The organism is Deltaproteobacteria bacterium (genome assembly GCA_026388545.1).
Classification (GTDB): domain Bacteria; phylum Desulfobacterota; class Syntrophia; order Syntrophales; family UBA2185; genus JAPLJS01.
Map to the genome: position 1 here is coordinate 1 of JAPLJS010000057.1, position 46154 is coordinate 46154.

The following is a 46154-nucleotide window of genomic DNA, read 5'->3' on the forward strand; positions in this document are numbered from 1 at the left end:
TAACTTTTCTTCTACAGCAAATTGAGGGGTGGTTTTATAACCCCCTGTAATTATTGAATCGTTCTTTGAAAAATCGGGAATATTTCAAATATGCGGTGCCACAGATATTAGTGATTATCCTTGACAATAGATGAATCATTCACTAAATATAGGGTGTCTATATAAGGAGAGACCCCATGTTTGCAAGGCTCAAAAAATCAGGAAAATATCAGTATCTCCAAATTGTTGAGAATCGCCGGGACGGGAAGAAAACCGTCCAGCGCGTCATCGCCACCATTGGCCGAATGGATCAACTTCAGGCCGGGAGTGATATCGAGACTCTGGTGCGCTCTCTATCCAGATTTTCAGAAAAGGTTCTTCTGATCCTCTCAGGGAAAAGCGATGTTCATGCTTCGGCGAAGAAGATCGGACCTTCTCTGATTTTTGACAGGCTGTGGAAGGAGTTGGATATCGGAAGGATCATCCAAGCCCATCTTGCTGAAAGGAAATTCGGCTTTAATGTGGAGAGAGCTGTTTTTCTGACCGTTCTGCACCGGCTTTTCGTTTCCGGTTCCGACAGGTATTGCGACAAGTGGCACCGAGACTATGTGATCAACGGCGTTGACGATTTGAGCCTGCATCACTTTTATCGTGCCATGGCCTTTCTTGGGGAAGAGCTGGAAGATCAGAAAGGAAAGACGCCGTTTGCACCGAGATGCATCAAGGATATGGTTGAAGAGGACATGTTCCGGGTGCGTCGCGATCTGTTTACCGGACTTGACGTTGTTTTCTTCGATACCACCTCAATCTACTTTGAAGGTGATGGCGGCGAGACGATCGGTCAGTTTGGCCACAGTAAGGATCATCGTCCTGATTTACATCAGATGGTTGTCGGTGTCGTCCTTGATAATGAAGGCAATCCCGTATGCTGCGAGATGTGGCCAGGGAATACGGCGGATGTAAAGAGCCTGATTCCCGTTATCGAGAGGATAAGACAGCGTTTCCAGATCAAGCAGTTCTGCATCGTCTCCGACCGTGGGATGATCAGCGAAGAGACCTTGGCCTATCTGGAAAAGGAAAATATCCCCTATATCCTGGGTGCCCGAATGAGAATGGTCAAAGAGATCAAGGAAGAAGTCCTCTCCAGAGCCGGCCGGTATCGGGAGGTCTATCCGGAGGGTATATCCTCCAAAGACCCTTCTCCGCTGAAGGTCAAGGAAGTCCATGTCGATAACCGCCGTTACATTGTATGTCTGAACGAAAGGCAGGTCAGGAAGGATGCCGCTGACCGGCAGGCTATCATCGACGCCCTACAGGAGAAAATCAAGAGCAATCCGAAATCTCTTGTAGGCAACAAGGGCTACCGGAAGTATCTGTCCCTGGATCGGGACACCGTTTCTATAAATCAGCAGAAGATCAGTGATGAAGAGCGCTTCGATGGCAAGTGGGTTCTCAAGACCAATACAAACATGACTCCAGAACAGGTAGCCCTCAAGTACAAGGAACTCTGGCAGGTGGAGCACGTGTTCAGGGACATGAAGTCCATCCTCGATACCAGACCTATCTTCCACAAGAGGGACGAAACGATCAGAGGCCACGTGTTTTGCAGTTTCCTTGCCCTGGTACTAAGAAAGGAACTGGATCGCAGGCTCGAAAAGGCTGGTCACTGTTTTGAGTGGGCGGATATCAAGCAGGATCTCAAGGCGCTTCAGGAGATTACCATTGAGGATAACGGTAAAACCCTGGCCGTCAGAACGGAATGCATAGGAGCCTGCGGGAAGGTTTTCCAGGCTGTCGGCATCGCCATGCCCCCAACAATCCGGGAGATATCATGACTTGTTTGACCTCTTGTCAAAGAGCAAAATGTGGTGCCAAGAACTTTTTCAGGATATCTATCTGTCCGTAATCGCAAAACTATTTTTTGGCAACTGTAGAAGATCAGCTAAAGGCACGCCCCAGTATTTTATTGGACACATCCAAGACATCACCGAGCGCAAGCAGGCGGAGGAAGCACTGCATCAGTCTGAAGAGAACTTCCGCCGTTCCCTGGATGACTCCCCGCTGGGGGTGCGCATCGTGACCGAAGAAGGTGAGACCATTTATGTCAACCGGGCCATTCTGGATATCTATGGCTACGACAACATTGAGGAATTGAAAACAACCCCCGTAGTAAAGCGCTACACCCCGGAGAGCTTTGCCGAGTACCAGATAAGAAGGGAAAAAAGAAAACGAGGTGATTATGCCCCGTCCGAATACGAAACAAGAATCATCCGGAAAGATGGTGAAGTCCGCCATATCCATGTCTTCCGCAAAGAAATACTCTGGGATGGTGAAAGACAGTTTCAAGTCTTATACAACGACATCACCGCCCGCAAGCGGACAGAGGAAGCACTGGAGAAAAGTGTTCAGCTTTTAAGGGATACCGGAGAAATGGCTGAAGTCGGAGGTTGGGAGCTTGACCTCTCGACCGAGGAGGTCTCATGGACGGAAGAGGTCGGTAGGATCCACGGAGTTGAGCCGGGATATAAGCCGAAGCTGGAAGAAGCCATAAAATTCTATGCACCTGAATCCATCCCCGCTTTAAAGGAAACATTGAAGAAAACCATAGAGACTGGCGAACCTTACGATCTTGAATCCCTTTTCACTCCTTCAGGCAGCAAAGATAAGATTTGGGTGCGGTCGCTTGGAAGGGCCGTTTACAGCGACGGTAAAATAGTAAAACTTGCTGGGACATTTCAGAATATTGATAAATATAAACGGGCGGAGGAAGGGATGCGGGAGACCAATGCGTATCTCGACAACCTCTTCAACTATGCCAATGCCCCCATTATCGTCTGGGATCAAGAGTTTATGGTTGCCCGGTTCAACCACGCCTTTGAACGACTTACGGGGTATATGGCAGAAGAGGTTATAGGCAAAAATCTGCAAATCCTATTCCCTGTTTCAAGTCGGGAGGAATCGCTTGTACTGATTGAAAGCACTTTGAGCGGTGAATACTGGGAGTCTGTCGAGATCCCCATACTTTGCAAAGATGGCGGGATCAGGACAGCGCTCTGGAATTCGGCAAACATCTACACCACAGACAGGGCGACCCTTATCGCCACGATTGCCCAGGGGCAGGACATCACCGAACGGAAGCAGCAGACAACGGAATTGATTCGCTCCAATAGGGAAAAGGCGCTGCTTCTGAAGGAGATCCACCATCGGGTGAAGAACAATCTGCAGATCATTGCCAGCCTGCTCAGGTTGAACACCAAGTATAGCGGGGATGAAAGGGTAGAAGAAATCTTCCGGGAAAGCCAGGACCGCATCAGGGCGATGGCCGCCGTTCATTCCATGCTGTACAAATCCGAAAACTTTGCCGAGATAAACTTTGGAGAATATGTCCGGGAGACGGCCAGGCAGTTGTTCCGCTCCTACAATACAAACCTGGAAGCCATTTCTTTGTTAATCAATGCGGAAGATGTTATACTTCCCGTAGACACTGCCATACCATGCGGTCTTATTATCAATGAACTCATCTCCAACACATTAAAGCATGCCTTGCCGGACGGCAGGAGAGGTGAAATCAGGCTAGAGATGAAGAAGGATGAAAATGACGTCCGAATCATCTTTGAAGATAATGGGGTTGGTTTTCCGGAAGACATGGATTTTCGCAACACGGAAACGTTGGGGCTGCAACTGGTAAATATGCTCGTTGCCCAGCTTGACGGTGCCATTGAAATGGTCAGAAACGGCGGGACAAGGTACGTGATAACGCTGAAAACATAAAACACCTCGGGGGTAATCGTATGCCGAAAGTAAAAATACTGATTGTGGAAGATGAAAAAATAGTGGCCATGGACATCCGGAAGAGCGTCGAAACAATGGGTTATTTTGTCTGTGCAATCGCCTCTTCAGGAGAAGAGGCGATTCAAAAGGCAGATGAAACCCGACCGGACCTGGCACTGATGGATATCGTGTTAAAAGGGGATATGGACGGCATAAAGGCTGCCGAACAGATCAACGCGCTTTTCAAGATACCCATCGTCTACATTACCGCCTATGATGACGAAGATATTTTGCAGCGGGCCAAAATAACAACGCCGTATGGTTATATCACCAAACCCTTTAACGACAGGGAACTGCGCATAGCCATTGAGATAGCCCTGTATAAAAATCAGGCGGAAGTTAGAATAAGAAAGACGGAGCTCTGGCTGGCCGCTGTTCTCAGGAGTGTGGGCGATGCGGTCATTGCCTCGGACAAGGAAGGACAGATAACCTTCATGAATCAAGTGGCTGAAGAGCTGACGGGATGGAAAAAAGAAGACGCCCTTGGGAAAAGGCTGACGGAAGTTCTCCATATAAAAGATGAAGATCTGGGCAGCCTGGAAAAACGTTTAGTGGAAAAGGTCATTACCCAGGGGCTGATAATCAATCTGTTAGAAGATCGCCTGCTTGTCTCCAAAGACGGAACCGTGATACCCGTCTCCGACAGTTTGGCGCCCATTAAAGGAGACGACGGGGAAACACCCGGCACGGTGCTCGTCTTTAGGGACATCACCGAACGCAAGAAGGTGGAGGAGGCGCTCCGTGAGAGCGAGGAAAGGTATCGAAGCATCTTCAACGGGGTACTGGAAGGGATCTATCAAACATCGCCGCAAGGAAAAAACTTGGCAGCCAACCCCGCCTTGGCGAGGATATTGGGCTATGATTCAGCGGAGGAGGTTGTAGCATCTGTTACAGACTCGGCGTACCAAGTATGGGCAAACCCAAATGAGCGATCTCATTTTATAACACTACTTGAAGAGCATGAGACTGTCTATGGATACGAATGCCAGTTTTTACGCAAGGACAAGACTAATATCTGGGTGTCGCTCACCAGTAGAAGAGTTTGCGGGCCTGATGGACAATTACTCTATTATGAGGGGCTCGTCGAAGACATCACCGAGCGCAAGCGGGCGGAAAAGGTGCTGCAGGAGAGTAAAGAATTCGTAGAAAACCTCATTGATTCGATGCTAGATGGGTTTTCGGTACTGGATAGTGACGGCGTTCAAATTGGTGCCAATGCTGCTTTTTGTCAGATGACTGGGTTTTCAAGAGAGGAACTCATCGGAGTTGGGCCGCCTCACCCCTATTGGCCACAGGAGGCGCATGAAGAGATAGAGAGAGGTTTCCAGAAGACCTTGCGGGGCGAATTCAGTGACGTTGAATTGACTTTCATGCGGAAAAACGGCGAGCGCTTTCCAGTAATCGTCAGCCCCTCCTGGATTCAGGACAAACAAGGGAATGTAGTTAGTTACTTTGCGACGGTTAAAGACATCACCTCCCGCAAGTGGGCGGAGGAGGAATTGAAAACTTCTACTGAACAGTTACGAGCCCTTGCTGCCCGACTGCAACAGATACGTGAAGAAGAGAGGATAATGATCGCCCGGGAAATCCATGACGAACTGGGCGGGGGACTTACCGGATTGAAGATGGAGCTCTCATGGCTGTTACACAAGGTGTACGATACAGAAGCAGGCAAGGAGCGCGTTGCCTTGATGAGCAAGATTCACGAATCGAATGAGCTGATGGATCGGCTGATCCAGGTAGTCCGCCGTATGGCGACAGATTTGCGACCATCCGTTCTGGATGATTTGGGTCTGATAGCCGCTCTGGAATGGCAGTTACAGGAATTCACAAGTCGCACAGGAATTTCGCATGAGTTCGTCACTGCCTTCGACTATGTAAACCTGGAAGAGGCCACAGCCGTTGCCGTGTTTCGCATCTTTCAGGAAACCCTGACCAATGTGACGCGACACTCGGGAGCAACAAAGGTTACCGTACTCTTGCGGGAGGGAGAAAGAAGTCTTTTCGAGGGCGATAGTCTTTTCCTGGAGATCAGGGACAACGGCAAGGGAATCATGGAAGGTGAAATTCAGGACGCGAAATCCCTCGGAATTCTGGGCATGAGGGAAAGGGCTCTGGTTTTTGGAGGAGACCTCCAGATTTCCGGTGAGCCCGATTCAGGAACAACCGTGGTCCTGAAAATTCCACAAAAACCGGGAGAAACATCATGATCAAGGTGATCATTGTAGATCATTGTCATAAGTTATTAACTGCAGGCTTTCATTGGTAATCCTCAATTCTTTTCTGCAATGAGAGTTGCGGACTCGTAGGTGGTGTCAATAACCTGCAAATTTCATTTTTCCATTGATCACTTTTGCGCATTTCCAAAAGAAAGCTGCTACACAAACTCTTTCCTAAAAAATCTCTACTTCAATAAATAACAGATGACCCGTCTGTGAAATCAAGAGCGTTGATAAGTCGCGTTAGTGATTAGGGCAAAAACTTGTTATATTTTTAAGAAAATTACCATTTTCATAAATAGACGGTAGTTTACCCTTTTATTTTTTCACGTGTCAGTAATTTGTTTTCGACCACATATCGATCCTGAATGACTTCTCACTGTCGGATTGTTTCAATACAATAAATCTGCTCATGGACACTAATGTGTTTTTATGGTAGGAAATCTGCAAAACTAATCCTATAAAGGATTTATATGGTTATTAAAAAGATCGGTATCATTGCGAACATCGAAAAAGAGAAATCGGCCGAATGTACCGTTCAATTGAGAGACTGGGCCCTGAAGCAGGGTATTGAGGTCTTTCTTGAAGAGGGAATTGCCGGAAAGATCGGTGAAGATAAGGGGCTGGACAGGAGGGAGCTGGCATCCCGGGTCGATCTCCTGGTTGTGTTGGGCGGTGATGGAACGATTCTCAGGACAGTCCGTTTTGTCAGTGAGTATGACATTCCGATTGTCGGCATCAACCTTGGGGAGTTCGGTTATCTCACGGAGGTCAATTTGAATGAGATGTACAGCGCTCTTGAATTGATCGTCAAAGGGGAGTACCAGACTGAAAAGAGGATGATGCTGGATATTACGATATATCTGGGAACAGAAACGATCAGGCAACAGAGCATTTTGAATGATATGGTGATTACCCGGGGGAATCTTTCACGAATCCTCAACCTGGAAACGACGGTCAATGAACGGTATCTGACCACCTTCAGGGCTGACGGTATCATTATCTCCACCCCGACGGGCTCCACCGCATATTCCCTTTCCGCAGGAGGGCCTATCGTTTTCCCGGAAGCGGATTCCTTTATCATTAATCCCATATGTGCCTTTACATTGACGAATCGTCCGATCATCATCCCTGATGATGCCGAGATAAAGGTAATTATGTGGACGAAAGAGCAGGGTGCGATGCTGACCCTGGATGGACAGGTTTCATATACCATGAAATCAGGCGATAGCATTACCATTAAGAAATCCCGGTACGTGACTAACCTTGTATCGTCACCGCACAGGGATTATATGGAAATCCTGCGAACAAAGCTGGGATGGGGTGGATCGTCTACCGGAACCAATAAGTGTTGATATGCTGACGGAACTGAGTATCAAAAATTTTGCCATTATTGATGAACTGAAGGTATCCTTTACCGGCGGCCTCAATGTGATCACCGGTGAAACAGGTGCGGGAAAGTCGATTCTTATCGGGGCCATGAGCCTTCTGCTGGGGGATCGGGCGTCTGTCGATATGATCAGGTCGCTTGAGGATACGGCAATGGTGGAGGCATTGTTTGAAATCGGAGAAATGGACGATCTGAAAGGGATAATCAGAGAGATGGGTTTCCATGTGGGGAAAGAACTGATACTCAAGAGGATCGTTTCCCGGACGGGGAAGAATAGAGTGTATGTCGACGGACAATTGGCAACCCTTGCAATGCTTTCCTCCATCAGTGAGTATCTGATCAATATCTGCGGGCAGCATGAGCACCAGGTAATCTTGAATGCAGACAAGCATATCGACATTCTGGATGAATTCGGCAACCTTATGCAGTTCAGGACGGAGTATAAAGAAATATACGATAAATATATGTCTTTCAATGAGAACCTCAGGCATCTCATGGAGGTTAATAAGACCCGCGATGAAAGGGGGGGATTTCTGAGATTCCATCTTAAGGAAATTGAAGACGCCGGAATTCGCAGCGATGAGGATGAGGAGCTTCTGAATGAGAAGAGGGTTTTGAATAATGTCCAAAGGTTGATGGCGTATGCAAACGTCGCCCACGATGTGCTCTACGGGAAAGCCGGTTCGGTCTTGGAAGGGATTCGCAGCGTCATTTCGAATATCAGGGAAATAGAGAAGGTTGGCGGGGGATTAAATCTTTCTGAGCAGGATATGGATACGGTCTACTACCAGCTTGAAGAGGCCGCATCTACTCTCCGGGACTATATCAAAAATCTGTCCTATGATCCGGTAAGGCTTGAAGCCATTGATGATCGACTTGAACTGCTGGGACGTCTGAAGCGAAAGTATGGCCGTACACTTGAAGAGGTTTTAAAGAAGCGGGCCGACATCGAGGAGGAATTAAAGGCCGTAACTTCTGTTGATGATGAGATTGAACAGAGGTCTAAAGAGCTTGAATCGCTGAGCACGGAACTTCTGGATAAGGCACAAAAGCTTTCTGAGAAGCGCAGGGAAGCAGCATCGGTTCTGAAAAAAGCGATTGAAGAAGAGATTCATACCCTCAGGATGGAGAAGGCGGCGTTTGAGATCATATTCGAGGAGCCTGCCGATGATCAAGGCGGCGGTCGGTTTAATTTCCGGGGAATCGATGAAGTGGAATTTTATCTTACCGCAAATGTGGGGGAGGAGTTGAAACCGCTCAATCGGATCGCGTCCGGGGGTGAACTTTCGCGGATCATGTTAGCGATAAAAAAGGTACTGGCACGCGCGGGTTCTGTGGGGACGCTGATATTTGATGAGGTTGACAGCGGAATCGGAGGATCGACAGCGGAGGACGTGGGCAGGAAGCTAAAGGACGTATCAAAACATCACCAGGTCCTGTGTATTACACATATTCCGCAGATTGCCTGTTTCGGAGACAGTCATTATCGTGTTGTGAAGACGATTGAGGGTGAAAGGACGATTACCTCCGTGGATGTTCTTGCTGAGGAGGCACGTCTGGACGAAATTACCAGGATGCTTGGCGGTGCAGAGCTTACGAAAAAGACGAGGGAACATGCACGGGAGATGCTGGATTTGTCCCGCAAATGAGAGAGGTGAAATATGCTGAGGAAGGCCCGAATCGGTGATGTAAAGACCATTCACCGGATGATTAATCATTCTTCCGGCAAAGGGGAAATGCTCCCCCGTTCTCTTATGGATATTTATGGAAGCCTGAGGGATTTCTTTATTTATTTTGACGAGAGTCAACAGGCGATTGCGGGCATCTGTGCCATGAATATCATCTGGGAAAACCTTGCAGAGGTCCGTTCCCTTCGTGTTGAAGAAGAATACAGAAAAAAAGGGATAGGGAAGAAGCTTGTAGAGGCCTGTATATCTGAGGCCATAACCTTGCAATTATTCAGAATATTTACTTTGACCATCAAGCCTGAGTTTTTTAAACGACTCGGCTTTCGACAGGTCGACATGTCAACCCTTTCCGAGAAGATATGGTCGGATTGCTTCAGATGTTCCAAGTATCCGGATTACTGTGATGAAGTGGCGATGATTATAGAACTATGAGGGATATTAATGAAGTATCGACAGATTTTTTGTTTTATTGTGCTGTTGTTTATAATAACCGGTTGTGCAGTTAAAATTGAGAAACCAATAGAAAAGCCTGTACCTCCTCTCGTATTGATCCCCCCTGAAAAAGCCCCCTCATTGGTCGATGATCTTGACAGGGCATCACTCAAGACGGCCACCGAGAGAAGTCTCCAGTACTATGAAAAAACTACAGGGAAGGGTACATATGGACTTGGTAATGGTCGAGTTACGGGCCAAGAGTTAAAGGATTCGCTCCTGCTATTTCGAGAAATCCTGGATAGCACTGATTCGGATGAGGTTAAGCAAAAGAAAATACGCAATACCTTTGATATCTATAAAGCCACCGGCCTTGATAATCAGGGAAGGGTTTTTTTTACAGGATATTTCGAATCCATTTTGGAAGGCTCCCGGGAAAGAACGGAGAAATACCGGTATCCGATATACAAATCCCCCGATGACATAGTAGTAGTGAGTTTAGGTAAGTTCAACGAAAAATACAAGAATGAAAAAATTATCGGCAGATTGAAGAAAGGTGAGTTAGTTCCTTATTTTACCAGGGCGGATATTGAAGAAGCTGGTTTGCTGGGGGGAAGGAACCTCGAGCTTTTCTGGGTGAATGATCCCATTGATTTATTTTTTATGCATATTCAGGGTTCGGGGAAAATACGATTGCCGGATGAAAATATCATGCAGGTCAGCTATGCACAGAAGAACGGCCACCCGTATCGGAGTATAGGGAGATACCTACTGGATAAGGAAAAGCTAACCAGCAGCGAGATGACTCATCAGTCTATAAAAAAATATCTCCGGGAACACCCCGAAGAACTCTCTGATATTTTGAACTACAATAAGAGCTACGTCTTTTTTCGCATTGTTGAACATGGTCCGATAGGCGCCCTGGGGCTAACCCTTACTTCCGGCAGGTCAATCGCGACAGACCTTGATTTATTCCCTAAAGGAGCTCTTGCCTTTGTCAGGTTACGGAAACCTATTTTTGATAAAAACGGAAACATAAAAACATGGGAGATTTTTTCCCGCTTCGTACTCAATCAGGACACAGGAGGGGTGATTAAAGGTCCCGGGCGTGTCGATCTGTTTTGTGGTACCGGTAGTGACGCTGAAATGCTGGCAGGGAGTCTTAAAGAGAATGGGGAACTATATTTTCTTGTGAAAAAGAAGGTTAATCAGACGATCAATCCGTAACAGACGAAAAAAGTGGACACTCGGCCTGAGTTATTTGTCACTCCTGATGAAGCAGCGTGGGTCTTCGGCGAGATAATCTCCTGAATAGGCCCAGGCCCTTCCCCTGCATCCACCGCAGATCTTTTTATAACGGCAGTCTCCACAGAGACCTTTCAGGAGATTTTCACGATTCCTCAGATTTTTAAAAACGGGCGCTTCTTCGTAAATTTCGCTAAAAGGCTTTTCCCGGACATTTCCCGTATTCACTTCAACAAACGGACACGGCCAGACCTCTCCGTTGGCCTTGATATATACGAAACCCCGGCCGGCGGCACAGCCATGAAATACCTGTTCTGCAATTTTGATTAACAAACCATTCTGAATACCCTTTTTTTCGAGGATGTAGGGCCAGTACTGGGGGCCCGCAACGGGTTCGATAATAGCCCTGGTCTGCTTCTGCTTCTGAGCGATCAGCCTGCTCAGATTCTCGTTGGCTGATTTTTTCAGGGTTGCCCTTTCGATCTTTCCGCCTCTGCCCACGGCGACTAACTGATACATGAGCATGATGCTCGCATCATGTTGATCCACAAAGTCAATGAGGTCTGAGAGGTTTTCCATGTTGTATTCCATAGCTGTGGTATTAATCTGCAGCAGGATGCCCGCCTTTCTGGTGGCTTCGATCGCCCGGAGGGCCAGGTCAAATGCCTTCGGTGAGTTTCTAACAAAGTTGTGAATATCGGGGTCGGAGGCGTCAATACTGATGGCGTTGCAGACAACGCCGTGCTCCTTTAATTTCCAGGCCATCTCTTCATCGATCAGAATACCGTTTGTAGCGATGATATTGGCAAATCCGACGTCTTTTGAATGTTTCAGGAGGTCGAATATATCCGGTCTGACAAGGGGTTCACCGCCGCTGTAGACGAGCGTCCGAAAACCATCAACTTCGGCAAGCTGATCAATCAACCTTTTACCTTCATCTGTTGAAAGTTCATGCGGGTGCGGCTTGCCGCTTGCCGCGTGGCAATGTATGCAGTTGAGGTTGCAGGCGGCAGTGACCTCCCACACGGGATGACCGGGATAGCCAATGCAACCCATGCCGAGGGCGCCATTTGACACCGGTATCGCTTTAAGACTATGCCGGAAAAGCCACTGGGGAAATTTTTGCCAGTTATTGAGATATCCCATCAAGAGGGCGCTTCCCAATTGTCTGCAGAGCAAAGACGGGGGCAGAAAAAATGGTTTTATGTTCTTTCTATGATTGTTACCGTTCATTTTAGACAGCTTTTACATATATGCAAAAATGTATGTCATCGTTGTACCCAAATTTACGGCTATGTTCAGTCCACACATAATTTCCAGAATTTTGGGATCTTCGAACTTCTTTTTTACCATCATGACGGCAATAGTTGCCGAAAGGATAAGTACCGGCAGATAAAAATAAATGGCCTTAATGGGGATTCCTGCTGTGATTGAAAGAAACATGGTTATCCAGGCAAGCATGGATATAATAATATACAGGGTTTTGCCCTTTTTCTTTCCCAGGCGGACGAGTATGTTTCTCTTGCCAACTGCTGAATCGGCTACAAAATCCTGAAATTCATTAAGAAGAATGACATTAAATATCGTCAGTCCAACAGGTATGCCCATCAAATGAATAAGGGGAGAGATATATCCCGTCTGTATGTAAAAACCTGATGCAACAGGAAGCCATCCGTAGCAGAAACCAATAAATATCTCTCCGACCCCTCTTTCAACCAGCCTGACGGGTCTCGTTGAATAAAAGAAGCCGGGAAAGGCGCCGAGACAGCCAAGGAGCAGGGTATAGGGACCCGTTTTAATAATAATCTGGAGAATAAATCCGATGACAGCAGCAAGCGTGAAGGTAATGAGGCTTGTCCAAAGGGGTACCTGTCGGGAGAGAATTCCCGATGGAATAACTCCTGATCCGCCGGCAAACCTGCTATGAAACAATTTCTTGGAAATTTTGTCTTCCTCATGGTCAAAGTATTCTCCTGCATGATACGTTGAGAGCAGGATCAGAATAACTGCAAGAACACCGAGGATGAAGACAGCATTACTGAAGAGCCCGACAATCTTCCAGGCGAGGAAAGACCCGAGGATGAAGGGAAGAACCCCGACGGTGTGGAAAGGAGGTCTTGAAAGGCCGATCCATCCTTTCAGATTTGCTTTAAATCTGTGCATTTCCATCTGTGGTGAGACAAAATAATAACGGTATTTTTGTCGGGTTTAATCCACTAACACAAACGATAGCCCTTGTCAAATGGTCATATTGTGCGGGCTTATAACATGAAGTAATTCCGAACCCGCTGTGCGCGTGCCTTTGCAAGGAGAAAATATTTTAAAAAAAGATAGAATTGTCTTGATTGTTGTTTTTCTTTATGTTACGAATTGCGCAAAGTATCAAGATAATGAATTAATTCTTCCTTGGTTATACATAAGACATGCTCAAATTCAATGAATATGGAAATAGTTTAACAGTAAATATTCAGTATCCGTGTTTACTATCATAATATGATAGCTTATGAGTTCCTCATTGAATAAAAAATCATGTATAGAAAGGGTATTTACGAGAGGTATCAGCAGTTGGTGGCTCATAAATGGTTGAGCCACTGACAGGGGATAAATTAATCTTTTTATAATATTTATTGAAAGGGGGATTTTTAGAATGACGAAAGCGGAATTAATAGCGGTAATTGCAGAGGGAGCGGATATCACCAAAGCGACAGCGTCAAAAGCGTTAGAGGCTTATGTAGCCGCGGTGACAAAAGAACTGAAAAAGAACGGGAAATTGGGTTTGGTCGGGTTTGGCACATTTTCTGTTATGAAAAGAAAGGCAAGAGAGGGAAGGAATCCCCAGACAGGAAAAACTATAAAGATACCGGCTAAAAAAGTGGTCAAGTTTAAGGCAGGGAAGGGATTAGCAGATAAAGTTAAATAGTGTATTAAATATAGAGGTATCATGTCAATTAAGGCCTCCGGTTATTTATTATATCGGGGGCCTTATTGCGTTTAGGCGTATCATCGTTCGTTGACAGGAACTTTTCTTTTTGTTATGAACGTCTTCCATAAATAAATACTCAATAGGAACAACTGAGGGACATAAATTGACAAAAAAGCGGATATTAAGTGGTATGCGCCCCACGGGGGCGCTCCATTTGGGAAATCTTCACGGGGCTCTGAATAACTGGATAGATCTCCAGAATAGTGGAGATTATGACTGTTATTATTTTGTAGCCGACTGGCACGCATTGACCAGTGAATATAACAATACTGATCTGATTAGAGAACAGGCACTTGATATGGTCATTGACTGGCTCAGTGTTGGTCTGGACCCTGTAAAGAGCACATTATTCATCCAGTCCAGTATCAAGGAGCATGCTGAACTTTTCATTATTCTGTCAATGATAACACCACTATCATGGTTGGAAAGAAATCCCACGTATAAAGAAATGAAAGAGGAGCTGGTGGAGAAAGATCTTTCCACTTTCGGATTTTTGGGTTATCCGGTCCTCCAGGCAGCGGACATCATCATGTACAAGGCTTACGGCGTGCCTGTGGGAGTAGATCAGCTTCCCCATGTGGAACTTACGCGGGAGATTGCCAGGCGCTTCAATTTTCTTTATCGGGAAATCTTTCCCATCCCGGAGCCCTTGCTCACCGATGTACCGAAACTTTTAGGTATTGACGGGCGAAAAATGAGTAAATCATACGATAATTCCATATACATAAGTGATCGTGAAGATGCATTGAAAACAAAGATAGGCGCTATGTTTACTGATCCGCAGCGCATGAGGAAACGTGATCCGGGGAGACCGGAACTTTGTAACGTTTTTACCTTTCACCAGATTTATTCTCTCCCCGATGATGTTCAGGAAATATCAAGAGAATGTAAAGGGGCAGGGATCGGCTGTACGGACTGTAAAAGATCTCTTGCAGATCGGATAATAAAGGGTATGCAGCAAATTCATGCTCGTCAGGACTACTTTCGGGGACATATCGATGAGGTCAAGAGTATTATCGAGGACGGAAATACCAGGGCGACCAGGATAGCTCGCAAGACAATGGAAGAGGTTAGGGAAGCCGTAAAAATCTAAAATACTCATCACTGCTTTGTGCAGGCTGCCATCCTTTTCACAAGGGCAGGTTTTACGGTACCGATTCTTCATTCCTGCCGGTATTACCCAAGATTCACGTTCCATGAATGTATGATTCCTCACCCTATCCTCCATTTCTGGATTCTTCATAGTTTATAAGAGCATCATTATGGGATATGAGGTTAAACTCGATATATTTGAAGGTCCCCTGGATCTGTTACTTTATCTCATTAAAAAGAATGAGATCGATATATATGATATCCCCATCGCTCTCATTACAGAACAGTATCTTAAGCACATAGAAATAATGAAAAATCTCAATTTGGATGTTGCGGGGGAGTATCTGCTTTTGGCGTCGACACTAATCCATATAAAGTCGAAAATGCTCCTACCGGTTCAAGAAGATGAAACTCAGGAAAATGAAGACGAGCAAGATCCCCGTTCGGAACTTGTCAAGCAATTACTTGACTATCAGGCCTTTAAGGAAGCGTCGATACAACTGGAACAAAGGCCCCTTTTGGAAAGGGATGTCTTTAAAAGGGGATATTCTGTTGAGAACCAGTGTTCTGAAAGAGGAGACGATGAAACTGATGTGGAACTGAGCGTTTTTGAACTTGTAGAAGCTTTTTACAGAATCATTTCTACTATGGGAAAGACAGAATTCATGGAGATTGATGTTGAAAAAATGTCTCTCACCGATAGGATAAATGAAATTATGGGAAGGCTTGCCGAAGGGAAAAAACTGACATTTGTGGAATTACTGGGAGATTACTCAGATAAAAAAATGATCCTCTATACTTTTCTTGCGATCCTAGAACTAATGAAATTGAGAATGATCAGGGTCTATCAGGCCAGTTCTTTTGGTGTGATCAGGGTCGCTCTCGCCACGGAACGATAAATGGAAGAGACAAAGGCAATAATAGAAGCCATTATATTTGCTTCAGAATTTCCGATTTCTATTGACAAAATCAGGGAAGTTCTGCACGATGTTGAAAAAAATGTAATTATCCGCATACTTCAAGATCTGATTAAGGAATATCAAGAAAGGCGAGGTGGTTTTTTTCTTCAGGAGGTTGCAGGAGGGCTTCAGTTCAGGACAAGAGCAGACCTCAGTTACTGGATCAACAAATTAATGAGGGGAAAACCGGCAATGCTGTCACATGCGGCTATGGAAACCCTTGCTGTCGTTGCATATAAACAACCGGTGGTGAAAGCGGAAATTGACAGAATTCGGGGTGTCGATGTCGGCAGCTCTCTAAAAGGATTGCTGGAGAAAAAACTCGTGAGAATTATGGGCCGAAAGGATGTTCCCGGGAAACCCATCATGTATGGTACAACGAAGAAGTTTCTTGAGGTATTTAATTTAAAAGACCTTTCAGAACTGCCGACCCTGAAGGAACTGAAAGATTTACAAGCGGAAACATAAACAGAAGACAGAAGACATTTTTCTGCCTTCTTACTTCTTACTCCTGACTTCTGTATTAGGTATAGGATTTTATGAAAGAACGTATTCAAAAGATTATAGCCAGCGCAGGGATTTCATCAAGGCGCACTGCCGAAAAAATGATCGTGGAGGGAAGGGTTAGCGTAAATAATGCAATTGTGAGGCAACTGGGTGCAAAGGCGGATATTGAGGAGGATGAAATTCGGGTAGACGGTAAGTTGATTTTGCCTGAAACGTCAAAAGTCTACCTGATGCTGAATAAACCGAAGGGATACATGACGACTCTTCATGATCCTCAGGGGAGGCCGGTTGTTAAGGATTTACTTGCCGATATAGCGGAAAGGGTCTTTCCTGTCGGACGGCTGGATTATGATTCTGAAGGGTTATTGTTAATGACCAATGATGGTGATTTTGCCTTGAGAATACAACATCCCCGGTTCAGGATTCCAAAGACTTACAGGGTTAAGATTGAAGGAAATCTGGCAAGCAGCGCGATTAAGGCGCTTTCAGAAGGTATAAAGTTAAATGACGGGAAGTTCAAGCCGGATAGTTTTCATATTGATAAAAAAAATCCGAAAAGTTGCTGGCTTACCATGACCATCGCAGAGGGAAGAAACAGAGTGATCCGAAGGGGTTTTGAGTCATTGGGTCATTCAGTTACCAGGATCATCCGGACGACTATTTCAGACGTCGGTTTGGGTGATCTGAAAGAAGGGACGTACAGACACTTAACCAGAAAAGAGATTCAGCATCTGCTGTCATGCTCGAAATATTAAGTTATTTTTTTTCAAAGCCTTTAAATTACATAAAAAATTTTCTTGACATTAATTCGAAAATAAATAATAGTCCTGAAAAGTGAAGCTAAATTATCATGTTATTTTAAAGTGAGCTATTAAATTTGCATTTTAAATGAAGTATTACTATGATCAGTTATCGTAAGGAGGATATATGAATAAGTCTGGACTTATTGAGGCTTTAAGCAAGAAAGAGAACTTGACAGAGAAAAAGGCGATTGATGTAGTTAGCCTGGTTTTTAAGGGTTTTACCGATGCACTTAAAAAAGGAGGCAGAATAGAAATCAGGGGCTTTGGTAGTTTTGTTGTAAGAAAGTATACTGCCTATACTGGCAGGAATCCTAAAACGGGGAAAAATATCAAAGTCGCTCCGAAGAAACTGCCTTTTTTCAAAGTAGGAAAAGAACTTAAGGCGAAGGTAGATGGTAAAAAGTAGGTTATTCATTCAGTATCGGTAAACCATAATTATTACAATCCAATAAATTGCCTGTATCGTTAAATGTCAGGGATCATTTTATGATGATCCCTTTTTTAGTTTCACGCATATAAGTTTGAATGTGAATGTTTGCCCGCCTTTTATCTGCCTTAACCTCTCCTGAAAGGCTAAGCTTACGGATGCATTCAGCGTCATAAGTATTTGTTTAAAGATACTTTATAGGTAATGTTGTTACGTTGAATAACCGGCAATCGACTCATTTGGATATGAAAGAAAAGGTACGAAGGTTGCCTTATCTTCATTTTTTCCTCTTTTTGTTTACGCTTTTCAGCACCCTTGTTGCCGGTACATTGCAACAAGGAATCAACCCGATCGAAAATCCCTGGTTGCTCTGGAAGGGGATACCTTTTTCATTTACACTTTTGATGATCCTGGGCGCCCATGAATTCGGCCACTATTTCATGTCTAAGAAACACCATATTGATGTGACCCTTCCCTATTTCATACCGGCGCCTTCATTTATCGGTACTTTTGGCGCATTCATTAAGATGAAATCCCCTATTATGGATCGACGAATCCTTCTCGATATAGGCGCCGCTGGTCCCCTTGCGGGTATGTGTATTGCGGTTCCAGTCCTGTTGGTCGGTCTTTCTCTATCAGAGATCCGCTATGAAACTGTTGAATCGGGCTTTAGCCTCGGTTCCTCACTTTTTTTCTTATTTTTGAACTGGTTAGTGCATGGGTCTATGCCGGATGATGTAAACCTCATTCTTCATCCAATAGCCTTTTCCGGCTGGATTGGACTGCTGGTTACCTGTTTGAATCTGTTGCCCGTCGGTCAGCTTGATGGAGGCCATGTAGCCTATGCGGTTATTGGCCCGAAACAGCATGTTGTGTCAAAGGCAGTGCTCGCAATTCTTGTTGTGCTCGGTGTAACCGGCTGGAGTGGTTGGCTTGTATGGGCAGGCATCCTGCTTATTATGGGAACAAATCACCCGCCGGTTATTTATGACTGGATTCCTCTCGATAGAAAAAGAAAGGTCATTGGCTGGACCACTTTATCACTATTTGTCATGACCTTTACACCTGTCCCGTTCTGATTTACATTAAGCCTTCTTCGCGAAAGCTGAAAAACCTGTTTTCACCGATAATGACGTGATCATGGACGATAATATCTAATATTCGCGCTGTTTCCTGGATCGTCTTCGTTAGCCGGATATCTGCATCGGAGGGCCTTACATGACCTGATGGATGATTATGAACCAGGATGATGGCCGATGCTTTTTGTTTCAAAGCATTTTCAAGGACCTTTCTCGGATAAACAACAGCCTGGTTAACAATCCCTTCCTCAATGGCTTCAATCTCTGTGATCCTGTTTTGTGCATTCAGGTAAATGACACAAAATTGCTCATCCTTTAGACCACCCATATATGTCTTGCAGTAATTCAGTAACTCACTCGTACAGGTTATTTGGGGTTTCTCTTTGGCCTTTTCTTTGAGGTACAGGGTCCCCATTTCCTTTATCAGTTTTATCAAGATTGCCGTGTGAGAGCTGATACCTTTGACCTTTTCGAGGATACTTATTTCCGCATCAACGACACCTTTGAAGGAACAAAATTCACGGAGGAGATCCTTTGCCAGTGGTTTAACATCTTTTTGAGGGATTGCGTACGATAAGAGAAGCTCTAAAGCCTCATAGTCATGGAAGGCATTAATACCTGATTCAGTAAATTTCTTCTTCAGGCGCTGACGATGATCTTTATAGTGGGGTGTGTCAGGAGGTATGCTCACGGAAATACTTGTTTATCCTTCTTTTTGATAGGTTGCACGAAAAGTGATTTATCCTGTCATTCCCGCGCAGGCGGAAATCAAGACGCCGTTCCTGCCTTCGCGGGATAAACTGCACCGGGAAACTATGAAAATTGCCGGATTCCGGATCAAAGCCTGCCCTGAACTTGATTCAGGGTCCGGAATGAAAGTAAAAATCTATATTCGTGGCAATGACAGGTTAAGGGCGATCATTAAATCAGCCCAAGTTCGCTTTGACAAAATCCCAGTTAATAAGATTCTCAATGAATGCGGTCAGATAGTCCGGCCTCCTGTTCTGGTAATCGAGATAATATGCGTGTTCCCAGACATCAATGGTGAGAATTGGTTTGAGGCCGTGCGCGATAGGGGTGTCCGCATTTGCAGTTTTGGTGATCTTTAATAAGCCGCCGTCAAGAACCAGCCAAGCCCAGCCGCTGCCGAACTGGGTTACACCTGCATTTTTCAATTCTTCCGCGAATTTTTCAAAACTTCCCCATGTTTCGTTGATTTTATCGGCGATTGCTCCGGTCGGCTTGCCACCACCCTTCGGTTTCATGCATTGCCAGTAAAATGAGTGATTCCAAACCTGAGCCGCATTGTTGAATATACCTGCCTTTGAAGCATCCCCTGCGACTTTCTTAATGATTGCCTCAAGAGATTCATTGGCCAGATCTGTTCCGGCAATGAGTTTGTTAGTATTGTCAACATATGCCTTATGATGCTTGCCATAATGAAAATCCAGGGTATTGGCACTGATCACAGGCGCCAAAGCATCCTTTGCGTAGGGTAGATCGGGTAATTGTATAGCCATATCTGTACTCCTTTCTTTTAATTTAATGTAACATACCACATCAAGGTTTGTCGGTGCAAGAACGACTGACATGTACTGTTGGTTTTTATGACTGAATTTTTCCGGTTTGTGTTTCGGTAAAGGGAGTCATTATTAATTACCTGTCTTAAATAATTGTGCAAATCACGTCCATCTCATTTTGAAATTAAGCCAGGTTGTATAAATAAACATTACAATAGTTAAGATTGTCGCCGGCAGAGCGGCTTCCTTACTAAAAAGAGATAACGCTAAACCTCCCGCAAGCCCATAGTTTTTAAGGGTACCGAGCAGAAAAAGGCTGGTCAATTTTTCTCTATTAAAATGAAGTAATGTACCCGTCAATTCGATCAGAAATCCCAGCAGAAAGGTACTTGCAAAGCCGATAATAGCTACAGGCGCCAGAGAAAAAGGTTGACCTATAATAGTCTCTCGATTCAGTCCTACGAGCGTGTATATGATTAAAAAGAAGCTCCAGTCTGTTATTATTCCCCTTACAGGTTTTATTCGTTCATTCAACTGTTTCCAAATGAGTACACGGGAAATAACAACAGGAATGATAATTAATTCTATTGCGACCGCGAACAGTTTGGTTGTATCTATGGCAATTATGTCTAAAAGTCCAAAGGCAATTACGGGTATAATTATCAGTGCACCGATGTAGGCCCCAATAGTCCCGGCAACTGCATAGGTTTCGTTTCCTTTAAAAAGATCGGTAAAGGGTATTATTGACACGGCAGGGGGAACAGAGGCAATGAGGATAAATCCAATCCACAATGTTTCTTCATGGACCAGAAATGCACTCATTCCGATAATAAAGTTACCCAGTATTATGAAGTTCATGAATATGCCGAGTAGGATGGGAATTAAGTGAGACCGGAGAGAACGGAGGACATTGTTGGAAATCCCAATGATGGACAGAGTCATCACAATGGAAAGCGCCGGGATCACTAAGGGACTGGTCCACTGTGCGCCGTGATCAAAAAACAGACCGGCCATTACAGCCAACACAAATATAAAATTTCGATGATACAGAAGGGCTCTGAGCTTAGTCACCACTTATCTCCATCATCATCTCACTCTCTAATGATTTTTTTGTACGCGAGACCTGTTATAAATAGAATGAAATTAATCATGACGATCGTTGCCCCTGTGGGAAGGTCAAGAAAAAACGAGAGGACAATCCCTGAGACAACTGAGGTTATTGCGGATAATGATGCGGCTAACATGACCGCTTTGAAGCTCCTCGCTATCTGGAGGGCAGTTACTGCAGGGAATATGAGTAATGCAGAGATGAGCATAATCCCCACAACTTTCATGGATAAGACGACTGTTACAGCGGTCAGCAAAACAAAAATCGTATTGATGAATTTCGTGTTAATGCCGGATGCCTTTGCAGAGTCTTCATCAAATGTAATGGAGAGAAGCTCATTGTAATATAAGGAGATAATCAGGATAACCAATGCGGAAAGTATGATGGAGATGATAACCTCGACTTTACTGATTGACAGGATACTGCCGAATAAATAGCTGAATAGATCTACATTGAAGCCGCCGGCAATACTCGACAGCATGACACCAACGGCAATTCCAAAAGATGAAACAACGCCGATAGCGGCATCGCCGTATAATCTGGCCCTTTCCGTCAGCTTTAAAATGACAATCGAGCATGTCATAACAATCGGTATCGATACATACAATGGTGACATTTTGAGAAGCATAGCCAGCGCTACACTGCCAAATGACGCATGGGCAAGGCCATCCCCTATGAGCGAAAATCGTCTCAGTACTAAAAAAACACCCAGGATGGAACAGAGTATCCCTATGAATGAGCCGGCGATGAGGGCCCGTTGGATGAATCCGTATCGGAGAAATTCAGTCAGTTCCATGAGCACAAGAAGAAAAATTCAGGTTCAGATTATGACGCCTTCGTAACAAATCCATATGTCAAAGGGGAGATGGGTTTCATACGAGATCGTCAGTTATGTCTGTGGCAGATAATATGCTGTGAAAACTCCCCGAAGAACTGGGTAATCTCGCTGGATTTGCAGAAATCTTCGAAGCTTCCGTAAAAAATAATCTTTTTGTCAATGTAGAGTAACTTCGAGGTATATTTCCCGATATTACCCATATCGTGAGTGACAATGACAATAGTTACATGTTTTTTTTTGTTCAATTCATCCATGAGACCAAAAAAACGATCTCTCATTTCCGGGTCTAAAGCGTCTGTCGGTTCATCGAGAATCAGAAATTCCGGATTATTCACAAGGGCCCTGGCAACGAGGACCCTTTGCTGCTGGCCACCTGAGAGTTCACCTATGGGTTTATTCCTGAGATTCGTTATATCAAGCAGATCAAGAATGCTATCGACGGTTGTATTGTCAGACCTATTCATGTGTTTGGGGAAACTTTTTTTTGAAAGGAGCCCCATGGCTACGACCTCGCTCACTGTAGCCGGGAAACGAGGATTTAGGGCGGATATCTTTTGAGGCAGATACCCTATTTTATGCCATCCGGAAAATGCGTTGGTATCCTCACCGAAAAGGGTAATCTTTCCGCTGTGTGGTTTTATCAAACCGAGGACAACCTTTATCAGGGTTGTTTTTCCCGAACCGTTAGGCCCGACAAGACCGATATAGTCTCCTGTGCTTATGGAGAATGTGATATCGCTTAAAACATCCCTGGAGTTATATCGAAAATAAAGATTTTCTATGGAAAGGACATCTACGGGCATTGTAATCCGACCTTCAGGTTTTCTAAATTTATTTCCATCAGTTGAACAAACGTCACTCCACTATCCATTTCTTTTCTGGTTACATTATGGGCGCCATGAAGCATCAACAAACTGCAACCCGTTTCTTTTGAAATTACCTCTGCAATCTTCGGTGTAATGAGTTCCTCATAGTATATATAACGAACACCGTGTTTTTTTACATTATTAGTGAGTTCAACCAGTCTTTTGGGGGTTGGCTCAGCATTCGGAGCAAATCCTTTATACGCAGATGCATACATTAAATCATATCTTTTTGCGAGGTAACCGAAGGCAAAATGCCCTGCGTGGATGATGACTTTGTCTCTGCATCGTAACAATGTATCTTTATACTTTTTATCAAGCTCCTCAAGCTTTTTTTTGTATTCATGAGAGTTTTTTGCGTAGAAATCTTTATTTTGAGGATCCTTGGCAATAAATTCAGTGGTAATGGCATCGACCATTTTAACGGCATTTGAGAAATCAAGCCATATATGGGGGTCAGGGCTCCCCGATTCTTCTTGATGCGTATGTTCAGCCTCGTCATGACTGTCGGTCCTTCGTATTAAGGTAATATCTTTGCTTGTGTCGACAACCGTCAGTCTTTTCGTGTCAAGGCCCTTTAACAGGTTATCAACCCATGGTTCCATATATTTGCCCGTAAATATCAGAAGGTCGGAATCCTGGATTCGTGTTATGTCATTCGGTCTTGGTTCAAAGTTATGGGGTTCTACACCGGGCGGCACCAATAAGCTTACCGCTGCCTTTTGCTGACCGATATTTTTTGCAAAGTCATACAGGGGAAAGAGTGTCGTGACGACCTTAATATTTTTCCGATCATCTGTCTTTTTTTCATTTTTTTGACAGGATTGAAGAAATAAAGAAAATGCAACTACGACGGATAAGAACATCAGGAAAATTTTTCTCATTTATTTTCACCCTCAATATTTTAAAAGGTGTCTATCAAAAATGTGACGCCTTTGCAAATTTCAGTTGTAAGAGTTTTTTCTTGACAAAAAAACATATTAATATCATGGAGAATAATAATTCACTATTTGAATAATCATTCTATTATTTGAATCGAGGCTCAAAAATGGAAAAGGCAAAAAGAAAAGAAATGGAATTTCAGATCCGCAGGACTGAGATCCTTAATCAGGCAGAAAAGATATTTGCCTCGAAAGGGTTTTACATTGCCACCATGGCGGAAATTGCTGATGCCTCAGGTTTCGCCATAGGCACACTCTATCATTTTTTTGAGGGTAAGGAAAACCTCTACACAACGATGGTCAGTGAGAAGCTGGACATGATGTATTCAGAAATCAGAGATGCGGTAAATATGGCAGATAACGCCCTAGATAAAATCGAAAAGCTGGTGAGATCACATTTTTGCTTTGTAGAGAATAATGTCGATTTTTGCAACCTCTTCATTCGTGGCGAGGGTGCAACCCTCTCGAAAGGGAAAACGATTTTGAGAGACAAAATGAATGCTGACTATCTCAACCACATCGGTTTTATAGAAGAAATAATGCGTTTAGGGATTAAGACAAACTCTTTAAAAGTCACACAACCACGCATGATGGCTTTTGCACTTTCCGGCATCATCCGATCCTTTATTTTTGGATGGTTGCTTACAAATCAAGATCATCCCTTACGTGATAAGGTTGATTGCGTATTGGAAATATTTTTGAAGGGAGCAAGTGCGGAGGTGAGACTATGAACGGCCGGTGTATATCACTAATTGTTTGTTTTTTATTGGTTCTGAGTGTGCCGATGATACCGGCTGTCCTTTATGCTGCGGAATATTCTCTTGACGATCTTTATCGTATTGCCCTGGAGCGCGCTGAGAAGATCAAGCTGACGGAGGAAGACCTGTATATTGCAAAGACGGGCAAGGAGAAGGCGCTGTCATTACTCTTACCGCGGCTGTCGGCCTTCGGCAACTATACGAAGTACTCGGAAGAGAAATACAATGCAACGGGCACGCTTCTTCAACCGAATACAGCGACCTCATGGGGTCTGCGGGCGGACGAGACTCTGTCATTGAGCGGGCGGGAACTCACGGCGCTGAATATTTCGAGGGAGAACATTGTAAAGAGTCAGTATGACCTGTATGCCATACGGGAGGTATACCTTTTGAGTGTGGCATCTGCGTATTATGATGTTTTAAGGACGAAGAAGTCACTTGAGATCACGGAATCGAACCTGGAGAGGCTGACGAAATACAGGGATGCTGCCGAGAAGCGGTTAAAGGTTGGAGAGGTAACGAAGACGGTGCTTCTGCGGGCGAAGGGGGAGCTTTCCGGTGCGCGGTCTGACCATGTCAAGGCAAAGAATGCCCTGGAGCTTGCCAAATCCGTTCTTGCAAGGACAGTAGGGATTGAGGGGGATTTTCAGATAAAGGAGTCTCCTTCGGAGGATATTAATATTTCTCCTGAAACTTCTTTCCAGGAGCTGGCATATAAAGGTCGTGCCGATCTTAAGAGTCTTGAGGTCCAGAAGAGGATGGCTGAGGAGCAGGTTCAGTATACGAAGGGCGCCTTCTGGCCGACGCTTTCCGTGTCCGGGGCATATGTATCGGCTGATCAGTCGCCGTCAACGCAGACGCTGGTGAAAGAGAGTACCTATGGTCTTCTTTCACTGAACTTCCCGTTTTTTGAAGGGGGATTGAGGCGGGCGGAAGTGAAAGAGGCGAGGGCAAAGGAAAGGCAGTCTGCGCTTATTTACGAAGATTATAAGAAGTCCATCGGTATAGAAGTTCAGAGCGCCTATCTCGACCTCGTTACACAAAAAGGAATCCTTAAATTCTTGGAGGACCAGGTGGTCTATGCCCGGGACAATTACAATGCCGTTGCGAAGCAGTTTGAGTTCGGGCTGGCTCAGAGCCTTGATGTAATGGATGCGAATACGCTCCTGGTTACGTCGGAAAGGAATCTGGCGGAGGCCGGTTACAACTATCAGGCAGCCATTATAAAGATGAAAAAAGCAACGGGGACGTTTCTCAAAACAATCACGGGTGATCAGTCGTGAGAGAGGATGATTGCCATGGAGCATGATGGGTAAAAACTATGTGGGAAGTTTCTTTTAAGAATGCGATTGCCGATGCAGTCAAGCGTCTGCTTTTACTGTTTGCCCTCGTGATAATAATTTGCGGATGCTCGTCGAAAAAGGAAAATCCTGCCGTCCCTCCCGCGCCGGTCACAGTGGCATCAGCAGTCGTAAAGACAATCCCTGTGGAGATCAATGCCATCGGGAATGTTGAACCTTATCAGACCATATCGGTGAGGGCTCAGATCACCGGACAGATCACGAAGATAAACTTCAAAGAAGGCCAGGATGTACGAAAGGGATATCTTCTCTTTGAACTGGACTGCCGTCCTTATCAAGAGGCATTGAAGCAGGCAGAAGCCAATCTTGCCAGGGATACGGCCCAGGCAAAAAACGCAGAGACCGATTTGCAGCGGTACACAGCCCTCCTGGAAGATCAATTTGTGACGAGACAACAATACGACCAGGTTCGCACAAACTGGGCCGCCCTGGAAGCTACTTTGAAGGCCGACAGGGCCGTTGTGGAAAACAGCCGCATACAGATTCAATACTGTTCCATCTATTCCCCCCTCAACGGCCGGACAGGATCGTTAAAGGTAAATCAGGGAAACATACTCAAGGCGAACGATGTGGAAGTGGTCGTTGTCAACCAGATCGAACCCATCTATGTTACTTTTGCCATTCCCGAAAAGGACCTGTCGGCGGTCAAAAAATACCAGGCCCAGGGAAAGCTTAAGGTGGAAGCCCTGATCAACGGCGATGCGCGCCCCGAAACAGGGGAACTGACCTTCATCGATAATGCCGTAAATAAGGTAACAGGTACTATCACCCTCAAAGGGACTTTTGCAAACCGGGAAAAGCGCCTTTGGCCGGGTCAGTTTGTCAGCGCAGTCCTGACGCTGACAACCATACCCGATGCGATACTGGTCCCTTCGCGCGCCGTTGACACGGGCCAATCGGGGCAGTACGTCTTTGTCGTCAAGCCCGATCTCACCACGGATGTGAGGCCGGTTACGATAGGTTCCTCCATAGGCGGGGAAACCGTCATCATGAAGGGTCTCCAGGCAGGAGAGCGGGTGGTCACGGACGGACAGTTGCGTCTCATACCGGGAGCAAAGGTGACGATTAAAGAAACGCCCTGACGCGCTATTGGGAAGGGGTTACATGAATATTTCGGAAATCTTCATACGCCGGCCGATTATGACGACACTCGTCATGGCGGCGATCCTCCTCTTCGGCGTTGTCGCGTATCGAGCACTTCCGGTCAGTGATCTGCCCAACGTAGATTTTCCGACAATCCTCGTATCAGCCAACCTTCCGGGTGCAAGTCCGGAGACAATGGCCTCCTCCATAGCGACACCGCTTGAAAAACAGTTCTCCACCATCGCCGGCCTCGACTCCATGACTTCAACAAACGGTCTCGGAATCAGCAGAATTACCTTGCAATTCAATCTAAGCAGGAACATCGACGCAGCAGCCCAGGACGTTCAGACCGCCATAGCCACAGCAACGAGACAGCTTCCCCAGAATATGCCGACTCCTCCCACCTTTCGGAAGGTGAACCCTGCGGATCAGCCGGTCCTTTATATTGCCATGAACACACCCACCCTGCCGCTTTCTGTGGTTGACGAGTATGCGGAGAATCTTCTTGCGCAGCGCATTTCCATGATCAGCGGCGTGGCCGAGGTTATGGTGTACGGATCCCAGAAGTATGCCGTGCGCGCCCGCCTTGATCCGAAAGCGCTGGCGGCAAGATCCATCGGCATCGACGAGGTTGTGAGTGCGATCGAGTCAGGGAATGTCAATCTCCCGACAGGCACCCTTTGGGGAACTCACCAGGCCTTCACCATTCAGGCAACGGGACAACTGAATAATGCGGCTGCCTTCCGGCCGCTCATTGTAGCCTATCGGGGCGGCTCGCCGGTGCGTCTCGGGGAACTGGGGCGTGTGGATGACAGCGTCCAGAATGACAAGGTTGCTGCGTGGTTCAATGAAAACCGGGCCATTGTACTGGCCGTCCTGCGCCAGCCCGGTACCAATACAATAGAGGTTGTGCAGTCCATCAAGAACATCCTGCCGCAATTTAGCCAGGAAATCCCGGCATCGGTGAAACTCGACATCCTTTACGACCGGTCCGTGCCCATCAAGGAATCTTTCAGAGACGTCCAGTTCACCCTTATCCTGGCCCTGGTTCTTGTCATTGCCGTGATCTTTGTCTTTCTCCGCAACCTTTCTGCAACTGTCATACCGAGCCTTGCCTTGCCTATGTCGATCATAGGAACCTTTGCGGCTATGTATCTTTGCGGTTACAGTCTGGATAACCTTTCATTGATGGCTCTCACACTGTGTGTTGGCTTTGTGGTGGACGACGCCATTGTTATGCTGGAGAACATTGTCCGTCACATGGAGCAGGGCGAGGGAGTCATTGAGGCGGCTTTAAATGGATCGAGGGAGATAAGCTTTACCATACTTTCCATGACCCTCTCTCTCGTAGCTGTTTTTATTCCTGTTCTCTTCATGGGGGGTATCGTCGGCAGGCTGCTTCACGAGTTTGCCGTTACGATTGCCGTTGCCGTTCTCATTTCCGGATTCGTATCACTCACCTTAACCCCCATGCTCTGCAGCCGTTTTCTCCGTCCGCCTGGGGAGGAGAAACATGGCCGTCTCTATCAGATATTCGAACGGTTTTTCGAGGGGATGCGCCGCCTCTATGAAATAAGTCTTACATGGGCCTTGCATTACAGGCTTACAACCCTCATTATCTCCTTCCTCTTTCTCGCGGGGGTTGTCGGACTCTATTTCATTACACCCAAGGGTTTTCTCCCCAGCGAGGATACGGGTCAGCTCTTCTGCTTTACGGAAGCGGCGGAAGGCATATCATTTGACTCGATGGTCGAGCACCAGAAAAAACTTGCCGCCATTGTACGTGAGGATCCGAATGTGAGTAATGTTATGTCAAGCGTAGGAGCTTCAGGGACCAGTCCATCATCCAACATAGGCCGCATAATGATCCGCCTGAAGCCGCGAAGTGAACGCCGCCTCAGTGCAGATGAGATAATCCAGGAACTCAGGCCAAAGCTCGCCACGGTTCCTGGTATCCGGGCCTATTTGCAAAACCTGCCGCCTATACGTATTGGTGGAGTCCTGACTAAAAGCCAGTACCAGTATACCATCCAGAGTGGGGATATCAATGAGCTTTACAAATACGCTCCGACTATGGAGGCGAAGCTGAGAGAGCTGCCTGGGTTTCTGGACGTGACAAGCGACCTCCAGATTAAGAATCCCCAGGTCTATGTCAAGATCGACAGGGACAAGGCGTCCGCCCTCGGCCTCAGTGCGGGCCAGGTTGAGGACGCCCTCTCGAGCGCATACTCGTCCCGCCAGATATCGACGATCTATGCACCGAACAACCAGTACTGGGTCATCATCGAACTTGAGCCGGAGTATCAGATGGATCCTGCTGCGCTTTCCCTCCTCTACGTCCGTTCCTCTACGGGAAACCTCGTTCCCCTGAACACCGTCGCGAGTCTCGAACGTACAGTAGGTCCCCTTACCGTTAATCACCTCGGGCAGCTTCCTGCCGTGACCATCTCTTTTAATCTGGCCCTCGGGAAATCACTGGGCGATGCAGTGGAGGGAGTGGAAAAGACGGCGCGGGCGGTTCTTCCGGACACGATAACCGGCAGCCTGCAGGGCACCGCCCAGGCCTTCAAGTCATCTATGGCGGGACTTGGTATCCTGATTCTTGTTGCTATTTTGGTTATTTACATCGTACTCGGCATTCTTTATGAGAGTTACATTCACCCTATTACAATACTTTCAGGACTCCCTTCTGCCGGACTCGGGGCGCTTCTCACTCTGCTGCTCTTTAAAATTGATCTAAACCTATATGCCCTTGTGGGAATCATCATGCTGATCGGGATTGTCAAGAAAAATGCGATCATGATGATTGACTTTGCACTGGAGGCAGAGAGAACGCAAGGGAAGAAACCTGAGGAAGCGATCTTCCAGGGAGCGCTTATTCGGTTCCGTCCTATAATGATGACGACCATGTCGGCTCTCATGGCAACATTACCCATTGCTCTTGGATTGGGTGCGGGCGCCGAATCGCGGCGTCCATTGGGAATGGCTGTCGTAGGGGGTCTCGTATTTTCACAGATAGTAACGCTCTATATCTCCCCTGTTATCTATATCTATCTCGATTCATTCCAGAAAGAGGTGCGCAGATACTTCAGCCGGTTTCGGGGCAAGGCAGCATGATTAACATCTTTATGATTGAACGCATCATTATCATTCATTATTGTCGAAGCAGAGTCATTGACGGATATATGTAAGGGATGGTTGAATGTTCTATTTTTGAGACCATGGTTCTTTCTATAATATTTGTTGACTGATGCATTAACGTGTCCTGAATGTCTCTTTCCGGGAGCTTGCACCGAGTTTGATGGTAACATTACATCTTTCTCTCCAGTCCATGAGAGGGCAACGAGCAAAAAGGGGTTTTTCATGATCAAGAAAGATGGGAAAGCAAAGTGTTATTATGCAAGTATACTTATGGTTATATTCTTTAGCTCAACCTTGTACCTTATTCCAGGGTGTACAAAAGAGCAAAAAGGCGCCGACTCATCTCCACAGACCGTACAAGTGGCGGATGTTATCCAGCGGGAGGTTCCCATTTATTCGGAATGGGTAGGAAGTACGGACGGGATGGTCAACGCCACGATCCGTGCCCAGGCCCAGGGTTACCTCACCAGGCAGAACTACAACGAAGGCGATTTCGTCAGAAAGGGACAGATCCTCTTCGAGATCGACCCGCGCACTTTCCAGGCCGCCCTCGATCAGGCAAAGGGACAAATGGCCCTGCATCAGGCACGGTGGTCTACCGCCAAAGCGAATCTCGCCAGGATCATACCGCTCGCCCAACAGAATGCCGTGAGCAAGAAAGACCTGGACGATGCTACGGGCCAGGAAGAAGCGGCTCACGCGGCAGTAATTTCCGCGCAGGCGACTGTCGATAAAGCCAATCTGGACATCGGCTTCACAAAAATTATTTCTCCTATTGACGGAATTGCCGGCATCGCTAAGGCACAGATCGGAAACCTTGTCGGTCCCGGGTTAATAGACGAGCTGACAACGGTCTCGACAGTGGATCCTATCAAGGTATATATCTCTGTAAGTGAACAGGAATATCTCAGAGGCACGGGGAAAGGGCAGAATGGTTTCAAAGATATCCGTCTGGAAATGATTCTCTCTGATGGCAGTGTTTACCCTTACCAGGGCAAATTTTTTCTTGCCGACCGCCAGGTGGATGTGAAGACAGGTACCATTAAGGTTGCCGCCATCTTTAAGAACCCCCGCAATATTCTTCGCCCCGGACAATTTGCCAGGGTTCGCTCCCTAAGCAAAATCAAGAACGCGCTGCTGGTACCCCAGCGGGCGGTCACGGAGCTTCAGGGCAGCTATCAGGTCGCAGTGGTGGGTCCGGACAACAAAGTGGATATACGGCCGGTAAAGGTGGCTGAGCGCATTGATAGTCTTTGGGTTATTGACGAAGGTCTTAAGCCTGGGGAGAGAGTCGTGGCAGAAGGTCTCCAGAAAGTCAGGCAGGGCACAATTGTAAATCCCGTCCCCTATGAAGCCGAATCCCGGTCCGGGAGTGGGCAAGCCTCGAAATCCACAGGAACACCCCCTGTAAAAACCGGGACAGAGAAGAGGTAGATCGATATGGCCAAGTTTTTCATCAACCGCCCCATAGTTGCCATGGTCATATCCATCATGTTCGTCATTGTGGGAGCAGTCGCGCTTGTACAATTGCCTGTTTCACAGTTTCCGGAAATTGTGCCGCCGGAGATTCAGATCAACACCATGTATGTCGGAGCTGATGCATTAACCGTTGAGCAGTCTGTGGCCACGCCCATCGAGCAGCAGATGAGCGGCGTGGATAATATGAACTACATGTTTTCTCTGAACTCCAACATCGGCATAATGAGGCTTATTGTCTCCTTTGATGTCGGCACCAATCCGAACACAGACCAGGTGCTCACGCAGATACGGCAGAACCAGGCAGATCCGATGCTTCCGCTCGATGTGCGCAATTACGGCGTCACGGTCCAGAAATCAAGGTTTGCACCGTTGATGCTCTTTTCTCTCTATTCACCCAACAGCACCCGTGACGCCACTTTCCTTTCAAATTACGCATATATCAATCTCAGCGACCAGTTGCTGCGCGTTCCCGGCATCGCCATGGTTTCGGTCTTCGGTGCGGGACAATATGCCATACGCATCTGGGTCAAGCCTGATACCCTGGCGAAGCTCGGCATCACGGTACCTCAAATCATTGAAGCCGTTCAGCAGCAGAATACCGTAAATCCGGCCGGGCAGATCGGCGCCGAGCCGGCCCCTCCGGGGCAGGAATTCACTTACGCAGTCCGCGCCCAGGGCCGCCTTATCTCCGAGGAGGAATTCAGCCGGATCGTCATCCGGGCCAACCCCGACGGCACGATTGTCCGCTTGAAAGATGTCGCCCGCATTGATTTGGGAACCCAGGTTTATAACATCAGGGGCCGTCTGAACGGCGCACCGGCCGCCAATATCGCCGTCTACCAGTTGCCCGGCACAAATGCAATTGCGACAGCCGAGGGTGCCAGGAGAGTGATGGAAGAAGCCAGGGAACGTTTTCCCGCCGATCTCGACTATGTACTCGGCCTCGACACCACAAGGGCAATCACCGAGGGAATACATGAGATCGTCAAGACTCTTTTAATTGCCATAATCCTTGTCGTTATCGTAGTCTTCATCTTTCTCCAGGGCTGGAGGCCAACCCTCATTCCAACTATTGCGGTTCCGGTTTCCCTCATCGGCACGTTTGCCTTCTTCCCCATTCTCGGGTTCTCAGTCAATACTCTATCCATTTTCGGCCTGGTTTTGGCCATAGGTCTGGTTGTCGATAATGCCATTATCGTGGTGGAGGCGGTGGAAAGGCACATGGATGAGGGAATGGCCCCAAAAGAGGCGGCGCTCAAAACCATGGAAGAAGTTTCGGGGCCGATGATCGCCATTGCCCTGGTCCTTTCGGCGGTTTTCATTCCCACGGTGTTCATTCCGGGAATTACCGGAAGACTTTACCAGCAGTTTGCCGCGACGATCGCCATTTCGGTGCTCATCTCGACATTCAATGCATTATCTCTGAGCCCGGCACTGTGCGCACTCCTGCTCAAGCCGAGGAAAGAAAATGCACACGGACCGCTCAATTTCTTTTTCAGAAAGTTCAACATCGCTTTCGGCCGGGCCACAAACGGCTATGTCTCTTTCTCCGCCACCCTGATTCGTAAGAGCGTCATCAGCCTTCTCTTCCTTGCGGGGATTACGATTATTACCGCAGGTATCGGCAAGGGAATTCCTTCAGGTTTCTTACCGGAAGAAGATCAGGGATACATGTTTATCAATCTATCCCTCCCCAACGCCGCCTCCCTGCAGCGGACCGATGCGACCTGTAGAAAAATTGAAGAAATCCTTGAACATACCCCCGGAGTGAAATACTACACGACAATAGTGGGGGTGAGTCTGTTGAGCATCGTCCAGAATACTTACAGCGGGTTCTTCTTTGTGAACCTGAAAGCGTGGAAAGATCGTCAAAAACCTGAGGAACAGTACGGGGCCATTATGGCCCATTTGAATCGTGAGCTGGCTAAATTGCCGCAGGGAGCTGCCTTTGCCTTTTCACCCCCGGCCATCCCCGGAATCGGAACCGCAGGCGGCGTCACCCTTGTCCTAGAAGACAGGGCCGGCAAGGATATTCCCTTCCTTACCGAGAACGTCAACAAGTTTCTCGATGCGGCGCGTCAGAGGCCTGAACTGGAGCGTGTGACAACAACCTTCCTTCCCGCAGTCCCTCAGGTCTTCATCAACGTGGATCGGGACAAAGTCCTTAAGCAGGGCATCGATCTTCGACAGGTGTACCAGACTCTACAGACTTTTATGGGAGGGTATTTTGTAAATTACTTCAATCGGTTTGGCCGCCAGTGGCAGGTCTATGTCCAGGCAGAGGGAGAGTACCGCAATAAAGCAGAGAAAGTCGGGCAATTCTATGTACAAAACAACAAAGGGGACCCCGTGCCGCTCTCGGCGGTTACCACGATCGAATCGCGTTTGGGTCCTGAATTTACGATGCGGTATAATCTGTATCGTTCGGCGCAAATCAACGCCATTGCCAAACCTGGTTACAGTTCCGCACAGGCTATGAAGGCCCTCGAAGAGGTCTTTGCCCTGACAATGCCGCGGGAGATGGGTCTAGATTACATGGGCATGAGCTTCCAGGAAAAGAAAGCCCAGGAGGGGATACCCATATCCGTTATTTTCGGATTCTCGCTGCTGTGTGTATTCCTCATCCTTGCAGCACTGTATGAGAGCTGGTCTTTGCCGGTCAGCGTCCTGCTCAGCACACCCGTTGCGGTATTTGGCGCTCTCGGAGCGATATGGCTCCGTGGCCAGGTGAACAACATCTATGCCCAGATAGCTCTGATCGTGCTCATAGGTCTCACCGCCAAGAATGCCATTCTGATTGTCGAATTCGCGAAAGCAAAATATGAGGAAGGAATGTCCATTACCGACGCCGCCCTTGAAGGAGCCCGTCTGCGACTCAGACCGATTCTCATGACATCCTTTGCGTTCCTCTTTGGCGTTTTGCCTCTTGCCGTATCAACGGGGGCAGGGGCAATCGCCAGGCAGATCATGGGCACCGCCGTCATGGGCGGCACGCTTGCCGCATCACTGATCGCCGTGTTTCTCATACCGGTGACATTCTATGTGGTGATGACCCTCTCCCGGAGACGCAAAAGAGCTACACGGCCGGAAAGTGAGGAAGGCCCTGATGCGTAACATTCTCATTTATTCTCTGTTCACGTTTATCATTTTCGGCTGCATGATGGGGCCAAACTACAGGCAACCGGTTGTCGAGACGCCCCAGTCCTGGCGCTTTGAAGAAAAAGAAGTGAGGGAAATCGGCAATACCGCATGGTGGGAGCAGTTCAACGACCCTGTCCTGAATGAACTCATTCAGATGGCGCTCAAAGAGAACAAGGATATCAAGATTGCCGCAGCAAGAATTGAAGAATTTATGGGTCGATATGGTACGATCAGCGCCACTCTTTTTCCGCAGGTGAATGCAACGGCAAATGCAGGCAGAAGCAGAATCACGGAGTATGGTACTACCCCCCTTCCGTCCACAAACGTAAATCCCGCGAACATCTTTGCGGTCTCCCTTAACGGAAGTTGGGAAATAGACCTGTGGGGCAAACTGAGAAGGGCGACAGAGGCGGCCCGCGCCGATATCTTGAGCCAGGAGGAAGGGCGAAGGGCTGTCATCATCACCCTTGTTACCTCTGTGGCAAACGCCTATGTTAATCTTCGCGACCTCGACACGCAACTCGAGATTGCAAATAGAACTGCTCAAAGCCGCAAGGAAACGTACGATCTTTTCCAATTACGTTTCCGCGGCGGCGTAATTTCGGAGCTAGAGCTGAGCCAGGTCAAGTCGGAGTATGAGCAGACACTTTCCACTATTCCGTTTCTTGAAAAGGTCATTAGCCAACAAGAAAATGCACTGAGTGTGCTTATTGGACGCAATCCGGCTCCCATTCCCCGGGGCAAAAAGATTGATGACCTTGTCCTTCCCGCCGTGCCTGCAGGCCTGCCGTCAGGGCTCCTCGTCAAACGCCCGGACATTCGCCAGGCGGAGCAGAATCTCATCGCCGCAAATGCGAGGATTGGTATCGCGAGGTCTCTCTATTTCCCGTCGATTTCTCTAACCGGCGCTTTCGGCTTCTCGAGCATAGACCTGTCACTACTCTTCACTGGTGCAGCAAGAACCTGGAGTTGGGGCGTCCCCGTTTATGCCCCGATCTTCACAAGCGGCGCCATTCAAGGGCAGGTGAAATCAGCCGAGGCAGTTCAGCAGCAGGCTCTCCTTCGGTATCAGCAATCCATTCAGATGGCTTTTCGTGAAGTCGAAGATGCCCTTATCGACCAGAAGAGGTCAAGAGAACAACTGGAGATTCAAACCCGTCAAGTCGAATCTCTGCGCAACTACGTGCGCATTGCACGCCTGCGATTTGATAATGGATATACAAGCTATATCGAAGTGCTTGATGCGGAACGCAGCCTTTTTAACGCAGAGCTTTCCCATGCTCAAACAAAGGGAGTTGTCTTCCAGGCGCTGGTGAACCTTTACAAGGCCATGGGCGGTGGCTGGGTTGTGAAGGCAGAGGGCCTGACAACGGAGTAGTCTGATTGCAGGGATGATACTATGTATTTTATTACCTTTTCCAGGAAGATGGGCACAAACGGAACAGAAATTGCCAAGCTCGTGGCGAAAGAACTGCAGTATGACTTCTATGATACAGAAGACATCGAAAAAAAAGCCAAAGAGATGGGAATTCTTGATGACATCAGAGAGGTAAACGACAAGGCTCCACCTCCGTTGAAGAGGTTTTTTTCATACCGGCCCGAAATTTGCCTGGATCGCCTGTATGTCGTCATTTATGAACTCGCACGCCTGGGGAGCGCAGTAATTCTCGGACGGGGAGGCAATATGCTTTTTCGGTCTCTCCCGTATGCGCTTCATGTCCGGGTAATCGCATCGCAGGAAAAGCGTGTCCGCAATCTTGTGGAGAGGGGTTATAAGAGGGAGGCCGCCGTTATGGTCATGGAGAAGAGTGATCACGAGAGAGAAAGTTTTATCAGGTTTGCCTTCCATCGGGATTGGGACAATCCTGAGTTGTATGATATTGTCCTCAATATGGACAAACTTACCGTCAATACCGCGGCTGATATGATCGTGTGCGCAGCACGCGCAGATGAAGCCCGAGGAAGCACCGGTGATGTGATGAACTCCCTGGATATGATGGAACTCGCAGTAAGAGTGGGGACAGCCCTTGCAGAAGCCGGTTTTCCATCAAGTTACGTTTCCGCGTTCGTTAATGCGCCGGGAAAAGTCCGTTTAACAGGGGTTGTGCAAGTTCCCTGGGAAAAATCGGCCGCGGAGCGGACTGCGATAAAAGTCAAAGGCGTTGAATCCGTGGAAAACAAAATTGAGATAGCCAGTAGGTAGAATTCTATCATTCAATTCACATGATAAGCCTCACTTCAAATCCAAGTCTGAATTCAATAAGAAAAACCTCCTTAATTTATGAAATATTATTCTTGACATAGGCGCATATAAGGCGTATAGTATACGTAAATGAGGGGGTAATGTTATGCCGAAAAGTAAGATCAATATCACCATGGATCAAGATCTTGTTGAATACGTCAAGAGTTATGCCGAAGAACAGAGGACCAGCGTTTCCGATGTATTCACGCAATTTATTCTCAATCTGAAGCGTGCAAAGACCGACGATCAAACTGAAATAATACTTGCAGATCCCGATTTCAGGGATAGCCTCATGGAAACAATTTCGAGGATCAGATCCGGAAAAGTAAAATGGCACAAATATACAGAGGTCTTCTGATGGAGACTTTTTTTAGTGATGCCTTTGTTAGCTCTCTTAAGAAGTATGCGTCCATCAAGAAGGCGATCCAGAAAAAGGTTGACATGATCATTGAAAACCCCGTTGCCGTGGGTGAGCCATTAAAAGGCCCCTTTAGGGGGTTCTATAGCTGTCCTGTGAAAAAGAGATTTCTTATAATTTACCTTTACTGCAAGATCTGCAGAAAAAAGGGGGACGATGAGATAGTTCTATGCGGCGGCTGCAAAGATACCTCTGACGACACAATTAAATTCATCGCGCTGGGTCCCCATGACGAAGCTTATAGAAGGTGAAGAAACAAAAATTTCCACTCCTGATCGCTTTTGAAGAATTAATCTTTGCGAGCTATGTTTATTGCTAAAAGCGATAAGCAACATCAAAGATGGGAAAAACAACTTCAAATACAAAGCGAGAGGTAACTGATCGGGTCAGCTTATTGAATCCGGTTTGAAAGCGCGTATATGCAAGAAAGCCTATTTTTCTTCCCTGGAACGTACAGGCTCCTTCCTGTAGTCAGTAAATTATCAACCTCAATGGAAATACATGACTTCAAAAGGCAATTAATAGTGAGCTCTCTATACGCGTTATATGGAGGATGTAAATGTTGGCGGCAGAATGTGAAAGGCTGAGGCCAATGGATACATGTTTGAAATATTGCGGCACCGCCGGGAAATAAGGCAGCAAACGGAAAAACGCACATCAACCTGCAGCAACGGGAGAAACCATTGACTCGACTCAAAAGGATGTTGCTATGTCAAAACTAGATGTCTGGTATGCTGTTAGGCTCTCTGAGGGCAAGCAAGGGGAGACTTATTTGATTCGGATTCAGGTGACCTCGTACGAGTCAAGGCAATCATTTCTGCCAAGACAAATGTGAAAAACGCCAAGGACAATAATGGTCTTACAGCGCTTATGATGGCGGTGGGCCACCCAGAGGTAGTGCGGGCTCTGATTGCGGCCAAGGCTGATGTGAACGCTGAGGCTGATGATGACACTACAGCACTTAAGTTGGCGTCAATCAAAAAACACAAAGAAGTGGTACGACTTCTCAAACTGGCAGGGGCCAAGAAATGAGAGAGGGGAGTTAGAAAGACCTTATTACTCTTCCTGTCAAGACACATGATCCATGATAAATTTTAACATTTGTGTTGCAGTCCTCTATAAGTAGGCGGAAAGGATGATGGTAACCTTCGTTGTGGCGTTGCGAATCATATAGCGCATATTTGTTTCTATTAATTCACAACCAACCATGGAAGATCCCATACTCGATAAGTAGGGTAAGACAGCGATTCTGCCGGATGGCGCTCTTAAAAATTTTCACGGAACTTTTTATTGAAAACTTCCTGTAAGCAGTAAACAGCAGGAGTCAGGGAAAGCTGCTGCTTTCAGATGGCAATGAGCACCTCTATCGTGACCCAGAGTACTCCTGGGATGAATATATCCAATCATAACGCTTTGAGAATGCAAAGAATCAGCGAAGCTGATTTGGGGCGTGCAGGATAGGTATGCCTGAATGATGCTAAAAATGGCCTTCATGGCGGGTCAATCAACAAAAAGACGAGCGATTTATCAAAAAGACAGCCAACGCGATACATCCCTCACACAATGATCGGCAACACACTTCATATTTTGCGGCCAAAATTTCCTTGACGCACAAAATCTTACTTCATATACTCCCACCGTGAAAAAGGAAGTTCTTATCAATTATCAATTGCACACTGCCGGAGGTTGACAGACCATGCCCACGTTATTCCGTTTCAGGCACCTGCGGGAAAGTACCACCAAGGTACAGGGCCAGATGGTGGAGGGCATCGCGCCCAAGGCCACGAGAGCGACCGACGTCGCCAAGTACCAGGAGGCGCTCGCCGCCCAGAAGACCAAGAAGGAGACGACGGCCCGCGACGTCGTCAACTACCTGCTCTACGTGGGCCTCGACTACAAGGGGCAGATCCAGATGGCCTCGGAGGCCCACGGCCTCGGCGGCGGCGCGGAGGTGTCGGTCAACCCCTTCGGGCTCTTGGGGCTCAACACCGAGATCGGCGTGGCCACCTCAATCAAGGGCGCGAAGCAGCGCACCGTCGTCGTCTCGCGCGGCCCCTCGGAGGTGATGCTGGCCGGCAAGGTGGAGCGGGTCCCCAACCCGATCGTGGTCAACTCGATCATCGGCAAGTATTGGGAGAGCAAGTCCCAACTCTCGCTCGACGTTAGCGTCGGGGCCGAGGCCTCCGCTGGCGTCAGTCCCACTTCCAGCGGCACGGCGCCGACGTCCAAGTCCGAGCACGGCTACAAGAGCGGGACCGGAACGAAGGACCCCGAGCCCCCGGCGTATGGCTACGAGGCCGTGGGCGTCACCGCCTCCTTCAAGACCGGCTTCAAGGCCGAGGCCGGCTACACCTACGATCACTTCTACGGCGAGGACGTCTTCCCGTTGAGCTTCGCGGACCAGGAGGCGGCCAAGAAGAAGCTGGAGGTGATCCTGCGCGAGGGCTCCACCAAGACGACGCTCAAGCTCGACGCGTGCGAATTCATCAACGCGAACGTGGTCTACTTCGGCAATAAGCGGATCGACCTGCACGGCAGCATCCTATGGCACACGACCACCGCCGGGCACAAGGAGATCATCGCCCGGCTGAACGCCGTCAGCCCCACGGCCCCCCAGTCGGTAAAGACCGAGGCGAGGGAGTTCATCCACAAGCTCGATCTCTACGATCACGCGGGCGACAAGAGCTGTTTCCTCCGCCTCTCGTCGCACAAGCCCGAGGGGAAGGCGGGGCTGTACGCGGCGGGCGAGGCCAAGGGCAGCGCCAGCCTCGCCTCCGTCGGGGTCAACGCCGACGCCTTCCTCGGGGTCTCAGGCGAGTACAAGAAGGCCTTCGCCCGGTTCCAGACGATGGTAACGACCGCATCGCAGAGCGTGGTCCACCAGGGCGTCAACCTGGGAACTGTCGGTGTGACGCCGGTCTACACCACCTACGACGCGGTCGTCACTTACAGCAGCTTCGCCCTGGGGCTTGCGCTCGGGTTCGACGCCAACTTCAACGTCCTCAGCTACGGCAAGTCCCTCTCCAAGGACACCAGGCTGGGCGAGGCTACGGACAAGCTCAGGGACAAGACATCCTGGAAGCCCGACCGGCTCAACCAGATCCGCTACGTGTGCGCCATCGCTACCTGGGCCCGGCCTTTGGCAGGTTTCGCCAGAGGGCTACGCCCGGGCCAGGAGCGGGACGGCGGCGTCAAGGCTGTGAGCGGCACCGGGTTTGCGGTGGGGCAGTCCTTCTGCGTGGGCAACCTGGTCAAGTTTTACGAGGGCTACTACGACGTCCCCACGTCCCGGTGGAAGGCCGGCGCGCTCGCCGCCCCCTACACCAAGCTCATCGCCTTGGCGCTCGGCATCAAGGAAGGTGAGCGCCAAAAGGTGCTCGACTTCCTCGAGGACCCGTACGTCGCCTCCACAATCGCGGGGTTCTTGCCCCTGGACGTGGGCGTCTTCATCGAGGCCACCTACCGCGTCGGCCAGCTGCCGGACCTCAAGGTCAAGATCGGCGTCGACAAGGAGACCACGCGAGAGCAGATCCAACTCCACAAGGAGTTCGGCAGGGGCTTCCAAGGGAGCCCCCACGTCCTGGAGTCCATCCGGCTGCGTTATCGCAAGCGCGACGTGTTCGAGAAGGACGGCACCCTCTTCACCGTGGGCTTCAAGGTCGCCGGCACTGGCGCCAAGATCAAGCTCGACAGGGTCGACCGCGCCGGCGCCGACGGGATCGTCGACGTGGCCACGGTATTCGTGGACCAGCCCCTCAAGACGCTCGCCGCGAGCGGCGGCAACCAGTCCCGGGCCTACGAGCGGGCCGTACCGCCCGCCGCGCTCTTCTGTCAGTAGCGGCAGCGCCGAACAGCCTTGGACATGGCTGCTATATACGCCATTGGAGTATAGTCTGCCAATATCTGTTTGCCGCCTTCTTCATCCCCCCATCAAGGGGACTTTTTTGTTTGTTTGAAAAAAATCTTCTTCCTGCGGAAAAGCAACGGCTTTGCATCTAGCGTAATATTCTTTCAGCTGTTCGTCATCAACCCTGTTCTGTTGGATTTGCTTTTTGGTAAATAGAGCGATCGTTCTACATTATTGCGGCATGATATTCTCGAAGGAGAAAGATCGTGTCACTTCACGCCGCTGTCTATCGCCCCAGGAATCCCAAGTTATCCGATTATTAATGCTATGTGGAAGACTATTCTGAGACCTTCGTCAGGATCTATGATGAGCATTCTTCACATTAGTACGGTTTCTGGCAGCCCTATGTCGAGCAGGTAATCTATCGCTATCTCGACTGCGGTGATCTGCACAACGGCTTTGCCCACTCTAAACAATGCGGGTTACACACGGCAAGCTTCACCTCAATCCGAAATCGAAAACCACGGACTTGTAGGTGTACAACGCACCGGCTTTATTCATATTTTATCAAGATCAGCATTACTGATAGCAAATACAAAGCGTTGAATAAAAAATTATCTCATTTTGCTGAATTGCGATTGAAACATGCATATTTTGGAAATTGATTTTTACGAAGATTATGGGTATTGTTGCCTTCCTGTTATCCACAAGTTAGAGGCAAAGAAAATTATTCAAGGTTTCTCTTGGTAATAAACATGCTTCCTGCTCCAAAAGAATGCCGCCTTATTATAACCCTCTTTCAATCACCAGAATCCCACACCACATTTTGTGGTCATTATTTCATGGTCATTATTACGTTGACATATAAGGCCGTTTTTCTTATACTCCCTCCACGAAAAAGGAAGTTCTTATCAAATTAAATTTTCAGTCAGTAAGATTTACTTGACATACGAGGATGCTTTGCATAGCCTTAGAGAACATAGAGGAAGTTCTTGCCAGATTTAATCATTCACAGTTGATGTAGCGGAAAAATGGAAGAATAGGTGATTGAAATTATTTTCAGATGGGATCTGATAATACTATTGCTATCCTTAACGACTTCTATGCGGTAAGTCTGAAGAGTCCATTATGCCGAAACAAATCATTTTTCAAAAAGTGTTCACCGAAGAACGTCAGGGACATGAGACGAGAAAGGATCTGTTCTCAAGTCTTGAAAAAGAATTGAAACGACCGGTTATCACTTTCTTTACCAGTTTTACCATGCCGGTTATGATTGATGATTCAGACGCAGATATCCTGGAAGGCATACTAAGAAAAACCGATTTATCAAAAGGTTTTGCCTTATTTATAAGTTCACCTGGTGGGGACGGTTTATCATCAGAAAGAATAATTAATCTTTGCAGGAGTTATAGTGGAACCGGTGAATATTGGGCGATAGTTCCAGGTAAAGCAAAATCAGCCGCCACGATGATTTGTTTTGGGGCGAGTAAAATTTTCATGGGATCAAGTTCCGAATTAGGACCTATTGATCCTCAAATGAGTATTAGCGAAAACGGTGTACTAAAGAGATTTTCTGTGTTCAATGTCGTTGAAAGCTATGAAGATCTATTTGAAAAAGCTGTAAAAGAAAAAGGAAATCTGCAACCTTATCTGCAGCAGTTGGATAAATATGATGCACGAGAAATTAAGGAATTCAAAGCGGCAATGGCATTGTCGGAAGATATTGCCATCAGATCTCTTTCTTCCGGAATGCTGAAAGGTATAAAAGATGTTGAGATCAAGAAGAAAATAGAAATATTCCTTACGCCAAAACGGACAAAGACACATGGTAGACCAATTTATAGGGATGAGGCTGCTAGCTGTTGCGGTTTATCGATAGAGCCAGTAGACCCCCAAAGTAAGTTTTGGGAAGCTGCTTATGAGTTATATATAAGGTCGAATAATTATGTATCAAGGGTTGCATCGAAATGTATTGAGAGCGAAAACAATACGTTTTCTGCTGCCATTCCGAGGAAAGGATAATAAAATGGAAAACAATGACATGGTGAAGAAAAGAAAAAAGCATAAGGGGGATGCTCGTTTGAATAGAGCCGAAAAAGATTACAAGAAAATGAAGGAAGAGATAGCGCCGTTCCTTAAAAAACGTATCTATGAAGTATATACAACAGCAGGACAGTGGCGGGAGTCAAGCTGCTTAAACTTTCAAAACGATTAATAAAATTACGAAAAATTCCTGCCATTCCGATATTTCAACTAATTCATATTATGACCATAGCCGCCTCCGGGCGGCTATTTTTATCTTTCCTGCATAATCTACCACCCTAGAGTGGCTGGCCAACCGGTGTTCCCACATCCCCAACAGGTGTGGGAAGATGGTGAGGTGATACGGATTCCTAAACAATGTGGGACGCTGTAGTCCAAATGGTAATCTTCTCTTCAATTCTAAACCGAAAACAATTGACTCGTAGGTGTACAACGCACCGGCTTTATTCATATTTGATCAAGATCAGCCTTACTGATAACAAATACAAAGCGAGAGGTAACTGATCGGGTCAGCTTATTGAATCCGGTTTGAAAGCTACAAATGTTTGACAGCGTATTTTACCTTCGTGCAGAATCCATCTGTTGCCTCCTGAAGAGTTTTTCGTCTGATTTCTCGTTTTGGTGATTAGAACGTGTGAGCCTATAACCATGCGAGAGGGTACCATGGACTGATAATTGAAACCCCGTGTCTCAGAAGAGTGCGGGGTTTTGAACGTATTTATGCAAATGATTTTTCAGAATACGCATTATAGGAAACATTAGCAAAGAATTGAAAGGAGAAATCATGTATAGCATTATGCAGTTCATTGCGTATGAGATCGACACGACTCCTGATACCGTTACCGGTAAATATCTCGGCGATACGAGTGCATCGAAGGATATTGACAAGCGGTGTACGATCATGAAAAATGCAATATCTATTGCATACAAGAACAGCAAGGTAAGCAAATCCGAAACCGTACTCAAGCTATTCATGGCCCCTGAGTTTTTCTTCAGAAATACCGACGGTGCTTATCCTATCGAAAAAATATCCGAAATCATGACGAATATGAGAAAAGAGACATCCAAGCAGAATTATTCGCATTGGCTGTTCGTCCTTGGGACGGCCATAGGATATCTAAAGCATGAAAACTCCTCGCAGACTGAGATTTTCAATATCGCTATGGTCCAGAAAGGAGGTCCGACTCTCAAAGGAGGAGGCGGCCTCCGGGAGGTCATCATTTATAAGGAATACATTTCGGCCATCGATTTTCTGGGTGATTACTTCGGCGCGAACGAGTGGTGGGATAAATCTGGCGACAAGCGAAAAATCACGATCCACGGGCAGAAAGGGAGGACGGTACAGCCGACGGAGGGGTCTCGGGATATTCTCAGCGCCAGGAAAAATAAGCCGGGGGACGTAACGTGGAGACTCAACAAGGCAAACGAATGGAAGAAGAGTAAGGTTTCCGAGGTCAACAAAAGCGGGATCGGCGGAGGCTCGATTTTCGAAATCGACGACATAACCTTCGGTCTTGAAATCTGCCTGGATCACATGACGCAAAGGCTTGCCAACTATTCACCACAGCCGGGGGAGAATCTGATTCAGGTTCAACTAATCCCTTCGGCCGGGATGCATATTTGCTACGGGCAGCCGGATGGTGGAGGAGGCAATATTCCAAACAGTCTTGCTGGCGTCACCAACAGTCTCATATTCAATGTGGACGGTGTGCGTTCCGGTTCGGAGGCCAAGATTCGAACAGCGGGCGCTCTTACGGATATCAGCGTGACCGGGGATTCGGCTATTTCCTTATCCGGCATACCATATATCACGGTTACGCATAAGAAATACTTCAAAAATTACGGCTGCATTCGCGTGTATCAAGGCAAGCAGATTCCGCCCGCCAAGATTAAAACGTGATCATCTGTCACCGTCATGGTTTAATTACCGGTTACAAGTGGCAAGCCTCACCCCCATTTTCACCTGAGGAGTGTTGACTTGTAGGGTATGCCGTGTAAAACGTATGACCTGTCGGTTAAAGTCCGACCGTGGGAATTCGGTAGTGTCGCCCACGTAGCTTGAGGGAGGTGTAAAGGGTAACCTGAAGCATTAAGTTTCCTGACAAAGGCTCCTTAAGGGAGTCGAGCAAACCTGCGGGCCGCAGCGCGAGCGAACCCAGATGTAGCCTCGAAACACACGATGGAGTTGTCGACCCTTTCCTACAGTGGGGAAGACCGGAGCATCTATCCTAACGATAACTACCAGAACCGATAGATGGGCTTCCGGGGTAACAGGGGTGACACGCAGGGGCAGCCATACGACAATGAACACGGGAGACCCTTGTCGATGTTGCGAGAGCGGCAACTGGTGGATATAAGGAAACGAAATTTCACTGGGTCGGCAAGGGAGTCGGAGTTGCCCATAGTACCGCTTGCATCCCAAAGACAACATAACTTTGGGAGAGGAAAGGGGCAATACCTTCATCATGCTTCTGAAGGAGCGAAGGAAAGGAGATTGCGGTAACGCTATAAACTCCAAATATTCCGAGAACTCAGGTGGAAGCTATGCCAGAAGGCCAAGCGAAAGCGAATGCCTTTGGAAGAAGATGATTGGAAAGCCGTATTCGGGAAAACCGAACGTACGGTTTGATGAGGGGGAGCTGGAAATAGAACCATTCGGCTACTACGCCAGCTCTCTACTCTACTGGCGTCAGGGAGCAGCCGCTCCCATATTTGAAGTGATTGATTTTGCACACTA

38 protein-coding genes are annotated in these 46154 nt (G+C 47.4%); 30 read left to right on the forward strand and 8 right to left on the reverse strand.

The window, feature by feature from the left end; genetic code table 11:
- Nucleotides 1-176 precede the first annotated feature (176 nt).
- The 7 genes from NTW12_06660 to NTW12_06690 all read left to right on the forward strand — a co-directional run bounded on the left by NTW12_06660 (nucleotide 177) and on the right by NTW12_06690 (nucleotide 10766).
- Nucleotides 177-1814: an IS1634 family transposase gene (locus tag NTW12_06660; protein MCX5846024.1), complete on the forward strand. Its 1638-nt coding sequence runs from the start codon at nucleotides 177-179 to the stop codon at nucleotides 1812-1814.
- A 28-nt stretch (nucleotides 1815-1842) separates the two neighbouring features.
- The gene (locus tag NTW12_06665; protein MCX5846025.1) at nucleotides 1843-3750 is read left to right on the forward strand and encodes a PAS domain S-box protein; all 1908 of its coding nucleotides are present in this window, start codon (nucleotides 1843-1845) and stop codon (nucleotides 3748-3750) included.
- A 20-nt stretch (nucleotides 3751-3770) separates the two neighbouring features.
- Nucleotides 3771-6020, forward strand: coding sequence for a PAS domain S-box protein (locus NTW12_06670; GenBank protein MCX5846026.1), 2250 nt, complete (start codon nucleotides 3771-3773; stop codon nucleotides 6018-6020).
- A gap of 482 nt (nucleotides 6021-6502) precedes the next feature.
- A complete protein-coding gene (locus NTW12_06675; protein ID MCX5846027.1) occupies nucleotides 6503-7384 on the forward strand; it encodes an NAD(+)/NADH kinase in 882 nt (293 codons plus the stop codon).
- Nucleotides 7353-9068, forward strand: a complete 1716-nt coding sequence (gene recN, locus NTW12_06680; GenBank protein ID MCX5846028.1) for a DNA repair protein RecN — start codon at nucleotides 7353-7355, stop codon at nucleotides 9066-9068. The genes NTW12_06675 and recN overlap by 32 nt, the downstream gene beginning before the upstream one ends.
- 12 nt (nucleotides 9069-9080) lie before the next feature.
- Nucleotides 9081-9539 carry an N-acetyltransferase gene (locus NTW12_06685; protein ID MCX5846029.1) on the forward strand — a complete coding sequence of 153 codons (459 nt, stop codon included), beginning with the start codon at nucleotides 9081-9083 and terminating at the stop codon, nucleotides 9537-9539.
- Between the two features lie 9 nt (nucleotides 9540-9548).
- Nucleotides 9549-10766 carry an MltA domain-containing protein gene (locus NTW12_06690; protein MCX5846030.1) on the forward strand — a complete coding sequence of 406 codons (1218 nt, stop codon included), beginning with the start codon at nucleotides 9549-9551 and terminating at the stop codon, nucleotides 10764-10766.
- A 30-nt stretch (nucleotides 10767-10796) separates the two neighbouring features.
- Here the strand turns inward: NTW12_06690 and NTW12_06695 are convergent, their stop codons facing one another.
- A complete protein-coding gene (locus NTW12_06695) occupies nucleotides 10797-11930 on the reverse strand; it encodes a radical SAM protein (GenBank protein MCX5846031.1) in 1134 nt (377 codons plus the stop codon).
- A 99-nt stretch (nucleotides 11931-12029) separates the two neighbouring features.
- Nucleotides 12030-12947: a prenyltransferase gene (locus tag NTW12_06700; protein ID MCX5846032.1), complete on the reverse strand. Its 918-nt coding sequence runs from the start codon at nucleotides 12945-12947 to the stop codon at nucleotides 12030-12032.
- A 484-nt stretch (nucleotides 12948-13431) separates the two neighbouring features.
- Between NTW12_06700 and NTW12_06705 the strand changes: the two genes are divergently transcribed.
- The 7 genes from NTW12_06705 (at nucleotide 13432) to NTW12_06735 (ending at nucleotide 18634) form a co-directional block, all read left to right on the forward strand.
- Entirely contained in the window at nucleotides 13432-13704 is a 273-nt protein-coding gene (locus NTW12_06705) for an HU family DNA-binding protein (protein MCX5846033.1), read from the forward strand.
- Nucleotides 13705-13870: 166 nt separating this feature from the next.
- Complete coding sequence (gene trpS, locus NTW12_06710) at nucleotides 13871-14860, forward strand: tryptophan--tRNA ligase (GenBank protein ID MCX5846034.1); 990 nt, start codon at nucleotides 13871-13873, stop codon at nucleotides 14858-14860.
- A 169-nt stretch (nucleotides 14861-15029) separates the two neighbouring features.
- Nucleotides 15030-15758: a segregation/condensation protein A gene (locus tag NTW12_06715; protein ID MCX5846035.1), complete on the forward strand. Its 729-nt coding sequence runs from the start codon at nucleotides 15030-15032 to the stop codon at nucleotides 15756-15758.
- Nucleotides 15759-16286 carry an SMC-Scp complex subunit ScpB gene (gene scpB, locus NTW12_06720; GenBank protein ID MCX5846036.1) on the forward strand — a complete coding sequence of 176 codons (528 nt, stop codon included), beginning with the start codon at nucleotides 15759-15761 and terminating at the stop codon, nucleotides 16284-16286.
- Nucleotides 16287-16357: 71 nt separating this feature from the next.
- Nucleotides 16358-17080, forward strand: coding sequence for a pseudouridine synthase (locus NTW12_06725; protein MCX5846037.1), 723 nt, complete (start codon nucleotides 16358-16360; stop codon nucleotides 17078-17080).
- A gap of 172 nt (nucleotides 17081-17252) precedes the next feature.
- Nucleotides 17253-17534: an integration host factor subunit beta gene (locus NTW12_06730; GenBank protein ID MCX5846038.1), complete on the forward strand. Its 282-nt coding sequence runs from the start codon at nucleotides 17253-17255 to the stop codon at nucleotides 17532-17534.
- 266 nt (nucleotides 17535-17800) lie between these two features.
- A complete protein-coding gene (locus NTW12_06735) occupies nucleotides 17801-18634 on the forward strand; it encodes a site-2 protease family protein (GenBank protein MCX5846039.1) in 834 nt (277 codons plus the stop codon).
- A gap of 1 nt (nucleotide 18635) precedes the next feature.
- Here the strand turns inward: NTW12_06735 and radC are convergent, their stop codons facing one another.
- From radC to NTW12_06765, 6 genes are all read right to left on the reverse strand, one after another.
- Nucleotides 18636-19325 carry a DNA repair protein RadC gene (radC, locus tag NTW12_06740; protein ID MCX5846040.1) on the reverse strand — a complete coding sequence of 230 codons (690 nt, stop codon included), beginning with the start codon at nucleotides 19323-19325 and terminating at the stop codon, nucleotides 18636-18638.
- 235 nt (nucleotides 19326-19560) lie between these two features.
- Nucleotides 19561-20154, reverse strand: a complete 594-nt coding sequence (locus NTW12_06745) for a superoxide dismutase (protein MCX5846041.1) — start codon at nucleotides 20152-20154, stop codon at nucleotides 19561-19563.
- A gap of 162 nt (nucleotides 20155-20316) precedes the next feature.
- On the reverse strand, nucleotides 20317-21225 hold the full coding sequence (locus tag NTW12_06750; protein MCX5846042.1) for a hypothetical protein: 909 nt from the start codon (nucleotides 21223-21225) through the stop codon (nucleotides 20317-20319).
- Between the two features lie 20 nt (nucleotides 21226-21245).
- Nucleotides 21246-22058 (reverse strand): metal ABC transporter permease, encoded by an 813-nt coding sequence (locus NTW12_06755; GenBank protein MCX5846043.1) that lies wholly within the window; start codon nucleotides 22056-22058, stop codon nucleotides 21246-21248.
- 89 nt (nucleotides 22059-22147) lie between these two features.
- The gene (locus NTW12_06760) at nucleotides 22148-22903 is read right to left on the reverse strand and encodes a metal ABC transporter ATP-binding protein (protein MCX5846044.1); all 756 of its coding nucleotides are present in this window, start codon (nucleotides 22901-22903) and stop codon (nucleotides 22148-22150) included.
- Complete coding sequence (locus NTW12_06765; GenBank protein MCX5846045.1) at nucleotides 22894-23847, reverse strand: zinc ABC transporter substrate-binding protein; 954 nt, start codon at nucleotides 23845-23847, stop codon at nucleotides 22894-22896. Before NTW12_06765 ends, NTW12_06760 begins: the two co-directional genes overlap by 10 nt.
- A 164-nt stretch (nucleotides 23848-24011) precedes the next feature.
- Here NTW12_06765 and NTW12_06770 point away from each other — a divergent pair, with 164 nt between their 5' ends.
- The 16 genes from NTW12_06770 to NTW12_06845 all read left to right on the forward strand — a co-directional run.
- The gene (locus tag NTW12_06770) at nucleotides 24012-24635 is read left to right on the forward strand and encodes a TetR/AcrR family transcriptional regulator (protein MCX5846046.1); all 624 of its coding nucleotides are present in this window, start codon (nucleotides 24012-24014) and stop codon (nucleotides 24633-24635) included.
- Nucleotides 24632-25945 (forward strand): TolC family protein, encoded by a 1314-nt coding sequence (locus NTW12_06775; protein MCX5846047.1) that lies wholly within the window; start codon nucleotides 24632-24634, stop codon nucleotides 25943-25945. The genes NTW12_06770 and NTW12_06775 overlap by 4 nt, the downstream gene beginning before the upstream one ends.
- A gap of 38 nt (nucleotides 25946-25983) precedes the next feature.
- Nucleotides 25984-27105 (forward strand): efflux RND transporter periplasmic adaptor subunit, encoded by a 1122-nt coding sequence (locus NTW12_06780; protein ID MCX5846048.1) that lies wholly within the window; start codon nucleotides 25984-25986, stop codon nucleotides 27103-27105.
- Between the two features lie 22 nt (nucleotides 27106-27127).
- On the forward strand, nucleotides 27128-30223 hold the full coding sequence (locus tag NTW12_06785) for an efflux RND transporter permease subunit (GenBank protein ID MCX5846049.1): 3096 nt from the start codon (nucleotides 27128-27130) through the stop codon (nucleotides 30221-30223).
- Nucleotides 30224-30469: 246 nt separating this feature from the next.
- Nucleotides 30470-31681 carry an efflux RND transporter periplasmic adaptor subunit gene (locus NTW12_06790; protein ID MCX5846050.1) on the forward strand — a complete coding sequence of 404 codons (1212 nt, stop codon included), beginning with the start codon at nucleotides 30470-30472 and terminating at the stop codon, nucleotides 31679-31681.
- A gap of 6 nt (nucleotides 31682-31687) precedes the next feature.
- On the forward strand, nucleotides 31688-34840 hold the full coding sequence (locus NTW12_06795) for an efflux RND transporter permease subunit (protein ID MCX5846051.1): 3153 nt from the start codon (nucleotides 31688-31690) through the stop codon (nucleotides 34838-34840).
- The gene (locus NTW12_06800) at nucleotides 34833-36245 is read left to right on the forward strand and encodes an efflux transporter outer membrane subunit (protein ID MCX5846052.1); all 1413 of its coding nucleotides are present in this window, start codon (nucleotides 34833-34835) and stop codon (nucleotides 36243-36245) included. Before NTW12_06795 ends, NTW12_06800 begins: the two co-directional genes overlap by 8 nt.
- A gap of 21 nt (nucleotides 36246-36266) precedes the next feature.
- Nucleotides 36267-37070: a cytidylate kinase family protein gene (locus tag NTW12_06805; GenBank protein ID MCX5846053.1), complete on the forward strand. Its 804-nt coding sequence runs from the start codon at nucleotides 36267-36269 to the stop codon at nucleotides 37068-37070.
- Nucleotides 37071-37215: 145 nt separating this feature from the next.
- A complete protein-coding gene (locus tag NTW12_06810; protein ID MCX5846054.1) occupies nucleotides 37216-37467 on the forward strand; it encodes a DUF6364 family protein in 252 nt (83 codons plus the stop codon).
- Complete coding sequence (locus tag NTW12_06815) at nucleotides 37440-37778, forward strand: hypothetical protein (protein MCX5846055.1); 339 nt, start codon at nucleotides 37440-37442, stop codon at nucleotides 37776-37778. Before NTW12_06810 ends, NTW12_06815 begins: the two co-directional genes overlap by 28 nt.
- A gap of 562 nt (nucleotides 37779-38340) precedes the next feature.
- Complete coding sequence (locus tag NTW12_06820) at nucleotides 38341-38559, forward strand: ankyrin repeat domain-containing protein (protein MCX5846056.1); 219 nt, start codon at nucleotides 38341-38343, stop codon at nucleotides 38557-38559.
- A gap of 664 nt (nucleotides 38560-39223) precedes the next feature.
- A complete protein-coding gene (locus NTW12_06825; GenBank protein ID MCX5846057.1) occupies nucleotides 39224-41365 on the forward strand; it encodes a hypothetical protein in 2142 nt (713 codons plus the stop codon).
- A 1137-nt stretch (nucleotides 41366-42502) separates the two neighbouring features.
- Nucleotides 42503-43396 carry a hypothetical protein gene (locus tag NTW12_06830; protein ID MCX5846058.1) on the forward strand — a complete coding sequence of 298 codons (894 nt, stop codon included), beginning with the start codon at nucleotides 42503-42505 and terminating at the stop codon, nucleotides 43394-43396.
- A gap of 4 nt (nucleotides 43397-43400) precedes the next feature.
- Nucleotides 43401-43589 carry a hypothetical protein gene (locus tag NTW12_06835; protein ID MCX5846059.1) on the forward strand — a complete coding sequence of 63 codons (189 nt, stop codon included), beginning with the start codon at nucleotides 43401-43403 and terminating at the stop codon, nucleotides 43587-43589.
- 612 nt (nucleotides 43590-44201) lie between these two features.
- Nucleotides 44202-45317 carry a hypothetical protein gene (locus tag NTW12_06840; protein ID MCX5846060.1) on the forward strand — a complete coding sequence of 372 codons (1116 nt, stop codon included), beginning with the start codon at nucleotides 44202-44204 and terminating at the stop codon, nucleotides 45315-45317.
- A gap of 565 nt (nucleotides 45318-45882) precedes the next feature.
- On the forward strand, nucleotides 45883-46154 hold a 272-nt coding region (locus NTW12_06845; protein MCX5846061.1), incomplete at its 3' end, for a hypothetical protein.

Coding starts and splice junctions, on each gene's coding strand:
- NTW12_06660 (MCX5846024.1), top strand. CDS start 177: ATGTTTGCAAGGCTCAAAAAATCAGGAAAATATCAGTATCTCCAAATT.
- NTW12_06665 (MCX5846025.1), top strand. CDS start 1,843: ATGTGGTGCCAAGAACTTTTTCAGGATATCTATCTGTCCGTAATCGCA.
- NTW12_06670 (MCX5846026.1), top strand. CDS start 3,771: ATGCCGAAAGTAAAAATACTGATTGTGGAAGATGAAAAAATAGTGGCC.
- NTW12_06675 (MCX5846027.1), top strand. CDS start 6,503: ATGGTTATTAAAAAGATCGGTATCATTGCGAACATCGAAAAAGAGAAA.
- NTW12_06685 (MCX5846029.1), top strand. CDS start 9,081: ATGCTGAGGAAGGCCCGAATCGGTGATGTAAAGACCATTCACCGGATG.
- NTW12_06690 (MCX5846030.1), top strand. CDS start 9,549: ATGAAGTATCGACAGATTTTTTGTTTTATTGTGCTGTTGTTTATAATA.
- NTW12_06695 (MCX5846031.1), bottom strand. CDS start 11,930: ATGGGATATCTCAATAACTGGCAAAAATTTCCCCAGTGGCTTTTCCGG.
- NTW12_06700 (MCX5846032.1), bottom strand. CDS start 12,947: ATGCACAGATTTAAAGCAAATCTGAAAGGATGGATCGGCCTTTCAAGA.
- NTW12_06705 (MCX5846033.1), top strand. CDS start 13,432: ATGACGAAAGCGGAATTAATAGCGGTAATTGCAGAGGGAGCGGATATC.
- NTW12_06715 (MCX5846035.1), top strand. CDS start 15,030: ATGGGATATGAGGTTAAACTCGATATATTTGAAGGTCCCCTGGATCTG.
- scpB (MCX5846036.1), top strand. CDS start 15,759: ATGGAAGAGACAAAGGCAATAATAGAAGCCATTATATTTGCTTCAGAA.
- NTW12_06725 (MCX5846037.1), top strand. CDS start 16,358: ATGAAAGAACGTATTCAAAAGATTATAGCCAGCGCAGGGATTTCATCA.
- NTW12_06730 (MCX5846038.1), top strand. CDS start 17,253: ATGAATAAGTCTGGACTTATTGAGGCTTTAAGCAAGAAAGAGAACTTG.
- NTW12_06735 (MCX5846039.1), top strand. CDS start 17,801: ATGAAAGAAAAGGTACGAAGGTTGCCTTATCTTCATTTTTTCCTCTTT.
- NTW12_06745 (MCX5846041.1), bottom strand. CDS start 20,154: ATGGCTATACAATTACCCGATCTACCCTACGCAAAGGATGCTTTGGCG.
- NTW12_06755 (MCX5846043.1), bottom strand. CDS start 22,058: ATGGAACTGACTGAATTTCTCCGATACGGATTCATCCAACGGGCCCTC.
- NTW12_06760 (MCX5846044.1), bottom strand. CDS start 22,903: ATGCCCGTAGATGTCCTTTCCATAGAAAATCTTTATTTTCGATATAAC.
- NTW12_06765 (MCX5846045.1), bottom strand. CDS start 23,847: ATGAGAAAAATTTTCCTGATGTTCTTATCCGTCGTAGTTGCATTTTCT.
- NTW12_06770 (MCX5846046.1), top strand. CDS start 24,012: ATGGAAAAGGCAAAAAGAAAAGAAATGGAATTTCAGATCCGCAGGACT.
- NTW12_06775 (MCX5846047.1), top strand. CDS start 24,632: ATGAACGGCCGGTGTATATCACTAATTGTTTGTTTTTTATTGGTTCTG.
- NTW12_06780 (MCX5846048.1), top strand. CDS start 25,984: ATGTGGGAAGTTTCTTTTAAGAATGCGATTGCCGATGCAGTCAAGCGT.
- NTW12_06785 (MCX5846049.1), top strand. CDS start 27,128: ATGAATATTTCGGAAATCTTCATACGCCGGCCGATTATGACGACACTC.
- NTW12_06790 (MCX5846050.1), top strand. CDS start 30,470: ATGATCAAGAAAGATGGGAAAGCAAAGTGTTATTATGCAAGTATACTT.
- NTW12_06795 (MCX5846051.1), top strand. CDS start 31,688: ATGGCCAAGTTTTTCATCAACCGCCCCATAGTTGCCATGGTCATATCC.
- NTW12_06800 (MCX5846052.1), top strand. CDS start 34,833: ATGCGTAACATTCTCATTTATTCTCTGTTCACGTTTATCATTTTCGGC.
- NTW12_06805 (MCX5846053.1), top strand. CDS start 36,267: ATGTATTTTATTACCTTTTCCAGGAAGATGGGCACAAACGGAACAGAA.
- NTW12_06810 (MCX5846054.1), top strand. CDS start 37,216: ATGCCGAAAAGTAAGATCAATATCACCATGGATCAAGATCTTGTTGAA.
- NTW12_06815 (MCX5846055.1), top strand. CDS start 37,440: ATGGCACAAATATACAGAGGTCTTCTGATGGAGACTTTTTTTAGTGAT.
- NTW12_06825 (MCX5846057.1), top strand. CDS start 39,224: ATGCCCACGTTATTCCGTTTCAGGCACCTGCGGGAAAGTACCACCAAG.
- NTW12_06830 (MCX5846058.1), top strand. CDS start 42,503: ATGCCGAAACAAATCATTTTTCAAAAAGTGTTCACCGAAGAACGTCAG.
- NTW12_06835 (MCX5846059.1), top strand. CDS start 43,401: ATGGAAAACAATGACATGGTGAAGAAAAGAAAAAAGCATAAGGGGGAT.
- NTW12_06840 (MCX5846060.1), top strand. CDS start 44,202: ATGTATAGCATTATGCAGTTCATTGCGTATGAGATCGACACGACTCCT.